56 protein-coding genes (2 of these 56 running past the window's edge) are annotated in these 57,671 nt (G+C 38.5%); 30 read left to right on the top strand and 26 right to left on the bottom strand.

Annotated features, from left to right (window positions below):
• From queF to AC1M9A_RS00795, 5 genes are all read left to right on the top strand, one after another.
• A protein-coding gene (gene queF / locus AC1M9A_RS00815; RefSeq protein ID WP_481609421.1) for an NADPH-dependent 7-cyano-7-deazaguanine reductase QueF crosses the window boundary here: on the top strand, positions 1-369 show its final stretch. It extends 450 nt beyond the left edge of the window; the window shows 369 of its 819 coding nt (coding positions 451-819); the start codon falls outside the window, past its left edge; the stop codon is at positions 367-369.
• Positions 370-394: 25 nt separating this feature from the next.
• Positions 395-1,048, top strand: coding sequence for a hypothetical protein (locus AC1M9A_RS00810; protein ID WP_481609420.1), 654 nt, complete (start codon positions 395-397; stop codon positions 1,046-1,048).
• A 309-nt stretch (positions 1,049-1,357) separates the two neighbouring features.
• Positions 1,358-2,299, top strand: a complete 942-nt coding sequence (gene mltB, locus AC1M9A_RS00805) for a lytic murein transglycosylase B (protein WP_416224309.1) — start codon at positions 1,358-1,360, stop codon at positions 2,297-2,299.
• A 283-nt stretch (positions 2,300-2,582) separates the two neighbouring features.
• Positions 2,583-3,194 carry a septal ring lytic transglycosylase RlpA family protein gene (locus AC1M9A_RS00800; protein WP_035265690.1) on the top strand — a complete coding sequence of 204 codons (612 nt, stop codon included), beginning with the start codon at positions 2,583-2,585 and terminating at the stop codon, positions 3,192-3,194.
• Between the two features lie 172 nt (positions 3,195-3,366).
• Positions 3,367-3,810, top strand: coding sequence for an Mpo1 family 2-hydroxy fatty acid dioxygenase (locus AC1M9A_RS00795; RefSeq protein WP_481609419.1), 444 nt, complete (start codon positions 3,367-3,369; stop codon positions 3,808-3,810).
• 49 nt (positions 3,811-3,859) lie between these two features.
• Here the strand turns inward: AC1M9A_RS00795 and AC1M9A_RS00790 are convergent, their stop codons facing one another.
• The 6 genes from AC1M9A_RS00790 to rpsB all read right to left on the bottom strand — a co-directional run bounded on the left by AC1M9A_RS00790 (position 3,860) and on the right by rpsB (position 8,286).
• Positions 3,860-4,177, bottom strand: coding sequence for an AzlD domain-containing protein (locus AC1M9A_RS00790; protein WP_092766028.1), 318 nt, complete (start codon positions 4,175-4,177; stop codon positions 3,860-3,862).
• 2 nt (positions 4,178-4,179) lie between these two features.
• Positions 4,180-4,878 (bottom strand): AzlC family ABC transporter permease, encoded by a 699-nt coding sequence (locus AC1M9A_RS00785; protein ID WP_481595583.1) that lies wholly within the window; start codon positions 4,876-4,878, stop codon positions 4,180-4,182.
• Positions 4,879-4,971: 93 nt separating this feature from the next.
• Positions 4,972-5,787 carry an AraC family transcriptional regulator gene (locus AC1M9A_RS00780; protein ID WP_481593122.1) on the bottom strand — a complete coding sequence of 272 codons (816 nt, stop codon included), beginning with the start codon at positions 5,785-5,787 and terminating at the stop codon, positions 4,972-4,974.
• A 104-nt stretch (positions 5,788-5,891) separates the two neighbouring features.
• Entirely contained in the window at positions 5,892-6,404 is a 513-nt protein-coding gene (locus tag AC1M9A_RS00775; protein WP_481609418.1) for a DUF3465 domain-containing protein, read from the bottom strand.
• 113 nt (positions 6,405-6,517) lie between these two features.
• Positions 6,518-7,393, bottom strand: coding sequence for a translation elongation factor Ts (gene tsf / locus AC1M9A_RS00770; RefSeq protein WP_035265686.1), 876 nt, complete (start codon positions 7,391-7,393; stop codon positions 6,518-6,520).
• 140 nt (positions 7,394-7,533) lie between these two features.
• Positions 7,534-8,286, bottom strand: a complete 753-nt coding sequence (gene rpsB, locus AC1M9A_RS00765; protein WP_035265684.1) for a 30S ribosomal protein S2 — start codon at positions 8,284-8,286, stop codon at positions 7,534-7,536.
• A gap of 209 nt (positions 8,287-8,495) precedes the next feature.
• Here rpsB and map point away from each other — a divergent pair, with 209 nt between their 5' ends.
• The 5 genes from map to AC1M9A_RS00740 all read left to right on the top strand — a co-directional run bounded on the left by map (position 8,496) and on the right by AC1M9A_RS00740 (position 14,613).
• The gene (gene map, locus AC1M9A_RS00760; protein WP_035265682.1) at positions 8,496-9,320 is read left to right on the top strand and encodes a type I methionyl aminopeptidase; all 825 of its coding nucleotides are present in this window, start codon (positions 8,496-8,498) and stop codon (positions 9,318-9,320) included.
• Between the two features lie 263 nt (positions 9,321-9,583).
• Positions 9,584-10,672, top strand: a complete 1,089-nt coding sequence (locus tag AC1M9A_RS00755) for an OmpW/AlkL family protein (RefSeq protein ID WP_481609417.1) — start codon at positions 9,584-9,586, stop codon at positions 10,670-10,672.
• A 233-nt stretch (positions 10,673-10,905) separates the two neighbouring features.
• Positions 10,906-11,976, top strand: a complete 1,071-nt coding sequence (locus AC1M9A_RS00750; RefSeq protein ID WP_481609416.1) for an OmpW/AlkL family protein — start codon at positions 10,906-10,908, stop codon at positions 11,974-11,976.
• 163 nt (positions 11,977-12,139) lie between these two features.
• Positions 12,140-13,258 (top strand): OmpW/AlkL family protein, encoded by a 1,119-nt coding sequence (locus AC1M9A_RS00745; RefSeq protein ID WP_035265678.1) that lies wholly within the window; start codon positions 12,140-12,142, stop codon positions 13,256-13,258.
• A gap of 140 nt (positions 13,259-13,398) precedes the next feature.
• Positions 13,399-14,613 (top strand): MFS transporter, encoded by a 1,215-nt coding sequence (locus tag AC1M9A_RS00740; RefSeq protein ID WP_481595586.1) that lies wholly within the window; start codon positions 13,399-13,401, stop codon positions 14,611-14,613.
• A gap of 128 nt (positions 14,614-14,741) precedes the next feature.
• On the opposite strand, the gene AC1M9A_RS00735 is transcribed toward AC1M9A_RS00740, so the two are convergent.
• Positions 14,742-15,668 (bottom strand): LysR substrate-binding domain-containing protein, encoded by a 927-nt coding sequence (locus AC1M9A_RS00735; RefSeq protein WP_481609415.1) that lies wholly within the window; start codon positions 15,666-15,668, stop codon positions 14,742-14,744.
• 99 nt (positions 15,669-15,767) lie between these two features.
• On the opposite strand from AC1M9A_RS00735, the gene AC1M9A_RS00730 reads away from it, so the two are divergent.
• Positions 15,768-16,631, top strand: coding sequence for a pirin family protein (locus AC1M9A_RS00730; protein ID WP_481609414.1), 864 nt, complete (start codon positions 15,768-15,770; stop codon positions 16,629-16,631).
• A 124-nt stretch (positions 16,632-16,755) separates the two neighbouring features.
• Positions 16,756-17,961 carry a chromate efflux transporter gene (chrA, locus tag AC1M9A_RS00725; RefSeq protein ID WP_481609413.1) on the top strand — a complete coding sequence of 402 codons (1,206 nt, stop codon included), beginning with the start codon at positions 16,756-16,758 and terminating at the stop codon, positions 17,959-17,961.
• 72 nt (positions 17,962-18,033) lie between these two features.
• Here the strand turns inward: chrA and sthA are convergent, their stop codons facing one another.
• A complete protein-coding gene (sthA, locus tag AC1M9A_RS00720; RefSeq protein WP_035265673.1) occupies positions 18,034-19,449 on the bottom strand; it encodes a Si-specific NAD(P)(+) transhydrogenase in 1,416 nt (471 codons plus the stop codon).
• A 210-nt stretch (positions 19,450-19,659) separates the two neighbouring features.
• On the opposite strand from sthA, the gene lipA reads away from it, so the two are divergent.
• From lipA to AC1M9A_RS00700, 4 genes are all read left to right on the top strand, one after another.
• Entirely contained in the window at positions 19,660-20,673 is a 1,014-nt protein-coding gene (gene lipA / locus AC1M9A_RS00715) for a lipoyl synthase (RefSeq protein ID WP_035265671.1), read from the top strand.
• 282 nt (positions 20,674-20,955) lie between these two features.
• Positions 20,956-23,430 carry an acyl-CoA dehydrogenase gene (locus tag AC1M9A_RS00710; RefSeq protein WP_481609412.1) on the top strand — a complete coding sequence of 825 codons (2,475 nt, stop codon included), beginning with the start codon at positions 20,956-20,958 and terminating at the stop codon, positions 23,428-23,430.
• Positions 23,431-23,688: 258 nt separating this feature from the next.
• The gene (locus tag AC1M9A_RS00705) at positions 23,689-24,870 is read left to right on the top strand and encodes a thiolase family protein (RefSeq protein WP_481609411.1); all 1,182 of its coding nucleotides are present in this window, start codon (positions 23,689-23,691) and stop codon (positions 24,868-24,870) included.
• A gap of 50 nt (positions 24,871-24,920) precedes the next feature.
• Positions 24,921-25,304, top strand: a complete 384-nt coding sequence (locus AC1M9A_RS00700) for a carboxymuconolactone decarboxylase family protein (RefSeq protein ID WP_179998434.1) — start codon at positions 24,921-24,923, stop codon at positions 25,302-25,304.
• Positions 25,305-25,375: 71 nt separating this feature from the next.
• Here AC1M9A_RS00700 and AC1M9A_RS00695 read toward each other — a convergent pair whose 3' ends face one another.
• The 7 genes from AC1M9A_RS00695 to rutD form a co-directional block, all read right to left on the bottom strand.
• A complete protein-coding gene (locus tag AC1M9A_RS00695) occupies positions 25,376-26,242 on the bottom strand; it encodes an NAD(P)-dependent oxidoreductase (RefSeq protein ID WP_481609410.1) in 867 nt (288 codons plus the stop codon).
• A gap of 13 nt (positions 26,243-26,255) precedes the next feature.
• The gene (gene rutG, locus AC1M9A_RS00690; RefSeq protein ID WP_481609409.1) at positions 26,256-27,626 is read right to left on the bottom strand and encodes a pyrimidine utilization transport protein G; all 1,371 of its coding nucleotides are present in this window, start codon (positions 27,624-27,626) and stop codon (positions 26,256-26,258) included.
• 28 nt (positions 27,627-27,654) lie between these two features.
• The gene (rutF, locus tag AC1M9A_RS00685) at positions 27,655-28,194 is read right to left on the bottom strand and encodes an NADH-dependent FMN reductase RutF (protein ID WP_228143063.1); all 540 of its coding nucleotides are present in this window, start codon (positions 28,192-28,194) and stop codon (positions 27,655-27,657) included.
• A gap of 70 nt (positions 28,195-28,264) precedes the next feature.
• On the bottom strand, positions 28,265-28,645 hold the full coding sequence (rutC, locus tag AC1M9A_RS00680) for a pyrimidine utilization protein C (RefSeq protein ID WP_035265663.1): 381 nt from the start codon (positions 28,643-28,645) through the stop codon (positions 28,265-28,267).
• Between the two features lie 33 nt (positions 28,646-28,678).
• Positions 28,679-29,428 carry a pyrimidine utilization protein B gene (rutB, locus tag AC1M9A_RS00675; protein WP_481609408.1) on the bottom strand — a complete coding sequence of 250 codons (750 nt, stop codon included), beginning with the start codon at positions 29,426-29,428 and terminating at the stop codon, positions 28,679-28,681.
• Positions 29,425-30,537, bottom strand: a complete 1,113-nt coding sequence (gene rutA / locus AC1M9A_RS00670; RefSeq protein ID WP_481609407.1) for a pyrimidine utilization protein A — start codon at positions 30,535-30,537, stop codon at positions 29,425-29,427. The genes rutB and rutA overlap by 4 nt, the downstream gene beginning before the upstream one ends.
• 300 nt (positions 30,538-30,837) lie before the next feature.
• Positions 30,838-31,632, bottom strand: a complete 795-nt coding sequence (gene rutD, locus AC1M9A_RS00665; protein ID WP_481609406.1) for a pyrimidine utilization protein D — start codon at positions 31,630-31,632, stop codon at positions 30,838-30,840.
• Positions 31,633-31,795: 163 nt separating this feature from the next.
• Between rutD and AC1M9A_RS00660 the strand changes: the two genes are divergently transcribed.
• The 4 genes from AC1M9A_RS00660 (at position 31,796) to AC1M9A_RS00645 (ending at position 35,322) form a co-directional block, all read left to right on the top strand.
• A complete protein-coding gene (locus AC1M9A_RS00660; protein WP_481609405.1) occupies positions 31,796-32,149 on the top strand; it encodes a hypothetical protein in 354 nt (117 codons plus the stop codon).
• A gap of 3 nt (positions 32,150-32,152) precedes the next feature.
• The gene (locus AC1M9A_RS00655) at positions 32,153-33,931 is read left to right on the top strand and encodes a PepSY-associated TM helix domain-containing protein (RefSeq protein WP_481609404.1); all 1,779 of its coding nucleotides are present in this window, start codon (positions 32,153-32,155) and stop codon (positions 33,929-33,931) included.
• 5 nt (positions 33,932-33,936) lie between these two features.
• A complete protein-coding gene (locus tag AC1M9A_RS00650; protein WP_092766011.1) occupies positions 33,937-34,275 on the top strand; it encodes a DUF3325 domain-containing protein in 339 nt (112 codons plus the stop codon).
• Positions 34,276-34,428: 153 nt separating this feature from the next.
• Positions 34,429-35,322 (top strand): LysR substrate-binding domain-containing protein, encoded by an 894-nt coding sequence (locus AC1M9A_RS00645; RefSeq protein ID WP_481609403.1) that lies wholly within the window; start codon positions 34,429-34,431, stop codon positions 35,320-35,322.
• A 77-nt stretch (positions 35,323-35,399) separates the two neighbouring features.
• Here AC1M9A_RS00645 and AC1M9A_RS00640 read toward each other — a convergent pair whose 3' ends face one another.
• A complete protein-coding gene (locus AC1M9A_RS00640; RefSeq protein WP_481595599.1) occupies positions 35,400-36,998 on the bottom strand; it encodes a bifunctional 3-(3-hydroxy-phenyl)propionate/3-hydroxycinnamic acid hydroxylase in 1,599 nt (532 codons plus the stop codon).
• Positions 36,999-37,290: 292 nt separating this feature from the next.
• Between AC1M9A_RS00640 and AC1M9A_RS00635 the strand changes: the two genes are divergently transcribed.
• Positions 37,291-37,803 carry a tetratricopeptide repeat protein gene (locus tag AC1M9A_RS00635; RefSeq protein ID WP_481609402.1) on the top strand — a complete coding sequence of 171 codons (513 nt, stop codon included), beginning with the start codon at positions 37,291-37,293 and terminating at the stop codon, positions 37,801-37,803.
• 132 nt (positions 37,804-37,935) lie between these two features.
• Here the strand turns inward: AC1M9A_RS00635 and AC1M9A_RS00630 are convergent, their stop codons facing one another.
• Both AC1M9A_RS00630 and AC1M9A_RS00625 read right to left on the bottom strand, forming a co-directional pair.
• The gene (locus AC1M9A_RS00630; protein ID WP_481609401.1) at positions 37,936-38,439 is read right to left on the bottom strand and encodes a cysteine peptidase family C39 domain-containing protein; all 504 of its coding nucleotides are present in this window, start codon (positions 38,437-38,439) and stop codon (positions 37,936-37,938) included.
• Between the two features lie 84 nt (positions 38,440-38,523).
• Positions 38,524-38,901: a MerR family transcriptional regulator gene (locus AC1M9A_RS00625; protein ID WP_481609400.1), complete on the bottom strand. Its 378-nt coding sequence runs from the start codon at positions 38,899-38,901 to the stop codon at positions 38,524-38,526.
• Between the two features lie 71 nt (positions 38,902-38,972).
• On the opposite strand from AC1M9A_RS00625, the gene AC1M9A_RS00620 reads away from it, so the two are divergent.
• The 8 genes from AC1M9A_RS00620 (at position 38,973) to AC1M9A_RS00585 (ending at position 49,846) form a co-directional block, all read left to right on the top strand.
• Entirely contained in the window at positions 38,973-39,467 is a 495-nt protein-coding gene (locus AC1M9A_RS00620) for a DUF2938 family protein (RefSeq protein WP_481589729.1), read from the top strand.
• Between the two features lie 60 nt (positions 39,468-39,527).
• Positions 39,528-39,761: a DUF6500 family protein gene (locus AC1M9A_RS00615; protein ID WP_481609399.1), complete on the top strand. Its 234-nt coding sequence runs from the start codon at positions 39,528-39,530 to the stop codon at positions 39,759-39,761.
• A gap of 214 nt (positions 39,762-39,975) precedes the next feature.
• Positions 39,976-41,358: an adenosylhomocysteinase gene (gene ahcY, locus AC1M9A_RS00610; RefSeq protein ID WP_481588499.1), complete on the top strand. Its 1,383-nt coding sequence runs from the start codon at positions 39,976-39,978 to the stop codon at positions 41,356-41,358.
• Positions 41,359-41,434: 76 nt separating this feature from the next.
• The gene (gene metF / locus AC1M9A_RS00605) at positions 41,435-42,271 is read left to right on the top strand and encodes a methylenetetrahydrofolate reductase [NAD(P)H] (RefSeq protein ID WP_035266512.1); all 837 of its coding nucleotides are present in this window, start codon (positions 41,435-41,437) and stop codon (positions 42,269-42,271) included.
• A 100-nt stretch (positions 42,272-42,371) separates the two neighbouring features.
• Positions 42,372-43,082, top strand: a complete 711-nt coding sequence (locus AC1M9A_RS00600; protein ID WP_481609398.1) for a 16S rRNA (uracil(1498)-N(3))-methyltransferase — start codon at positions 42,372-42,374, stop codon at positions 43,080-43,082.
• 168 nt (positions 43,083-43,250) lie between these two features.
• On the top strand, positions 43,251-46,115 hold the full coding sequence (locus AC1M9A_RS00595) for an EAL domain-containing protein (protein WP_481609397.1): 2,865 nt from the start codon (positions 43,251-43,253) through the stop codon (positions 46,113-46,115).
• A 133-nt stretch (positions 46,116-46,248) separates the two neighbouring features.
• On the top strand, positions 46,249-48,528 hold the full coding sequence (locus tag AC1M9A_RS00590; RefSeq protein WP_481591306.1) for an NADP-dependent malic enzyme: 2,280 nt from the start codon (positions 46,249-46,251) through the stop codon (positions 48,526-48,528).
• A gap of 79 nt (positions 48,529-48,607) precedes the next feature.
• Complete coding sequence (locus AC1M9A_RS00585) at positions 48,608-49,846, top strand: multifunctional CCA addition/repair protein (protein ID WP_481609396.1); 1,239 nt, start codon at positions 48,608-48,610, stop codon at positions 49,844-49,846.
• Positions 49,847-49,881: 35 nt separating this feature from the next.
• Here the strand turns inward: AC1M9A_RS00585 and AC1M9A_RS00580 are convergent, their stop codons facing one another.
• The gene (locus AC1M9A_RS00580) at positions 49,882-50,508 is read right to left on the bottom strand and encodes a LysE family translocator (RefSeq protein ID WP_481589723.1); all 627 of its coding nucleotides are present in this window, start codon (positions 50,506-50,508) and stop codon (positions 49,882-49,884) included.
• A 160-nt stretch (positions 50,509-50,668) separates the two neighbouring features.
• On the opposite strand from AC1M9A_RS00580, the gene AC1M9A_RS00575 reads away from it, so the two are divergent.
• Positions 50,669-51,130 carry a GNAT family N-acetyltransferase gene (locus AC1M9A_RS00575; RefSeq protein ID WP_481609395.1) on the top strand — a complete coding sequence of 154 codons (462 nt, stop codon included), beginning with the start codon at positions 50,669-50,671 and terminating at the stop codon, positions 51,128-51,130.
• Positions 51,131-51,142: 12 nt separating this feature from the next.
• Here AC1M9A_RS00575 and epmA read toward each other — a convergent pair whose 3' ends face one another.
• From epmA to AC1M9A_RS00540, 7 genes are all read right to left on the bottom strand, one after another.
• Positions 51,143-52,123, bottom strand: a complete 981-nt coding sequence (epmA, locus tag AC1M9A_RS00570; RefSeq protein ID WP_481588506.1) for an EF-P lysine aminoacylase EpmA — start codon at positions 52,121-52,123, stop codon at positions 51,143-51,145.
• Complete coding sequence (locus tag AC1M9A_RS00565) at positions 52,120-53,187, bottom strand: 4-phosphoerythronate dehydrogenase (protein ID WP_481589721.1); 1,068 nt, start codon at positions 53,185-53,187, stop codon at positions 52,120-52,122. The genes epmA and AC1M9A_RS00565 overlap by 4 nt, the downstream gene beginning before the upstream one ends.
• A 110-nt stretch (positions 53,188-53,297) precedes the next feature.
• Entirely contained in the window at positions 53,298-54,464 is a 1,167-nt protein-coding gene (locus AC1M9A_RS00560; RefSeq protein WP_481609394.1) for a type III PLP-dependent enzyme, read from the bottom strand.
• Between the two features lie 119 nt (positions 54,465-54,583).
• Positions 54,584-54,817, bottom strand: coding sequence for a phosphopantetheine-binding protein (locus AC1M9A_RS00555; protein WP_481593149.1), 234 nt, complete (start codon positions 54,815-54,817; stop codon positions 54,584-54,586).
• A 2-nt stretch (positions 54,818-54,819) separates the two neighbouring features.
• Entirely contained in the window at positions 54,820-55,464 is a 645-nt protein-coding gene (locus AC1M9A_RS00550; RefSeq protein ID WP_481609393.1) for an isochorismatase family protein, read from the bottom strand.
• 15 nt (positions 55,465-55,479) lie between these two features.
• On the bottom strand, positions 55,480-57,144 hold the full coding sequence (locus AC1M9A_RS00545; protein WP_481609392.1) for a (2,3-dihydroxybenzoyl)adenylate synthase: 1,665 nt from the start codon (positions 57,142-57,144) through the stop codon (positions 55,480-55,482).
• A gap of 1 nt (position 57,145) precedes the next feature.
• On the bottom strand, positions 57,146-57,671 hold the end of the coding sequence (locus AC1M9A_RS00540) for an isochorismate synthase (RefSeq protein ID WP_481589718.1). 704 nt of this gene lie beyond the right edge of the window; the window shows 526 of its 1,230 coding nt (coding positions 705-1,230); the start codon falls outside the window, past its right edge; it ends in the stop codon at positions 57,146-57,148.

The following is a 57,671-nucleotide window of genomic DNA, read 5'->3' as shown; positions in this document are numbered from 1 at the left end:
GATGCGAGCTTACTTAAACTCGATGCAGCGTCTTCCGAAGAAATCGTTGAAATTCAATTATATTCGCATTTATTAAGAAGTAACTGCCCAGTCACAGGTCAGCCTGATTGGGGCACAGTTTTTTTAAGATATCGTGGCAAAAAACCTTGTTATCGTTCAGTTTTAGCTTATATTATCTCCTATCGTCAGCATAATGGCTTTCACGAACAATGCGTTGAACAAATCTACGCAGATATTTGGGAAAACTTTAATCCTGAAAAGTTGATGGTATATGCGACTTATACACGCCGTGGTGGTTTAGACATTAACCCTTGTCGTGTATCGGACTTTGCATGGATGCCAAGCCCAATTCGATTGGCGCGACAATAAATTGAAGAATAGTTGAGGTTATACGATGTCATATTTTGGTTTTATTCCATCTGAATCTTTGTTAAAGAATATTCAAACTGGAATTGAGAAAAAAAATTCAAACGAACCACTTTACCCTTTGCGTGATCAAACTGCACTCGCTATTAATGATGAAATTATCGATGCAATTTTAGTTGAACTTGTACGTCGTTTCCCTGCAAGTGACAAACGAGAAACAGCTGAAAAACTTGCTGGTTATATTAAATCAACAGTATCGGTACTACTTAAACAGTTATTGGGTAAAGCACCAAATGACGTCGTGAGACAATCGATTGAATTCTCTGAAAAGAGTTTATTCAAAGATCCAGAGGGTAATTATCGTGTCGGTGCTCCATTACCCGCTGATTTAGTAACAAACTTAAAAAATAGCTTTGCAGAAGTACGTGCAGGCAATGATGTCAATCGTGCAGTTCTGTCTGAACAATACAAACAATTCGGTGAAGCTGCAGTTCGTCACTTTATGAATGATTTTAATAAGACCCTAGATTTGGGTATGATTAAACGTAAGGCGTCTGATATCGCTTCTTCAGCGGTTATCAAAGCTGTTCATATTGCGATCGATAAGCTCATTCCTAACTTCACTAAAGAAGAATTGTTAGCTGCAGCTGAATATCATGACACGCTATTTATTCAGAAATAAATCAGATTAATCAAAAACCTAGCTAAAGCTAGGTTTTTTTATGTTTTAAAGATGGTTCAACAATATTGAATAAATAAAAGACATAATTCATCCATTTTTACACTTTTTATGTAGGTTTTTGTGAATCCATCACGACCTAATGTTATCTTAATAAACATTGCGATTAATCAAATGATGTTGAACTTTTAATCCTTATCAACACTTATACCTTTGCGTCTACCACCGATAATAATTGGATCTTCTGCTGTTATGTTATTTGAAAATTTTAATGTTAAATTACAACGTATTGGTTTAGCACTCAGTGCGTTTATGATCACAAGTTTTGTTCAAGCCAATGACTTCGCTCAACATCCTCAATATCAAAATTTTAAACTAAAAACGATGCAGACCTATGGTTTGAGTGCTGAGCAAGTTGACTGGGCCATGAATGGATCAAAAAACCTACCAAATATTATCAACATTATGAATCGCCCAGGAGAAAGCAAGCCTTGGTACGAATATAAAAAGAATTTTTTAGCAGAAAGTACAATTCAACGTGGTGTGCGTTTTAAAAATCAATATGCAGACACTTTAAATCGAGCAGAACAGCAGTTCGGTGTTCCCCAGTCCATCATTCTCGGTATTCTCGGCGTAGAGACAGGTTTTGGGGCAAATAAAGGCTCATTCATCACACGTGATGCCCTAGCCACTTTAGGGTTTGGATATGAACGACGTGCACAATACTTTCAAGACGAATTAAGCGCTTTGATTGCATGGTCTTATAAGGACGGCATTCCAGCTAATTCAGTCGTTGGCTCTTATGCTGGTGCTGTGGGCTATCCTCAATTTATGCCAAGCAATATTCCGAAATTTGGTGTGGATTATGACGGTAATGGTCATATCGATCTCAGAAACTCTGCTGTAGATGCAATTGGTTCTATTGCAAATTATCTTGCTCAACATGGTTGGCAACGAGATCAACCGATTGCTTTTGCCGCACGCTACCAAGGAAATAATGCGGATGCCATCATAGCCAAAGACTTAACACAACCTACTCCATATGGTGCATTAAAAGTTCAAGGCATTAGCCCACTCAATCCTATTGTTAAAATAGATGACTTAGACATGGTCAATGTGATTCAACTACAAGAAAATTATGGGCCTGCTTATTACCTTACATATCCTAATTTTCAAGTCATTACGACCTATAACCGTAGTCGAATGTACGCAACTGCACTTTGGCTTTTAGGGACGGAAATCGCGAGTAGATAAAGATAAATCTACTTATTTTCACAAAAGTCAATGATTATTTTTGTGATTAAGTTCACTATTTGCACATTTTAAATATTTTGTTACATTATTGATTAAATATTAACCATTTTTTGTGATAATTTGTCGTTTTTGTAACTAAAGTGAAAATAAAGCTAGACACTTTTGTATCAGGATGAATATCATCCACTACCGTTAAATGCAGTTGCATAAGTAAATTTACAGACCATTTAATTTAATTATCAGCAACTTAGATAATTAAATTAGGGTTCCAAGGAGTTAAACGATGCATGCTTCGCTGAAAATGTTATCAATATTAGGTATTAGTTTGGCTTTGTCTCAAACTCATGCCGAGCTGGTTCAATCCTCTTATCTGAATAATGATGTTGACCAATCAAGTCTTGCTTCACGCGTGATTAGCAAAGACTCTACAAGTTTCAATTCGCACTTCTCGAATTTAAACAGTTTAGCAATTACTGAAAGTTCAGGTGATAAAATTCGTCGTGAAACAATCGCAGCGAAAATTCAAGTACCTGTTGAAGAGCCTTCAGTGATTGACAAACTTAATAATGTTGCTTCAAACACTGTTCGTCGTTTTAGCCAAACTGGTGTTGCTTCTTGGTACGGTCGTCAATTTCACGGTCGTAAAACTGCAAGTGGCGAAACATTTGATATGAATGCACTTACTGCAGCGCATCGTAGCCTACCTCTTAATTGCTATATTCGTGTAACGAATAAATCTAATGGTAAAAGCGTCGTTGTTAAAGTAAATGATCGCGGCCCATTTCATGGTAATCGTGTTGTAGATTTATCTTACGGTGCTGCGAAATCTCTTGGTATTACCAATGCTGGTACTGCGCGTGTCAGCATCGAACGTGTGGATGGTCCAAATTCTTAGGTTCTCATGATTCAGCGAAGCATTTAACGACAAGCCACTCATTGAGTGGCTTTATTATTTTTAATTTTTTTTGATGTGACCAATATACAAAAAAGAATCTTGATTTATCATCTTATGTCATACTGTCGTTTATAGAATAAATAAAATTCAAATAATCAGTGAAGGAAATAGGATGAAGACAATTACAGAATGGTTAGATGAATATAGTGATAGCCATCAAAACCCAACCAATAAAACATTACACTGGATTTGCGTACCCACGATTCTATTCTCGATCATTGGCATACTCGCTCATTTCAGCGCATTACTGACTACCCTTTTACTGGTGTTAACACTCATTTTTTATGCAAGATTAGATCTTGTACTCTCGGTTGCAATGGCAGCGTTATTATTGGTCATGTCTTGGCTTATTATTATTCTTCCATTCGGGAAAGGATCCTATATTGCTCTGTTCGTTTTAGCTTGGATAGGTCAATTTTATGGGCACAAAATTGAAGGGAAAAAGCCTTCTTTCTTTAAAGACCTCCAATTCCTTATGATTGGCCCTCTATGGTGTATGGATGCTTACCTAGATAAGATACTACCCAATTGGAAATCACGCCAAATCAGCGCTTAAATTAGCAAATACAGCATGGGTTAAATTAGAATTTAATTTAGCCCGATGTTCATGCTCTAATTAAGTAATTTATGAGATAGAAAAACAGTAAAGTAAAAACTAAATTACTGATAACTTTTTGACTTATTAGCGCAAGCAGTACACAAAATATTGCTGCCCATAAATAGTGATTACTCGACATAACCCTTAATTCTGCTGCTTCATAAAAGACAATCGGTACACATATTGCAGTCAACAAACATGGCGCAGAATATTTCAACATCTTTTTCAAAATTCTAGGAAGTGGCACATTTACCCTTGGCTCCAAGAATAAATATCGATTAATAAAGATCATGATCGACAACCCCAGCAAAAGCATCCAGCTCATTTTTAATCCCCTTCTGTTGTTTGCCATTTTTCAACTATCACACTGGCAAACATTCCACATAGACCAGAAATAATTAATGCTGCATTTACTTGGTAAGCTTCTAAAATTAAAGAAAAAATTATGGTAATCACAACACCAACAAGTATTGTAAGATTTTTTATCATTGGCACTATAATTAATATAAGCAGTGCAACGACTGAGAAATCAAGATGCAAATTTGATAAATTAGGAATGAAGTGAGCAAGCACAATCCCAAATAAACTAAATATCAGCCAAAAAATATAAAAACAAAGTCCTGCTCCAAATAAATATGCGAATGATCGTTGTGATTTATTTTTTACTCCAACCGCAAATAATTCATCCGTCAGCAGAAAGCCAAATACAATACGTTTAAATAGTGGAAATTTACTAACATCATTTCGAAAATTAAGCGCGTAAATTAAATGCTGACTCGTCAGAAAAAATATCGTCAGATAGATTGTCATCAGCGAAGCCTGCCCCGAAACCAATCCTAAGCTCACTAATTGTGCAGCACCAGCAAACATAAACAATGACATTGCAAAAGCTTGTATCGCATTCAATCCAGTCTGTATCGCCAAAGAGCCAGCCAATACCCCCCATGGCATGACTGCAATTGCCAACGGCATAATACCCAGCACACCATGTATAAAATTCTTTTTTGTATCACTCATCTTTTTCATCAATATATCTTAATCTGATTCACTTATCGATTATTATCATCTGATGAGTAATGATTGATCTTGAATAATATTGCGGCGCAAATTTAAGGAAAATTAATAGTTCAAAAGATATTGTCTAGGCGTTACACCTATTGCACTTTTAAAATGTCGATTTAAATGACTCTGATCAGAAAATCCAGTGAGTTGTGCAACCTCAGTTATTCGCACCCCCTGCTTAAGCAATTGTTTAGCTTTTTGAATTCTTCTTTGAACAAGCCAACTATGTGGAGGCAATCCCGTATGTTTTTTAAATTCACGTAATAAATGCCATGGGCTTGTATCTACATATGCAGACAACTCGTGTAGAGAATAGTCATGTTCAGGAAAACTACTCATAAGTTCTTTTATTAGTTCAACTTTTTTTCTCATTTCTGGTGTGTTGATTGGACTCAATTTCGCCCGCCCATAGCAATAGATCAATCTGGCCAATGTCGTCAAATAGAGGCTTTCTTTAAGCAAAGTATCCTCGCCCTGCTCAAATAAATCGAATAAAAATACTAGTTGCCTCGCCAAACCCAAATCATGAATCACTGCATCCGAGAACCATGGGACTGCATTCTTGGTTGTAAAAAAATCTCGACTCAGATCTAATATCATTTCAGGTGTTGGGTAAATTGCTCGATATTTCCAACCAGTTTCCACAGCGGATGAACCAGTATGTATTTCATCAGCATTCACCAGAATAATATCGCCTTTAGGTGCGATATGAAGCTTTCCAGAGCGGTAAAAACTTTGTGCCCCATCTTCAATGACACCAATACAATAGCCCTCATGAGCATGTTTTGAAAATTGCTTACGTTGAAATTGAGCTTTTAATAATTCCAATCCGCCCAATTCTTTGAAATGAAGATAATTAGCAGACTCTTGCATCTTTTTTCTGGATATTACGCCTATAAAATTGCATAAAAACTATCACGCCTGCATTTTAAATCTAGAATGAAATTGCTCATCTCATATATTTATTTTTATAAAAATTATTGATAACTTCGACCCTGATGCTTTAACCAACCATCAATATGCCGTTTTTGAGGATCATGGTGAGTCCAATGAATTACACCACCCTTGTCGGTATATTCATATTCACCATAGAACTCGACGATATCCCCTTTTTGAATATTCTCAACACGTGGTGCCAAGTCTATATTATGAGCTACCAAAACTGTCTGACCATGATTAAGTTTTAAAATAAATTTCTGATGTCTAGATCCTTCATTATCATCATTTAATATTGCAATAACTTCTCCAGAAGCCCTAACTTGCACATCACTCATCTTTTTTTGAAAAAGTGTCGCTATTTTTGCGGCATCATCATTATCCGCAGAGGATAGTTCTCGTTGGTTAGCATCATTATATTGAGTACTTGCATCTGTAGGATTTAGTGCGTGCTCATTACTCTGTTTTAAATCCTGTTTTAAATCGACACCGAAATATGCTGCGACCAACACTGCAATTAACGCAACAATACTCATTTTTGATTTCTGAGACATATTGATCTCTAAGTTATATTTTTATTTCATCCTAAAGTTTATATCATTTAGACTCATCAAAAAAAAGAAAAAGCCCTTAAAGGGCTTTTTCTTTTTCAAAATAATTGATTCAATTATTTTGCAGCAGCTTGAGCAGCAGCAACTTCTTCAGCGAAAGAAAGTTCAGCTTTTTTCTCAATACCTTCACCCACTTCGAAACGTACGAATTGAGCAACAGTTGTACCTGTAGACTTAAGAACATCAGCAACTTTCTTGTCGTTGTCGATAACGTACATTTGACGCTCAAGAACAACTTCATTTAAGTATTTTTCAACTGAACCAGTTACCATTTTTTCAACGATATTCGCTGGTTTACCAGATTCAATTGCTTTTGCTTCAGCAATTTCTTTCTCTTTAGCGATTAACTCAGCAGAAACACCTTCAGCATTTACAGCAACTGGGTTGAACGCAGCAACGTGCATTGCGATACCTTTACCAGTAGCAGCATCACCAGCAAATGAAACTACAACACCGATTTTTAAACCGTGTTTGTAAACTGCAAGGTTTTCACCTTCAACGATTTGAGCACGACGAACTTGAATGTTTTCACCGATTTTTTGAACAAGCGCAATACGAGCTTCTTCTACAGTTGCACCATCTTCAAGTTTCAATTCAGCAATTTGAGCAGCATCAGTTACATTCGCAGCAAGCGCAGCAGCAGCAACTTTTGCAGAGAAACCAGCAAAGTTTTCGTCTTTAGCAACGAAGTCAGTTTGACAGTTTACTTCTAAAAGAATTGCTTTATTGCCTTCTTGAGCAATTGTAATCGCGCCATCAGCAGCAATGTTACCTGCTTTTTTAGCAGCTTTTGCTTGACCAGATTTACGAAGGTTGTCGATCGCTAACTCGATATCGCCACCAGCTTCTGTCAACGCTTTTTTACATTCCATCATTGCTAGACCAGTACGATCACGCAACTCTTTAACCATGCTTGCAGTAATAGCAGTCATGTTATTCTCCTAAATTCGGTCGAGATATGTATCTGTTAACAAAAACGGCCCAAATTAATCATCTGGGCCGTTTTGCTTGATTGATGCTTAAGATGCCACGATTACGTGTCGCAAAAATGACAAATCCGCATCAAATCGCATTAAGCCTCAGGAGCTTCTTTAGCAGCTTCTTCGCCTTTAGCTTGCGCATTAGCTTGAGTTTGAGCGTATTCTTTACCAGCAATAATCGCATCAGCCATCGCAGTAGCGTAAAGAGTTACAGCGCGGATCGCATCATCGTTACCAGGAATAACGAAATCAACGTTATCTGGGTTAGAGTTAGTATCAACGATACCGATTACTGGAATACCAAGGTTCTTAGCTTCTTTGATTGCAATCGCTTCGTGGTCAACGTCGATGATGAACAATGCGTCAGGTAAACCACCCATGTTCTTAACACCGCCAAGAGCACGTTCAAGTTTTTCCATTTCACGAGTACGCTCTAAAGCTTCACGTTTAGTAAGCTTAGCGAAAGTACCGTCAGTAGACTGAGTTTGAAGATCTTTAAGACGGTTGATTGATTGACGAAGAGTTTTCCAGTTCGTCAACATACCACCTAACCAACGGTGATCTACATATGGTTGACCAGCACGTTGAGCTTGTTCACGGATGATGTTAGAAGCAGCACGTTTAGTACCAACGAACAATACTTTGTTCTTTTTGCTTGCTAGGTTGTTAACAAAGTTCAATGCATCATTTAACGCAGGAACAGTGTGCTCAAGGTTGATGATGTGAATTTTGTTACGCGCACCAAAAATGTATTGACGCATTTTTGGGTTCCAGAAGCGAGTTTGGTGACCGAAGTGCGCACCAGCTTGAAGAAGGTCGCGCATGCTTACGTTGTAATCTGCCATTTTCTTTACCTTAAAAGTTTGGGTTAGGCCTCCATATGTCCGCATTCTCCACCCTTACGGGCACCCAGAGTAATGTGTCGACATATGTGCGGATTTTATTAACCAACATATCATCCGATTAAGTGAATCTATTCACGAAAAGCATTTGATAAATTGGGCGGCTATTTATACCATAGTCACACACAAATTTCCAAAAGTTTTTAAAGATCATGAACAGTACTTATGAAGCACCACGTCGTTTAATTAAATCTGCTGAAGATATCGAAAAGATGCGTGTGGCGGGACGACTAGCGGCAGAAGTTTTGGATATGATCAAACCGCATATCAAGCCTGGTGTGAGTACACTAGAATTGGATACGATTTGTCATGATTATATTGTGAATAAACAAGATGCCATTCCTGCTTGCCTAGGCTATGGTGCTGCGCCTGGCCGTCCTGCATTCCAGCATACGATTTGCACATCAGTAAACCATGTGGTTTGCCACGGTATTCCCTCTGAAAACAAAATCTTAAAGAAAGGTGACATCTTGAATATTGATGTCACAGTGATTAAAGATGGATTTCATGGTGATACCAACATGATGTACATCGTGGGTGGCGAGACTTCTATTCTTGCAGATCGCTTATGCAAAGTTGCACAAGAAGCAATGTATCGTGGTATTGCTACGGTAAAACCTGGTTCGACGATCGGTGATATTGGTCATGCGATTCAAAAATATGTTGAGTCAGAGCGTTTCAGTGTCGTTCGTGAATATTGTGGTCATGGTATTGGCACTGTTTTCCATGATGAACCTCAAGTGCTTCATTACGGTCAACCAAATTCAGGCATGGTTTTAGAAGAAGGTATGACATTTACAATTGAACCAATGGTCAATGCTGGTGTATGGCAAACTAAACTTCTTGGTGATAAATGGACAGTTGTAACGAAAGATCATAAATTATCTGCGCAATATGAACATACTGTTTTAGTCACTAAAACAGGTGTCGAGGTATTAACTGCTCGCCCTGAAGAGGATTTATCCCGATTTCAATAATTTTAGTTAATTAATAAAGTTAAAAAAGTCAGACCAATTTAAATTGATCTGACTTTTTATTTTGCTAAGTCACTCAATAAGAAATAAATTAACAAACAAACCTAACAAATGTTGGATTTTTAAAATTTAAATTCATGATTTTTAAAAATTTTTTATCACAAAAATGAGTAAAAACGCTTTTCAAACTGATTCATTTTATGTTTATATAACACTTAAAGAATGTAAAACAACAACTAGCAACAAAATCGGACAGGGAGTCCAAAATGACGAAAAAAGCATTCTGGTGCATGGTCGTACCTATTGTTTTTGCATCTACAACTATTTATGCAGAATCATCATTTTTTAATCTGGATGAAACTGAAGGGTTTAAACGATATTCAATTTCAGTCGGACCATTACATGTTATGCCTCAAGGTAAAGCCAAGGCACCTAAAATTCGTACAGCAGTAAAAAATGGTGAAGTTGCAAAAAATGGTGATATTACGCTTTCTACAGTTTTTGAGAACTTAGATCCTGATAAAGAAAAAGAAAATCAAAGTATGCAAGCGCTTTTGAAGATCGTTGATGCTTTTAGTGATACTTATCCAGCCAGTCAAAGTGGAACTTCAACTGTAAGCGGCATTGAAAGTTGGAGTATGGATGGTTCTGGAATGACTGCAGATGATGTTACAACACTTGGCATCATGATCAATTACCATTTCAACGATAAGATCTCATTCGAGAGTAAAGCTGGGTTCCCCCCAAAAGTAGATATTCAAGGTAAAGGTAAGATTACAGCACCATTTACAGCCGAAGCAAATTCAACACTTTTAGGTATACCTTTACCAACAATCTATCTTAAGAATGATCTGCCAATTACAGATCTTGAAAGTCATGGAAATTCTATTGCGACAGCACGTGCATGGACTCCAATGTGGGAATTGCAGTACCATTTTGGACAGACTGGGATCAATAAATTTAGACCCTATGTTGGGCTTGGACTTATGGTCGCATACTTCAATGAATTAGAATTGAATCCAAGCCTTGAAAAAGACTTAATTGATTCAGGTCACATGATTGCCAATATGAAAAATGGACGCGGTGGCGATGCATTAATTAAAGGTAAAAAAAGTACAGCAAATCCCAAGGTTAAACTTGAAGCCGACCTAAGTTTCGCGCCAATAGCCACGCTTGGGTTTACTTACGACTTCAATCAAAACTGGTTTGCAGTTGCATCTATTAGTTATGCACATCTAACAGGTAAAACCACAATTGAAGTCAACGATGATAAACTCGGAACATTATTTTCATCGGAAGTTGATTTAGAAGTAAACCCGATCATTGGTTATGCTGGTGTAGGCTATCGCTTCTAAAACACTTGAGGCATATTGAAGCCACACCCCAATATGCCCAATCCATCACTAACAAAGGAAAAATAAGACAATTAGTATACATTTTAAAATCTAACTTATATCATATTTTTCAATAATTTAACAATTGTAAATTAGGATAATAAATTTGATTTCAAGTGAACAAACTGCTTTGCATTTAGATGATTTAATGAATATAAAATGAACTAAAAATTGGACATGGAGTCCTTCAAACAATGAAGAAGTTTTTAGTTCCTACATTATTCGCAAGTTCATTCTTATCTACTCTGAGTTATGCGGAGTCAGGATATTTCAGCCTTTCTGATGAGGGGTTTAAGCGTTTTTCAATTTCAGTGGGTGCATTACATGTAATGCCGCAAGGTAAGGCCCAACCTTTTAATGTCAAAACAGTCATAAATGACAATTATGAATCTAAAGTTGGGGACATTAATGCTTCCACTGTAATCGATAACCTTGACCCAGATCGTAAACCAAATTATTTAGTAGAAGGTATTGTTAAATTAATTTCTGCTTTTCAAGGTAATGTCTCAGGGGCTATTAGTGGAAAATCCTATATTAATGGATTAGCTGAATGGGATAATCCGAATACGGGCTTGGAGGCTGATAAAGTTACAACAGTTGGCATCATGAGCAGTTATCACTTTACAGATAATTTGTCTGTGGAAATAAAAGGTGGAATTCCACCTAAAGTGGATATCAAAGGTATTGGAAATATTAAAGCCCCCTTCTCAGCTACTGCAGCACCGTTAGGTGGAATTGCGGGGAACTTAGACCTCAAAAATAATATTCATATTACTAATCTAGAACAATCTTCAAAAGCTGCTGAAGCTAGAGCATGGACCCCTGCTTTTGAATTACAATATCGTTTTGGTGAGACCGGGATTAATAAATTCCGCCCTTACGTTGGCGTTGGATTAATGTACGCTTATTTTAATGAGCTAAAAATGGATCCAGGTATTGAAAAAGATTTAGTCGCCGCTGGGCATATGATCCAAAATATTATTAATCAAAATGCTGGTGCAGCACTCGATAAGAAAGATACCAATGGAAAAATGAAAGTTAATTTAGAAGCAACTGATGTTTTTGCACCTATAGCTACAGTTGGATTCACCTACGACTTTAATGATACATGGTATGCAGTAGCATCTATTAGTTACGCCCACTTGCAGAATGAAACGAAGATCACAGTCGTCAATGAAAATACTGGACAAGAGTTAATCAACTCAAAAGCTGATATCGAGATTAACCCGATATTGGGCTATGCTGGGTTTGGCATGCGTTTCTAACGCATAGAGTAAGAAAAGAGGCAATTGCCTCTTTTTTTTGTAATCAAACAAAAACCAAACACAATTGGCAAATTATTACTACAATGTGTCTAAAAATAAATTTGATAATAAAAATACAAAAATAATCACTCTTTATTTACAGTTTTGGACATGGAGTTCCATAATGAAAAAAAAACTAGCTTACTTAGTTGCATCCATCAGTGCTTTAAGTTTTCCAGTCTTCAGTTATGCAGATTCACCTTATTTTAGTTTAAAAGATGGCGACGGCTTTAAACGTTTTTCTGTGTCAGTGGGTGCATTACATGTAATGCCTCAGGGTAAAGCTCAACCAATTAATATTAACACTGCTGTAGCTGAGGGTGAAAAAACGAAGGTTGGAAATGTGCAAGTCGATTCTGTATTGAATGCCATTGACGATAGCGTTCCTGGAACTGCAATTAAAAAGCAATTACTCGAAACTGCTGTAGCTGCAGATGTTTTAAATCTCATTAGCTACAAAGAAGATGGCAAGACCTATTTACGTGAAAATACCTCTGGTGAAGCAGTAATCAACGGATTAAACAACTGGGAAGCTAAAGGCACTGGACTTGAAGCAGATGATGTCACAACACTCGGAATCATGACCAACTATTTTTTCACCGACAATATTTCATTTGAAGTGAAAGCTGGAATTCCACCTAAAGTCGACATTCAGGGGAAAGGACAAATTTATGCTCCACTTTCAGGCATCGCTACCCCGACAGGGATTGGTGCAATTCTAAACGATTTGCCTTTAAAAGATGACATCTTCATTACTGATTTATCAGGTCATGGTAAGGTTGCAGAAGCTCGTGCATGGACGCCAGCATTCGAATTCCAATATCATTTTGGCAAAACAGGCGTAAATAAATTTAGACCATATGTAGGACTTGGTTTGATGTATGCATACTTCAATGAATTGGAAATGAACTCCAACCTTGAAGCTGATCTAGTCGCTGCAGGTCATAAAATTGCGAACATCAAATTAGGTGAAGCTGGGAAAGCACTTGATGGAATTGAAAGTACAGCGAATCCTAAAGTTAAACTTGAAGCTAAAGATGCTTTCGCCCCTGTAGCTACTGCTGGTTTTACGTATGATTTCAATGATCGTTGGTTTGCAGTCGGATCAATTTCCTATGCGCATCTTAAAGGTGAAACAACAATTACCGTAAACGATGCTGAACTTGGTGAATTAATCAATGCAAAATCAGATATCGAAATTAATCCGATTCTGGGATATGCCGGTATTGGTTATCGATTCTAATTTCCATCAGTCTTCATAAAGCGGCCAAGTGCCGCTTTATTCATTCTAATAACTAAATTTTATTGATTGATAAATTTTTATTCTGTCGTCATGATGCTACTGATCTTTTAAAATTACAAAAAATGCTAAGCGGATTGACCATGTCAGAAACCAAATTTTCAAAACCCCTCATCTTTATGCTCATTGGGAGTGCTTTTATTTTGGCACTCTCCTTAGGTGTCAGACATGGATTTGGCTTGTATTTAGTTCCAATGAGTCATGAGTTTAATTGGAATCATCAAGTTTTCAGTTTAGCAATTGCCTTTCAAAATTTATTATGGGGTGCTGTTCAACCCTTTACGGGAGCGCTAGCAGATAAATATGGGAGTAAAAAAGTCGTTGCCGTAGGCGGCGCTTTATATGCGATTGGACTTGTGATGATGGCATTTAGCTCAACAGGGCTTCTCATCAATCTTAGTCTAGGTCTAATCATTGGTTTGGCTTTATCAGCTACTTCATTTTCTGTTTTGCTCTCTGCTGTCGGACGTGCAGCGCACCCAAGTCGACGTAGTATGGCTATGGGTATTGCCAGCGCAGCAGGCTCTTTTGGGCAATTTATTATGTTGCCAACCACACTTTTACTCTTACAAAATTTTGGTTGGTCATCGGCGCTACTCATCACAGCGATTTTAATTGCATTAATTGTACCCTTGGCTTGGATGCTAAAAGCTCCAATGTATCAAGCGCCTCAAGCAGTTGATGCGATTTCTAAACCTTCTTTAAGTTTTAAACAAATACTCATTGTTGCTAAAAACCACAAACCTTTTATCTGGTTAGCATTAGGATTTTTAGTTTGTGGATTTCAAGTCGTGTTTTTGGGCATTCATTTGCCGGGTTATTTAACTGACCATGGTTTCAGCACCACCACTGGTACTATGTTTTTAGCCTTGGTTGGGCTATTTAATATTGTTGGAACTTACACAGCTGGTTGGCTGGGTGATAAATATTCCAAACCTAAATTGCTCATGTGGTTATATGGACTACGTGGCATTGCCATCATTTTATTCCTCGCATTGCCACTCTCGATCTTTACGATTTATAGTTTTGCCATCATTATGGGGTTGTTATGGTTATCAACCGTTCCCCTTACCAATGGTATTGTTGCGAATATGTTTGGAGTTAAGTATCTCACCATGCTAAGTGGAATTGTATTTTTTACTCACCAAGTCGGTTCATTTTTTGGAGGATGGTTGGGTGGCTTAAATCATGATATGACAGGCAATTACAATATTATTTGGATGATGTGTATTGCGCTCAGTATCTTCGGTGTATTCATTCATTTATTTGTTAATGAGGAGAATGTCGTCAATGACTAATCGCTTCAATCTGCTCAACATCAGCATATTCATCGGAGTCATCCTTCTGCTTAGTCTATCGATTACTTTGTGGATGAACACTCCTGATTTATTTACATATTTTAATCAAGCTTTTTGCGCACATTAATTCATATAATTTCATGGTTTTGACAGCTCAGTTTTTTAAATTCCTCAATCAAATAATCTAATAAACATCTCACGGCAGGCATCATGCCTTGTCGTGATGTATAGGCAACATGAATAACGCCACGTGGCAACTCCCATTCAGGGACTAATTCTACAAGAGTGCCTTGATTAAGCTCTTCATAAACAAACACTCTAGGTAATGATGCTATTCCAACACTGTTCAACACTGCAGATTTCATGGCAGCAAAATTATCAGTTTTGAGTCTTGGAAAGAATTCTACTTCTTGAAACTTATTAACTGTGTCAAATTTGGATTGAAATCTCCAAATCGATTTTGGGACATGAAAACCTATACTCGGAAGTTGTTCAAGGTTATCTAAATGGATAGGCTCATGAATCTGTTTAATTAATTTAGGCGTTGCCACTAAAACATGTTGCCAAGCATCAAGCTCTCGTACAATCAAGTCGCTATCTTCAAGTGGTAAATTTCTCACCCTAACAGCCAGATCAATCCCCTCTTCTATGAGATCAATTTTACGATTTGTTGCGACCAGATGAACTTGAACACGTGGGTAATGTTGCATGAATTTAGCAATCATATTCCCCAATGGAAACTCGACCAAACCAATTGGACACGAGATTCGAATTAAACCTGAAGGCTCGCTCGACAAACTTTGCTCTACAAAATTTTCTGCCGCCTCCACTTGATCCAAAATCTTAATACAATATTCAAAAAATTCTTGACCAACTGCGGTTACGGCAAACTTTCGTGTATTTCGTTGCAATAATCTTACGTGTAAACGGTTTTCCAAATCTGAAATATGACGAGACAACTTAGATTTTGTAATACCTAAAGCTTCACTAGCCTTAGTAAAACCTTGATATTTAACGACTTGCACAAAATAGTAGTAATCATTTAAATTTTGCATAATTGTTTCATTTTTGGAATTATCTGTTGAGAGAATCGCCCTGTAATCTCATCAATATACCTCAATATCATGATTAGAACGATATATAGAGGAATACAAATGACACAAGTTCAGAAAGTTTATACCAGCGATCGAAGCACATGGGTGGGTGATGGTTTTCCAACAAACTCCATGTTACCCATGCATGAAATAGGAAATCATACCAGCCCATTCTTGGTAATGGGTTATACAGGTCAATATCGATTTTCTCCAAGTCACCACCAACGCGGTGTTGGTTTACACCCCCACCGTGGCTTTGAAACGGTGACGATTGTCTATGACGGCGAATTGGAGCATCGTGACTCAAAAGGCACTCATGGAAAAATTGGTCCAAACGAAGTGCAATGGATGACCGCAGGTAAAGGTATTCTGCATGAAGAACACCATTCGGAAGCTTTTGCAAAAACTGGCGGAGTTTTGGATATGGTTCAACTTTGGGTAAATCTACCAGAGCATGCCAAGATGACTGAGCCGAGATATCAGGAATTGACTGAGCAAAATATTCCTGAAGTTTTATCTCACGATGAGCAAACCAAGATTCGTGTTATTGCTGGTCAATATCAAATCGGCTCAACTGTTTATCAAGGACCAGCTCAAACATTTAGCAACATGAATGTTTACGACATTAGACTTAATCATGGAGCACGCCTTCCATTAAACCTTATGCCAAACTGGAATCACCTGATTTTCATCCTTGATGGAGAAATTGAGATTGCTGGTCAGATCTATACAGCCATGCAAACGCTTTATCTTGATCCAACATCAACAGGGGTAGAAATATTTGCTCATCGTACGGCGAAAATTCTTTGCTTAAGTGGTGAACCATTGAATGAACCCATTGTTGCCCACGGTCCTTTCGTCATGAATACTCAGGAAGAAATCGTGCAAGCATTTGATGATTTCAGAAATGGAAATTTTGCTTAATTTAACACCCACAAGCCTTATCGTTTTGATGATAAGGCTTACTGCTCATCACTCCTTCATTCATTTCAAATACCTGTCATAATCGCCTATTAGACTTAGTTCAAAAACATCGTACGATTACTAAATGAAATCAGATAATTTTCCTAAAGTTAGCTTATCAGCACTATTTTTTATTTTTCTTAAATTAGGATGTATTTCATTTGGTGGTCCTGCAGCGCATTTGGTGTTATTTCATCGCACTTTTGTTGATCAACTCAAATGGTTAAGCTCTCATGAATATGGACAATTGGTCGCATTAGCGCAATTGTTGCCAGGTCCGACCAGTAGTCAAGTGGGGTTATCGATAGGATATTTATCCAAAGGATATTGGGGGGGCTTTATTGCTTGGTTAGGATTTACATTACCTGCCTTCATTCTAATGACTTCATTTGCTATTTTTGGTCAATATGTTTTTTCCGATATACCTCTTGAACTATTTCACGTCATCCATTTGATTGTATTAGCCGTCGTCATTTGGGCTTTTTTACAAATGTTCAAAAGCTTCTGTACTGAAATTTGGCAGTATGTCCTGATGTTGAGTTCTGCTTTTTTTATTTATTTTGCGCAGTGGAGCTATAGTCAAATTTTCTTAATTTTAGTGGCTGGATTCATTGGCTTAGCATTTACAAAAAAAGGAAAATCTCAGCCATCACCGCACATCAAAACAACTCAGGCATATCAAAAGTATCATTATCTCTGGCTCATCCTGTTTATAGCTTTATTTATTATTTTTCCTGCGTTGCAATTTATCTATTCATCAAGCTTGCTTAGCAATCTAGAAAGCTTTTATCACACTGCTTCAATGGTTTTTGGAGGCGGTCATATCATCCTGCCACTCATGTATGAAGATTTTGTGCTTACTCAACACATCACTGCGGAACAATTTGACTTAGGCTATGCATTTGCTCAACTTATTCCAGGCCCTTTATTTAGCTTTGCAGGATACGTTGGCACATATTTAGGATTTACCGCATCGCCTTTACTTAACGCTGCGATTGCAACCAGTATAATTTTCCTGCCCTCATTTCTGCTTATTTTCGGCACGCTCCCTTACTGGTCAAAATGGGTCAAAAACAAAAAGATTGCAGCAGCCGTCGCTGCTATTAATGCAGCGGTCATCGGATTATTACTCTGTTTAATTGCTCAAATGGCTGAAAAACATCTACATTCGATTTATGATTTTATTTTTATCGGCATTGTCATTCTTTTACTGAGATCAAAAATCCCTGTCATCATCTCTTTATTAGCGAGCTTTGTTAGCTATGGAGCTTTATTGTATTTTGTAATTTAAAGATCAAACTTAAATGCAAAAATAAAAAAACTCGCAAGCCTGAACTTGCGAGTTTTTTGTCATCAAGTCGCCTTAGAACAAGCGATTCATCCCGTTTAATGTTGCTACGCGATAAGCTTCAGCCATCGTTGGGTAGTTAAATGTTGTCTCAACAAAATACTTGATCGTGTTGTTCGGGCTATTCATCACGGCTTGACCAATATGGATAATTTCAGAAGCATTATTACCGAAGCAATGCACACCTAAAATTTCTAAGGTTTCGCGATGGAATAAAATCTTTAACTCACCCACTGTATCCCCCGTGATTTGTGCACGAGCAAGGTGACGGAAAGACGCCTGACCAACTTCATAAGGAATTTTTTCTTCAGTTAATTCCTGCTCAGTTTTACCAATTGATGAAATCTCTGGAATGGTATAAATACCAGTAGGAATATCAACCACGGGTTGGATACCTTGTTCACCACTCATAATCGCGCCAGCACAACGACCTTGGTCATATGCAGCTGAAGCTAGAGACGGCCAACCAATTACGTCACCCGCAGCATAAATATTTTCAACTTCAGTTTGATACTGCTCGTTCACTGATAGTTGTCCGCGACTGTTTGGTTTGATTCCAACATTTTCCAAACCCAGACCATCTGTATTACCAGATCGACCATTACACCATAGAATTGCATCAGCTTTAATTTTCTTGCCGCTTTCAAGATGCAACACCACATGGTCATCAAATGTTTCTAAGTGATCAATCTGCTCATTGTGGCGAATCAATACACCTTGTTCACGTAAGTGATATGACAATGCATCTGCAATTTCGTCATCTAAATAGCTCAATAATTTATGCTGAGTATTAATCAAATCAACTTTGTGATCTAAGCCAATAAAGATAGATGCATATTCACAGCCAATGACACCAGCGCCATAAATAATGATTTTTTGAATTGAAAAATCTAGATCTAAGATTTTGTCAGAATCAAACACACGTGGGTGATTAAAATCTAAAATTGAAGGACGATATGGACGACTACCTGTCGCAATCACCAACTGTTTAAAAATAATCGTTTCTTTCACACCTTCAGGCGTGAAAATCACCACCGTATTTTGATCTTGGATATAAGCACGACCGTGGAAAATATCAATGCGGTTACGGTCATAAAAACGCGAGTGTGTATCCACTTGCTGTTGGATCACTTTATGCGCATTACGAAGCACTTGCTTCATGGTGAATTGTTTCCAATCACCCACTTTTTGGAACATTGGATCACGTTGATAACGGATAATGCTAGAAACCGTTTGACGTAAAGCTTTACTTGGAATGGTTCCTACATGCGTACAGTTACCACCAAGTTGTTCACGCATATCAACTACTGCAACGCGCTTGCCTGATTTGGCAAGTTTCATTGCCGCACCTTCACCAGCAGGGCCTGAACCTAAAACGACTGCATCATATTTGACAAAGGTTCCACTCACGACCTCTTTCTTACGCGGCATTCAATGCTCCTATACAATTATCTCTTCATTTATCTAACTTATATTATGACTGAAAATGCATACATTTGCTGTATTTCAATACCATATATTGCTTGATAGCCACATTTATTTTATGAATATCGTTTTTGCCCAATTTATGCATAAATTCGCTATAATAAGAGACCTATTTTTAATATTTCCTCCCGTCACACATTAGTGGAATCGTTGAATATGTCAGAAAACCGTAAACCAGTACAGGGTGAAAAACTTCGTGGCGCTGAGAAAGTTGCACGTATTCCTGTAAAAGTGATTCCTACGGTTGAAGCACCTCGTAAACCAGACTGGATTCGCGTCAAAATGGCTGCACCAGAAGAGGTTCAACGCATTAAATCAACTTTACGTGAACAAAAATTACATACAGTGTGTGAAGAAGCTGCATGTCCAAATCTTCCTGAATGTTTTGGTGGTGGTACAGCAACTTTCATGATTATGGGTGACATTTGTACACGTCGTTGCCCATTTTGTGATGTGGCACATGGTCGTCCGAATGCATTAGACCCAGATGAACCACGCCACATGGCTGAGACAATTGCAAACTTAGGTTTGAAATACGCTGTTATAACATCTGTAGACCGTGATGATCTACTCGATGGTGGAGCGCAACACTTTGTTGATTGTATTAAAGAAGCGCGTGCTTTAAGTCCTAATACATTATTGGAAATTTTAGTACCCGATTTCCGTGGTCGTATGGATGTTGCATTACGCATCATGACGGAATGTCCTCCAGATGTGTTTAACCACAACATTGAAACCGTACCACGTTTATACAAAGCAATGCGTCCAGGTTCAGACTATCAACATTCCTTAAATCTTCTTAAAATGTTTAAAGAATACTGCCCAGATATTCCAACTAAATGTGGCTTGATGGTAGGTATTGGCGAAACTGAAGAAGAAGTTCTCGCACTTCTTGATGACCTCAAAGCACACGATGTTGACTACGTAACAATTGGTCAATATTTACAACCATCGAAAGAACATGCACCAATTGATCGCTTCGTCACACCTGAAGAGTTCGAACGCTATACAGCACATGGGCAAAAATTAGGCTTTAAAAATATTTGGGCTGCACCAATGGTACGTTCAAGTTATTTTGCTGATCGTCAATACTATGGCGAACCAGTACCAGCAGTTCGTCGTAAAGCTGATCCTGCAAAGAAAATTACTGTTCAAACAATCGAAGCATAATTCTTCTTACTTTAAAGCCCTCGTATGAGGGCTTTTTTGTTTGTGGTTTTTATAATTCTCAATTACTTATTGACACATTTCTTATCTCTCTTCAGCTTGAATTTTGAATATTTTTCAAACAATCTTATCCAATATAAGTATTAATATGCGTCCGTTTTAGAACTCAACGCTTTCGTTTCACATTTCATGATCCAATATCGCTGTAGATCTGATGTTTGTGCTTTGATTAAATTTACTGTGGGTATTGGCTCCATGACCAAATCATAAATGGAGCAGTTCATAATGTTTTTTATACTCAGTTTAATTATTTTATTTATAACACTCTGGGCTATTTTTTATTTCGAATTCTCAAGAACTTCTGGGGCTATCACACTCACAGTCGTATCTATTTTAGTCGCGTTGATCAGCCCTTGGTCGCTGATACTCGGTATTCCTTTTATCCTAATTTCATTGATTGTCAGTATTGATGCGTTAAGGATGAAATTTATTACACAACCTGCCTATAAAGCTCTAGCCAATGCAATGCCAACAATGAGTAGTACCGAGCGTGAAGCATTAGATGCAGGAACCAGTTGGTGGGAAAAAGAATTATTTATGGGGGCACCAGACTGGAAGAAATTTGATCAGTATCCGTACCCCACACTGTCTGAAGAAGAACAATCATTTATCGATCATGAAGTCGAACAGCTCTGCCAGATGCTGGATGAATGGGATATTCACCATCATCGTAAAGACCTCCCTGAAGAAGTCTGGTCATTTATCAAATCCAAAGGTTTTCTGGGTTTAATTATCCCTAAAGAATACGGCGGTAAACAATTCAGCTCATTTGCGCAAAGCCGTATCATGAGTAAGATTGCCTCGCGCTCACTTACCACTGCTGTCAGTTGTATGGTGCCTAACTCTTTAGGTCCAGGAGAATTACTCTTACACTACGGTACTGAAGATCAAAAGAATCGTTATTTACCAGGTTTAGCAAAAGGTGAAGAAATTCCTTGTTTTGGTTTAACAAGCCCTGAAGCAGGTTCAGATGCAGGTGCAATTCCTGACACAGGTGTGGTTTGTTATGGTCAATTTGAAGGACAAGAAGTTCTTGGCCTAAAAATGAATTTTTCCAAACGTTGGATTACACTTGCCCCTGTTGCTACGGTGGTCGGCTTAGCTTTCAAATTATATGACCCTGAAGGTTTACTAGGTGATAAAAACAAAACTGAATACGGAATCACATGTGCCCTATTACCAGCTGATCATGAAGGTGTGATTGTAGGAGCACGCCATAATCCAGGTTCACCATTTATGAATGGTACCGTGGATGGTAAAGATGTCTTCATTCCGCTGGATTGGATTATTGGTGGTGTAGAAAATGCAGGTAAAGGCTGGCGTATGCTGATGGAATGTCTGGCAGTTGGCCGCGGTATTTCTCTTCCAGCACTATCAACAGCTGCAGGTGAAATGTGTTATTTAAATGTCGGTGCCTTTGCTCGTGTCCGTCAACAATTCAAAATTTCAGTCGGTAAATTCGAAGGTGTTCAAGAGGTTTCAAGTGATATCGCTAGCGATACCTATATGCTTGAAGCATTCCGTTACCTAGTGACTTGTGGCCTAAACCAAGGGGGTAAACCTGCAGTCATGACTGCAATGGCAAAATACTACGCAACTGAGACCATGCGTAAGATTGTTAATCATAGTATGGACATTGTGGGCGGGCGTGCTATTCAAATGGGTCCTCGTAACTTCTTGGCGCTCATGTACCAAGCGATCCCTGTTTCGATTACTGTTGAGGGTGCCAATATTCTGAGTCGTTCACTGATGATTTTTGGTCAAGGTTCGATGCGTTGTCATCCCTATTTATTTGAAGAATTACAACTTTTACAAGCCGAAAATAAAGATGCAGCATTAAAAGATTTTAATGACATTCTTTATAAGCATTTGGGTTATACATTTAATCGAACAGCTAAATCATTTGCTTATGGTTTTATAGGCGGATCAACAGAAGGCTCAGTAAAGGCTGATGATTTCAGTCGCCCTTACTACAAAACCATTAATCGTTTGAGTGCTAATTTTGCCTTAGTCGCAGATATGTGCTTAGGCCTCCTTGCAGGTGATATCAAACGCAAAGAAATGCTGTCTGGACGATTAGCAGATATGCATTCACATTTATTTATTGCGACTGCAATTCTTAAATTTTATGAAAATGGTCAACGTACTGAAGCCGAACAACTGCATGCTAAACTCGCACTTGAGAAAGCATTATATGCATCTCAAGAAGCTTTCTATGGTCTTTTTGATAACTTCCCTGTAAAAATCGCCGCAAGCTTAGTCAAACTCATTTGTTTCCCTTTTGGTCGTCCTATTGCTCAACCATCGGATGCCTTGAAACTTAAATTAGGTGAACTAATTCTTCAGGAAAATGCTTTCCGCGATGAATTAAAAAAACATGTCTTCTATAGCACTGATCCCGATGATGTCAATGGACGCATGGAGTCTACATTCCAAATGTTGTTTCAAATTGAGGATTTATGGAATAAGTTTAAAAAGGCTGAATCTAAAGGCCAATTTAGAGGTCTGACTTTCGAAGAGCATATTGAATCTGCTCTTAAGGAGAATTTCATCACTCAAGCTGAAGCTGATCAGTTACTTACGTATAACGCTAAACGTTTTGACAGTATGTTGACCGATGTTTTCGATACTGAACTTAACCAGAGTTTAGAACTTGAGAACCCTCACGCTCAGGTGTTGTCAAAATCTACACAATACTAGTCACTCAATTGCTTCTGAAAAAACGATCCTAAAGGGTCGTTTTTTATTTTTCATTCCACTTTTTATATTTCATTCCACTATGGTGTTATAGAAAACAACATCAAAATAAGCGAAATTAAATGAAAACAAAATAATGAATCTTTATTCATTTTTTATGATAATGTGATTACAACTAATAAAATAGCTGTCATTAAATTTTGAACATATGAAATTGACACGCATTTGAATCATATAAACTACAGGACAAGGATCAACGCTATGAGTCAAGAAATCGTATTAGTTGCAGGTAGCCGTACCGCTATGGGTAGCTTTCAGGGAGGACTTTCAAGCTTAACAGCCCCGCAACTTGGTGCTGAAGTCATTAAAGCCGTACTTGACCAATCTAAGCTTGCTGCAGACCAACTAGATGAAGTGATTATGGGCTGTGTTTTACCTGCGGGATTAAAACAAGGTCCTGCTCGTCAAGCGATGCGAATTGCAGGTGTACCAGATCATGTAGGTGCAACAACGATCAATAAAATCTGTGGGTCTGGCATGAAAGCCGTGATGCAAGCTGCAGATACCATTAAAGCTGGCTCGGCAAATATTATTGTCGCTGGCGGAATGGAATCCATGTCGAATGCACCTTATCTCATGGACAAAGCACGCGCAGGTTACCGTATGGGACATGGCAAAGTGATTGATCACATGTTCCAAGAAGGTTTGGAAGATGCTGAAACTGGCTATTCAATGGGTATTCTTGCTCAAGAAATGGCAGATAAGAAAAACTACACACGTGAACAACAAGACGATTTCGCGATTCGCTCCTTAACTCGTGCTCAGAATGCGATTCAAAATAATTATTTCAAAGATGAAATCACCCCTGTTACAGTAAGTTCACGTAAAGGCGATGTCATCGTTGCCCAAGATGAAAATCCATTTACAGCAAAAATTGATAAAATTCCTACGCTACGCCCAGCATTTGCTAAAGACGGTACAATTACTGCAGCCAATGCCAGTTCAATTAGTGATGGTGCATCAGCATTTTTAGTGACTTCTGCTGAACTCGCAACAGCAAAGGGACTTTCAACTTTAGCAACGATTAAAGCTTACGCAACGCACTCTCAACACCCATCAGAATTTACCATCGCACCTGTTGGTGCAATAGAAAAAGTATTAAACAAAGCGGGCTGGACTGTTGAAGACGTGGATTTGTGGGAAATTAATGAAGCGTTTGCGATGGTGACCATGGCAGCGATCGATGCTTTTCATTTAGATCCTGAAAAAGTGAATATCCACGGTGGAGCTTGTGCACTCGGACATCCATTGGGGTCATCAGGTTCACGAATTATTTTGACTCTCATCCATGCATTAAAACGCTTAGGTAAAACAAAAGGTGTTGCCGCACTTTGCATTGGTGGTGGAGAAGCAACTGCGATTGCGATTGAAATCCCAGCTTAATATTTATGCTATAGCGCATCTCAAGATGCGCTTTTTTTATGAGGAAAAAAATGTCAAAACAAGATTATGAAAATGGTTTAAAAGTTCGTACAGAAGTGATGGGAGAAACTTTTGTCAAACGTGCACAAGACAATACAGTTCCATTTACTCAACCACTTCAAGATTGGATTAATGAGCATGCATGGGGTTCAACTTGGCAACGTGAAGGCGTTTTACCACGCAAGTATCGTTCGTTAATCACGATTGCATTTTTAACAGCCCAAAAAAGCCCAACAGAACTTAAAGGTCATGTACGTGGTGCTTTAAATAACGGCGCAACTGTTGAGGAAATCCAAGAGGTTCTTTTGCACAGCTTGCCGTACTGTGGTGCTCCAGCTACACAAGAAGCATTTAGAGCCGCGTTAGAAGTCATTAATGAATATCAACAAAGCTAATCTCATTGAGCATTCATAGATAAACCGCTTAATCTACATTAAGCGGTATTTAAGGTATTTGGACGCTAGATTTAACTTAATTCAATTTTAGATTGATGTTCAAGCACCTGAACCACAGCTGAAAAATCAGAATCTTGAGCTTTCACTTTTTCAATTTGCATATACTGATTTTGTATAAGTTGCATCGCTGGCAAATTCAACGCTTGCTCTTGAATTAGATCAGTCGCAATTCCTATATCCTTTTGTAAAAGATCTAACGCAAAGGTTTTTGGAAACGCACGACTCAGAACACGTTGCGCCATAATATTTTCAGACATTGAACTTTTACCACTAGAATGATTAATACAATTCAATGCACTATTCAAATCTACTCCTTTTGACTTTAATACCGTCAATCCTTCTGCGAGTGCCCATAGATGGGTTGCCATCAACGTATTATTCACCGCTTTAACAGCAAATCCAGAACCACTCTCCCCGACATATTCAATTAATCCTGCAAATGCCTGAATAATCGGTTTTGCACGCTTATAAGCATCGAAATCACCCCCAACCATTACCGTCAGTGTCCCTTTTTCAGCACCTATAGTTTGCCCAGAAACGGGGGCATCTAAATATTCAACACCATTAAATTTCAACTGATTTGCAAGTTTTAAAGCACTTACAGGTACACCACTGGTACAGTCGATCCATACGCTCCCCTTGACCGGAGGATTTTGAGCAATAAGCTGTTCGACATCTGCACTGGTGGGTAAGCAACTGAAAATAAAATCTGCTTTCACTGCTTGATCGACAGAGGTCGCTTTAGTACCAAATGTTTGTGCATGTGCTTCTGCTTTTTCAAAATTACGGTTCCAAACCAAAACTTCAAATCCTAGTTTTGGTAAATGGCTCGCCATGTGCCATCCCATAGCACCTAAACCGATAAATGCAATTTTCATTTTTAATTTCACCTTAAATTTGAGTGTTAGGGAGTGCCGTTGCTTCTGTTGAATGCGTTTTGTTTTCGAGCTCTACTATTTGCGCATTCTTATCTTCGCGATTTAAGAAAAGATTCAATAAAATAGCCGCTAATGTTGCAGTCCCTATTCCACCCAAATCAAAATTGCCAATTTGTAAACTATAATTGCCTGTCCCCATAATTAAGGTGACAGCAGCAATCAATAGAGTACTGTTTTTGGTAAAATCTACGCGGTTGTCCACCCAAATTTTAGCACCGGCCACTGTAATCAGACCGAAAACAACAATCGAAGCTCCCCCTAATAATGCGACAGGAATCGTACTAATAACCGCGCCAAATTTTGGTGATAGACCTAGCAAAATTGCAAATACGCCAGCAAATAAAAATATGGTGGTCGCATAAATTTTGGTTACCGCCATCACACCAATGTTCTCAGCATATGTTGTCATTCCTGTTCCACCGACTGATGCAGACAAGGTCGTACATACACCATCTGCAAAGAAACCTCGTCCCATATATGGTGAAAGACTACGTCCAGTCATTGCAGATACCGCTTTGAAATGTCCTAGATTCTCTGCAACTAAGATGATCGCTACGGGAGCAATAAGCAGCATGGCATTAAATTCAAACACTGGCGCATGAAAAGTAGGTAAACCGAACCAAGCTGCCTCACTGACTTTAGTAAAATCGATCGCTGTGCCAAAACCCAAAACATTGGTGAGTAAAAAATAAATAAAGTAAGAAGCCACTAAGCCAATGAGCAATAACAATCTACGGATCATGCCCTTAGTAAATACGGCGATTACACTAATACAAATAATCGTGATTAGAGCCATCCATGAATCAAACTGATTAGCAGAGACACTTTTGATCGCCACTGGCGCTAAATGCAAACCAATGATCATCACAATTGCTCCAGTCACAATTGGTGGCATCAATTTTTCAATCCATGCTGTGCCAGTTTTCATCACGATCAAACCGATCAAGGCGTACAAAATACCGCATGCAATGGTACCGCCAAGTGCTAAGCCTAAGTTTGGATTTAAGCCAACACCGGTATAACCAGTGACTGCAATGACTGCTCCAATGAAAGCGAAGCTCGAACCTAAATAGCTCGGCATACGCCCCCCAGTCATTAGGAAAAATAATATTGTCCCAATACCCGTAATAAACATTGTAAGATTCGGATCGAAACCCATCAGTAAAGGGGCAAGTACTGTTGCTCCAAACATTGCAAATGCATGCTGCAGCCCCAATACCATACTTTTAACTGGCGGCAAGTACTCATCTACTTGAACTGCGGTCGTGTCTAGATTTCCTTGGAAAGGTTTAAATTTTGGAAACCATGTTTCTTTTGTGCTCATCGACCTTCTCCTGATCAAGCATGCTGTTTTAGACCATTGGAACTGGCTCGCAATATGCGCGGTTAAAATACATGAGGGCTTTTTCACCTGCTTGCTGTTTCATCCCCTTTACTTGGCAGAACAAAACATCATGACTACCCACCGATAAACTTTGTACGACTTCACAATCAAAACTCACTAGCGCACCTTCTAAAATAGGTGCACCTGTGACTAATGTTGACCAGTCCCCCTTTTCGAAACGTTCTGCCATTGGAGTTTTACCCCCAAACACATTCGATAAATGCTTTTGACTACTGCTTAAAGTATTGACACACAAAACCTGATTACTTTTAAATGTTTCAAATACAGATGCTGATCGATTTAGACATACCAGCAATGTTGGTGGCGTATCTGTCACACTACATACAGCTGAAGCTGTGAAGCCAGCTTTTCCTGCTAGACCAGCTGTAGTAATGACATTGACAGCTGCACCTAAATTCGACATTCCTTGTCTAAAAACCTGTTGGTCAATGTTGAGTGTGGCACTCACTGCCTCGGGTAAATTGATTGATTGCACATTTGCATTCATAGTGTTCTCCATCCCTCATCGCCTAAGCAGTCAGTGAGGGACTCATAATAGGGTGATGAAAGCTTTCAAATTAAACATGAGCAATTGAAGCAATTTCGATGAGTGCATCAGGTTTGACTAATCCTGTTTGAACACAATAACGAGCTGGTTCTGCATTCGGAAAATATTCGGCATATACTTCATTCATTGCAGCGTAGTTTGCCCAATCTGTCAGAAAAATATGATTGAAAGTAATGTCTGACATTGTTCCGCCAGCAGTTTCGATGACCTTCTTTATTGTTTCAAGGACATGGCGTGTCTGTGCTGCTACGTCTCCAACATGAACTACATTGTTGTTTTCATCAAAAGGCAAAGTGCCTGAAACATAGACAATGTTGTCTGCTTTAGTTGCTGGCGAATACGGTGCGAGTGGCTTACCTGAACCCACTGGAATAATGACTTCTTTTGACATGACTTATTTCCTAATTTTAGAATCTATAAATATTTATGCGCTTTCAGCGAGTGTTGGTTGACCTGCAAAACTACTGACAAAACTTTCTGTATCCGACACCCATCCAAAGAAGGTTTTTATGTTGTACATACTTGCGACATGGGCTTCTTTTGGCCCTGCTTGATGACAGGCATCGTCTAAAGCCACGCCAAAATATTCTAGAAAGAAGCCATCTCTGAGCGTCGATTCAACGCATACATTAGTCGCGATACCAACAAAAACCAAATTACGAATTCCACGCACTCTGAGCATGCTGTCTAGCGCTGTGTTAAAGAATCCACTATAACGAGGCTTTTCAATCACAATATCTTGAGGAGCTGGCACCAACTCATCAATCAACTCAAAATCCCAATCCCCTTTTGCTAACAATTTGCCTTGTAGCTCAGGACGCTTACGCATGGTCTTCAGTGCATTTGATTTATGAAAGTTTGGTGAATCAATACCACCTGCTTCACGATATTGATTATCCCAACCGTTTTTGAAATAGATCACTTGAATACCAGCATCATGTGCTGCAGAAACTGCCTTTTTAATATTTTCAACCACAGGTTTTGTCGTCGACACATCAAACCCAGCAAGATCTAAATAACCACCTTTTGACGTATACGCATTTTGCATATCAATCACGATTAATGCTGTTTGCTCAGGTGCAAGCACAATATTTTCCGGTTCGGCTTTGAGTTTTACACCCGTACCCGCTTGTGCAGTAAATCCAGCTTCAACGGTATTTTCAAAATGACTCATGCGATTTTCTCCAACACAGGTTCTGAACTCATTCCTTCAACCACAACATGTTCACGACATTTCATAAGCGGCTGAATCCGTTGTCCAAAACTTTCAACACCTTTAACAAAATCATCAAATGTCAGTAAAATGCCTTCAGTTCCTTTTACCTCGCTAATCTCATCTAGCATTTTTGCGATAGTTTCGTAAGAACCCACTAACGTCCCCATATTGATGTTGACTGGTGATACTGATGAAGCCATTTGACGAATATTAGTATCTGCACCAGATTTAGTATCTTTTCCGCCTTGATTCATTAACCAGTTGATCGCTTCAATATCAGCGCCATCGTTGTAATGTTGCCACTTCGCCATCGCTTCTTCGTCTGTTTCAGCAGCGATAATCATGAACAAAACGTAGGTTTGAATATCACGACCCGTAATATCTGTTTTTGCTTTTAAACGATCGTTGATTTCTGCATATGCTGTTGGTGTATTAAGCCCTTTACCAAAAACAAAATTGTAATCAGCGTGTTGAGCAGAAAATTCCAAACCTGTATCCGATTGACCAGCGCAGATAATTTTCATCTCTGCTTGCGGGCGTGGGCTAACTCGGCAATCATCCATTTGGAAATGGTCACCTTTAAAATCAGATTTACCTGTTGCCCATAATTCACGCAGAATTTGTACGTATTCAGATAAGTATTCGTAACGCTTTCCGAAATATTCATCACCGGGCCACATGCCCATTTGGGTATATTCTGGCGCTTGCCAACCTGTGACGACATTTAGGCCGAAACGACCATTCGAAATTGAATCAATCGTAGATGCCATGCGTGCAACTATGGCAGGCGGCATCACTAGCGTCGCAGCCGTTGCATAAATTTTTATTTTGCTGGTGACTGCAGCAAGACCCGCCATAAGCGTAAAAGTTTCTAAGTTGTGATCCCAAAACTCAGTTTTACCCCCAAAACCACGCAGCTTGATCATAGACAATGCAAAGTCAAAACCATAATGCTCTGCGCGTTGGACAATTTTTTTATTTAACTCAAAACTTGGTTTGTATTGAGGAGCATTTTCTGAGAGTAACCAGCCATTATTTCCGATCGGACAAAAGACACCAATTTTCATATCTAACACTCCTAATTTAACGATCAGTTAAATTTGATTTAGTAGGATTAAGCCTTAGAGCTTGTATTAGATATTTAGCAAATGATGTGCCAATTATTATTTTATTATATATTACAATAACTTAATAATTTTATATTTTACCTTATGATAAATTAATCATATAATCCCAATACCCATTACTCCTAAATAACGTCATAAAAAAGTGCACAAGATGTTCCAAAAAATACCATTTGGTAAAATAATTAAAAAAACCACGATCTCAATCGTGGTTTTTTATATGCAATTGAAAAGTTTCAAATGCTAGAGTGATCGAAGAAATTGAATAAGTGCCTGATTAGTGATATCTGGCTCAGTCACAGTAGAAGCATGTGCACCTACATCAAAAATTGAGCATTGTGCATGTACAAAATTTTTCTGAAGATCAAGAGTCTTATGTACTGGAACCAAGAAATCATCACGATTTGCAATCAAGTGAATTGGAGTTCGTTGAAGTGCGGTGATATGTTCATTTGTTATTTTAAATTCCTTTAAAGCCTTCAGACGTCTCAGTACATTCTCTTTTGGTGGAAAGTTTCGGAGTTGATTATTTTCTGCTTGTTGTATTTGATCGATATTAACAGAGATCCATACAGGTGGATAAAGAAATAATGCTTGAGCTCTAACATATGCCTCTGCACCAGCATTTTGTAATAACGATTCTCGAGCTTCAAAACATTTGAGCGTATGTGGATCTAGTGAGTCCCATGCATTAATACTGGTCAAACTCAACATTTCCAATTTTGTATTTTGAATTAAAACTGCTAACTCCGCTCCAATATGCCCACCTAAAGCATGACCGATAAAATGGAATTCATCGATCTTTAGATCCTCTAAAATCTGTATCACTTGTATTGCCATATCGGTCATTGAATAAGTTGGTGCTAGTAATGCAGCATCTGCATGACATCCTTGTTGATCATATGTAATGACATGAAAAAATCGAGTCAATATATCTAATTGAGGATGCCAAAAATGTCCATGCCCTCCTAACCCTGAAGAGAACAACACAAATTGAGCATCAGGATTAGCTTTGCAGTAAAAAACTTGATACGTCATAAATTTTACCTATCGATAAAAAATAACTACAACTCTGCAATTAACATGCCCAAGCTAATTCAATTAAAAATTTATTTCTAAAATGCTAAATTTATAATTCTAAAGATAAACAATAATTGTTATCACTTACAATAATTACATACACTCACACTTTCTTACTTTTATGAACAGTACAGAATTCGAACTACCAGGCGAGTTAACACTTGGGAATCAAGTAAAAAAAACTCGTAAGACTACTAAATCAGTTTCTATCAGTTATCGCCTGATGGTGCTCTATCGTTTTTTATTGGCGGGTATTGGAGGTTATTTGCTTGCATCCCTCTCTGCTATCGTGATTGCACAAACATTTAGCACATATCAATCTAGCGCAGCGATGTCAGCAACGCTCATTGCTTTCTGTTTACAGTGTACAGCGTTTATTTGGGTTTTTATGGTTCACAAAACCAGAAAAGCTACATTGGGCATCGTCTTACCTAGCCTTGCTTTATTTCTCATCTATAAAATCATGGGGAACTAATTCATGAGAAGTGATGCCAAAGCTGAAGGCCCACGCCAGTCTATGTCATGGTTACATACTTGGGCTAGTTTGATACTAGGATGGTTGCTGTATGCCATCTTTGTAACTGGTACTTTGAGTTTTTTCCAAGCAGAAATCAGTACATGGATGAAACCCGAGTATCACCAATCGATTCCAAGCCAAACTCAACTTGAGCAGACACAAGTGGCTCTGCAATATTTGCAGAATAATCATGCTGATGCAGGGAGCTGGGGAATTCAATTACCCAATGCTCGTCAAAATTACACCACACTGAATATCAGGAGTGTCGGAGAAGATCCCAATGCTCGTCGCGGTGGTGAACGTGTGACGATTGACAGTGCCACAGGTGAAGTATTAGAAGCACGTGAAACCCGTGGTGGTAGTTTTCTGTATCGTTTCCATTTTGAATTATACGGAATGCCACGTATATGGTCACGTTGGATTGTGGGCATAGCAACTATGTTTATGCTTGTTGCAATTATTAGTGGCATCATCACCCATAAGAAAATCTTTAAAGATTTCTTTACCTTTAGAACAGGTAAAGGACAGCGTTCTTGGTTAGACGCACATAATGCAACAGCTGTATTCGCACTTCCCTTTCATATCATGATCACTTTTAGTGGTTTACTTTTATTATTGTTTACCATCATGCCGTGGGGGGTACAGCAAATTTATGACAATCGTGGCGCCTTTCTACAAGACCAACGAAAATCCTTAATTCAAAATCCAGCAGAATCAGAAGGTCAGACTCGTACTGGTCAACCGCAAGGAAATGAGCGCTCAATGATGAATGCTCGTACAGAAATTGAGGCTCGTGGTACGCAGTCAGCATCAAATGAACATGCTAACAACATGGATGGTGAGAGAAAGAATCGAGGTGAAGGTCGACGTACTCGAAACCAAGATCGTAAAGCTGAACCTGCACCACTTACAGATATTGCCCCGATCCTCACTCAAGCTGAAGCGAAGTGGAAAAACAATCCGATTGGTTCGATCACGATTAAAGCACCAAATACATCTAAGGCGACCATTGAGTTACGTGCTTTACACGGCGCAAGTATCGCTCATCGTGGCGTATATGAAACTTTAGACTTCAATGGTGTGACAGGTCAAAACATTACAGATGATTCCGCTCAACTCAAAAATCCTTCTATTCCCAATAGCATTTACAATGTTGTCACTGTTCTACATGAAGCACGAGGAGTTGATTTAGCCTTACGTTGGATACTCTTTTTTTCTGGTATCGTTGGCACGCTAATGGTCGCAACAGGATTAATTTTATGGTGCGTCAAACGTGCACCTCAACAAGCGAAACAAGGTTATAAATCCTTTGGGTATCGTACGGTCGAGATTACCAACATCGCTGCGATTATCGGCTTACCAATTGCTTGTGCAGCTTATTTTTATGCAAACCGTTTTATCCCTGCCGATATGGAAATGCGTTTAAACTGGGAAATCCGTACATTCTTTATTGTGTGGCTCTTCACACTTGTTTATGCTGTTTTTCGCACCCATCGCCAAGCTTGGCTTGAATTACTGGGTCTCGCTACTCTGCTTTTCGCTTTACTTCCATTTGTAAACTTTATCACAGGTGGTCAACCTTTATGGCGTTCTATAGCTCACGGTCAATGGGTTATCGCTTCGTTCGATCTGGCGATGATAGTTTTAGCAGTGGTTTTTTATTTTGCACTTTACAAAGTTCAAAATCATCAAGGAACTCCATTAAAAAAGAGTCAAGTTTTACCTAAGGTAGAGGGGTAATCACCATGAGCTTTTTTCTCCTCATTTGGGCAGTTTGTACTTTAGGTTTTATAGGTTTAGCCAGTGCAATGCAAAAGCATCAAAAACAAATTTTTGGTCAAACATTGAGTATTAAACACCAGAAAATAGCCTCAATGGTTGGATGGGGATTCCTGTCGTTAGGGCTTATCCTCTGCATGAGCAAAGGACAAGTCAGTAATATGATGAGTTATTGGGTTGGTGTACTGACATTCGCTGCGCTTTTTGTTGCACTTTGTCTGACCTATTTTGAGTCACAAATAAAAAAAATCATTTTGGGCGTATCCTTTATTGGATTCATTAGCTTGATCTTCTCAATCATTTAATACTTTACTTGATAAAAACCGACCCATATTTCATTTCAATATGGGTCGGTTTTTTTCTTCTTAAATTAGCTTTAAACGTGAATCACGCTGAAGTTCTAGCAATTCAAACGTATAATCAACCTCATTTATTATGGCGATTAAGGATCGGTACGCATGGAACTTCGACATTTGAAATATTTCGTCTCAGTTGCCGAAGAACTTAATTTTACGCGTGCTGCAGAAAAACTCTTTATAGCGCAGCCCTCTTTAAGTCAGCAAATTAAAGATCTTGAAGCGGAGTTAGGTACATCCCTGCTGATTCGTAAAAGCAGAAGCTTATCGCTCACAGAGGAAGGAGAAACTTTTTTAAAAGATGCACGTCATATCTTGAAACTTGCTCAAGATGCCAAACACAAGATTCAAATCATGGCGAATACCAAGAGAAATAAATTAAATATTGGCTTTTTACCTGTGGCAGAAATGAAAATTTTTCCCTATGTCATGCCTATTATTCGTGTACAACAGCCTGATTTAGATATTCAATTTCATAGTTTGAGCTGTGTACATCAAATCCAAGCACTTCGTGATCAAAAAATTGATGTCGCATTCACTCGCCAATGTATCGATGATGAGCATATTACCTCTATCGAATTGTTCAGTGAGCCTCTGATCTTGCTGATTCCTCGTCATTCAGCCCATGCGCATTTAGACTGTATTTCAAAACAGGATTTAATTGCCCAAAAATTTATCATGAGCGAGGAAACTGCCTCACCGATCTTATTCCAAAAAATTCAAAACATTTTTGAAGCTCTAAATACATCTATTCAAGTTGCTCAATACTCGAGTAACATTTTAATGAATATTAATCTTGTAGCGATGCAAGTCGGTTGGACCATTGTTCCAAAATATGTTGAAAGCTTGCTCAGTGAAAATGTCTTAATTAAATCAACTGAAATCGATTTACCGAATATCAGCTTATATTTGAGTTTCAGAAAACAAGATCAAAGTAAGCATTTGCAAACTGTCAAAAATATTCTAAGCCAACACTTTCATTGTCATATTTTTTAAAAATTTGAACGCTATTTTAAAAATAAAAAACCTGCAAATTTGCAGGTTTTCTTTTAGATTAGTCTTAAACTTTTTGATTAAACGCCAAGTTTATCAAATAGTTTTTGGCTGAGCTCTTCGCTCGTCTGAGGAATACTTAAGCCCGCGACAAATTTATCTGGTCTTAAAAATGCCATCGAATATTGAGTGCGACCAAACCACGCACGAATCGCATGCTCTGTATCCCCAAGTGTCAATATTTCATCATCATGAGCATCAGTTTTCAATTGTTCAGGTGGAACGACTTTAATAAATTTCACACCCAAGGCTTTCCATTTTTGAATACTTGTTGGTGTGAGTCCCCAAGTCGGATCTACTCCCCAAGCAATAATAGCAAAGCCTTGACCAATAAAATCATCCAGTAATTTCACCTGACCTGTGCTATCTTGCATTTTAGGTTGAATAAACATTTTACCGATTGGTGATGTCTTATTGACCTGTCCAACCAAAATACCAGATTTATATTGGGGCATTGGCTTAAAGCGCATTTCCAACAAATATTGTTTAACTGGTTTAATGTAATTTAGAACATATGAAATAGCATCACGCGCAGTACCTTGCCATTTTTTAGGGGGAGCTAGCACATGGCCTGCTGTAACAGATAAATCAATCATCGCTTTGGCATGATCATGACGCTCTTCTTGATAAGAATCTAGAACTTTAGCATCTACTTTACCTTGTACGACCATAGCCAGTTTCCAAGATAAATTGAACGCATCACGCATTCCACTGTTATAACCCTGTCCCTGCCATACTGGCATAATGTGCGCTGCATCTCCCGCAAGTAAGATACGCCCTTCTTTAAATCTACTGGCAATACGTGCATTATGGGTATAAACACGATTTCGGATCACATCGATATTTTCAGTGTTTGGTAATACTTTGGATAAAAGTTTAGCCATGTTTTCAGGTTGGCTAAGTTGCTCTTGCGTCTCCCCTGGCATCACCATAAATTCAAAACGACGGATACCATGTGGTAAAGCCGCTGACACATATGGACGTACTGGATCGCAACATAAGTAAATATGTGGTGTCGCCAATGGATCGTTTGCAATATCGACAACAATCCATTGGTTTGGTGCAGTTTTACCTTCAAAAGGAATATTCAACATACGGCGAACGTAGCTATTACCACCATCACATGCCACTAGATACTTTGCAGTTATATATTCAATTGTTTTATCTTTATTTTGGATTTGAACTTCAACTTGATCTTCAGTCTGCTTAAAACTTTGAAGTTGACGAGAAAAAAGTACTTCCACATCATCAAAACGTTCTAAACCTTCCAATAATTCTGCATCAACATAAGGTTGTACGAATGCGTTACGACGAGGGAAACCAAACTCACGTGTTTTAGGTTGAATATCTGCAAAACAACGGCCTGAAGGCGTAAGAAAACGCATCGCATGATCGGGAGTGGTATGCGGCAATACTTTGTTGATCAAACCAATCGATTGCATTGTTCTTAGAGATTCATCATCAATACCAATTGCACGAGGATAATCAATCAATTGATCGAGCTGCTCAATCACTTTTACTTTTAAGCCCGCAAGGCCAAGGCCGTTCGCCATCGTTAAACCGACTGGGCCTGCACCAAGTACGATCACATCTGCTGAATAAGTGTTGGTCTGTGACATGGTCAATCTCCTCTAATATTCGCATTAGAGAGGATTTTCAGCATAGGAAAAAGTTATGCTAAGGTCTTATGAAATTTAAGAAATTGTCACTTTTACTTCAATTCCATCAAAAAACCTTAATTTATGTCGCTCATCTATAGCTTTTACCTATAGTTGAATTTGTAATTCATCTACAAAATATCTTAGTAAATAGGCTCGAACCATACTACTCAAGCTTTGAATCAGTTTTGCAGTATAATAAGGGAACAACTTTAATATTTTTTGCTTCGCTTTGAAGCCATGGAATCCCACTATGACGAAACGTGTTACCGTCCCGATTGCTCTCGAAAATCGTGCTCATGCAGGTAATGCCGCTGCTCAATTTGAACTTGCTGAACTTTATATGACGAGTGAACACGATGAAGACATTGCGCTTGCAGAAGAATGGGCTTTACGTGCTGGTCAATTGGGTCATGTCGAAGCGATGTACTGGTTAGGGGAAGGTTATACCCATTATGCAAAAGAAGTTTTAGAAGAAGATCCTGAAGATGCAAAACTAAACTTTGAGTACGGTTTTAACTGGCTCACGCAAGCAAGTAAACATCAACATGCTGCTGCGATTTTAGAGCTCGCAGGTTATTACCGTCGTGGTAATGTGGTCGAAAAAGATGTACAAAAATCTGTTGAATTGGTGATTCAAGCTGCTGAACTTGGTGATACTCAAGCAATGCGTGATTTATCTGCCATCTATGCACATGGTTTAGGTGTGGATGTAAACGAGGAAAAAGCTGATTATTGGCAGGAAAAAGCTCAATCAAGCACTTAAGATAAATCTCGTTTTTTGCCTCAAAAGCCTTCATGATTGAAGGCTTTTTATTGAACTACTTTAGATCTTGTTAAAACTTTAACATACCTTAAAATAGCAACCCACTTTAAGATAGTGACATACTTTTAGATATTAATTAACTTCAGCGATGATGGCTTGTCTACAGATCCCGTCTACTGCCCTTTGCTGTTCAAATACTTTTTTCGGCATTGCTTCAAAACTATCAAAAAAGCAAATTTCTTCTTCATTAATGTCATATACCAATGAATGATTACCAATGCCTTCTAAAGTATCGTAATACACGATCACGAATTTATTGGCTTCAAATGCGATTTGAATATCTTGATAGCTGATTGCGGGGGATATTTTTAGCGCAAGTTTTTCAGCTTCTAAATAACTTAGCTTTTCTTGCTCTTGAAGTGCATTGTCTTCATCTGTAGTAAATTCCACATCTAAGCCAAATTTTTTAAGTCCCACCGCTAGACCGATCGTGGTCGTTCCATCACCCTCTACATAACCGCACACTTCTTTAAGTTGTTCAATATCTGGGTCTAACCCAAGATGTTGAAAGAGCATCCATACGGCATAAATACCAGCATTGGCTTCTAGATTGGCGAGTTCTTCGGGAATTTCCATCAAAAATATATATTATTTATTGAGCTATCAATTATAACAAATAATCTTCTTCAAAATTTAAGAAATTAAATACAAAATTCAAGCTCACTCATCTAAAAGTTTCAAAAAGTCTGGACATTGTAAATGGTCATCGTATGGACATTTTTCAACGTGTGTCAAAATTAAGAGTAAGTTATTTAAAGTCTCAATTTTATCTTTGATTTCGTTTTTTGCTTCCCTAACTTGATCTCTTTTAATTTTAATTTTTTCATGATCAATTGCCATATTTTTAATTTGGCTCAGCGTCATACCACCATTTTGGAAGATCTTGATTAATGAGATATTCTGTATTGCTCGGGATGAATACTGTCTTCTAAGCCCTTTCCTTCCAATAGATCGAATAAGTCCTTTTGATTCATAAAACCTAATCGTGGCAGTTGAAGTATTTATCCGATCAGCTAGATCACCTATATCTATTTCCATTAATGCACCTTGACTTCAAGTTAGCTTTAAGTTGCACACTAGCATGACTTAAATTAGAGAGTCATCCTTTCATGAATATTTTAATTTACATTTTAGCCTTAGGCCTAAGCGCTACTTTAATTATGGATTTTTTAGGTTGGGCAAGAGCGATGATTTTTAAAATCCCCTCATTTAACTATGCTTATTTGGGTAGGTTTTTCTTTTTAGTTAAAAATAAAAAATACGTATACAGAAATATTACCGAAGCCCCTGTACACAAATTTGAATACATTACGGGTTGGGTATTTCATTATATAATCGGTATTTTTTTCGCTTTAATTTATACTTATATCGATAATTCACATACTACTTTGGAAGCTTTTATATCTTCTATTTTATTTGGACTTTCAACTGCTATTATCCCATTTTTGGTGATGCAACCTATTCTTGGATTTGGTTTCTTTGCGAGTAAAACGCCCAATCAATGGATCAGCATAAAAAATAGCTTAGTGGCACACTTAAACTTCGGAATTGGTTTATTTATAGCCCAAATTATTCAATCCTACATTTTCTCAACATCACACTAATGAAAGCTTGATAGATTGAATGATAAAAATTTTAAATTAAATTTCTAATACGTTGCCAAAATGAATAAATCAATCAAAGACAAAATTATTCGAATTTGTGATGAAAAAATCGATCGGAAGGGAGAATCTGTAGGTTTGTCATTTTATGCTTTCTTTTCAAATAAAAATAATGACCCCGATGCACTCATGGAAGTAGCTCATTGGTGGATCATGAAACATAAACTTGACCACTTTGAAAAAGCACAGAAAATAAAATCTCTAATATCATCGGAATTTGAAGTTGACGCGATTTAATTGAAATACTTTGAATCACCAATAACCAACTTAACATTGGAAATTCGCAAGTTTAGAAGTACAATACTCCGCTAGTCGAGGGATGCTGCGACGTTTTACAAGTATAAAATGTAAAAGCGCCAGGCTCGACGATCGGTTAGTCTTTTTCTAGACAGACCAACAACGGCATCCGCGAACATAATGATCAATTTTTGTTTTTTATAAGGAGATCGTGATGAACGCGGTTAATGCTTCATTTACAGATTATAAAGTTGCCGATATTTCACTTGCTGACTACGGCCGTAAAGAAATCAAACTTGCAGAAGCTGAAATGCCAGCCCTTATGGGTCTGCGTAAGCGCTACTCTGCGGCTAAACCACTTGCTGGTGCTAAAATTTTGGGTTGTATCCACATGACAATCCAAACAGCTGTTCTTATCGAAACTTTGGTAGAGCTTGGTGCTGAAGTTCGTTGGACATCTTGCAACATTTTCTCAACTCAAGACCACGCTGCTGCAGCTATTGCAGCTTCTGGTGTTCCAGTATTTGCTTGGAAAGGCGAAACTGAAGAAGAATATATGTGGTGTCTTGAACAACAAATTAATGTAAATGGTACGCCTTGGGATGCCAACATGATTTTGGACGACGGCGGTGACTTAACTGCGCTTGTTCATGAAAAATACCCAGAAGTACTCGCAAAAATCCACGGTATTACTGAAGAAACAACAACAGGTGTTCAACGTCTTCTCGAAATGTGGAAAGACGGTTCATTGAAAGTACCTGCGATCAACGTAAATGACTCAGTAACTAAATCTAAAAATGACAACAAATACGGTTGCCGTCACTCTCTAAACGATGCCATCAAACGTGCAACTGACATGCTGTTATCTGGTCGTCGTGCACTTGTAATTGGTTACGGTGATGTAGGTAAAGGTTCTGCGCAATCGCTTCGTCAAGAAGGCATGATCGTACGTGTTTCTGAAATCGATCCAATCTGTGCAATGCAAGCATGCATGGACGGTTATGAAGTAGTTTCTCCATACAAAAATGGCGTACAAACAGGTAAAAAAGAAGACGTTAACGCTGACCTTCTTCAAAATACTGACTTAATCGTAACAACGACTGGTAACTACCACGTTTGTGACGCTGCAATGCTTGATACATTAAAAGCAGGTGCAGTAGTTTGTAATATCGGTCACTTTGACACTGAAATCGATACCAACTACTTACGTGGTTATAAATGGGTTGAAGTGAAGCCACAAGTTCACCAAGTATATCGTTCAGAAAATGAAAATGATTACCTCATTCTTCTTTCTGAAGGTCGCTTAGTAAATCTTGGTAATGCAACTGGTCACCCATCACGCGTGATGGACGGTTCTTTTGCGAACCAAGTTTTAGGTCAAATGCACTTGTTCGCAGAGAAATTTGCTGATCTTCCTGAAGATCAAAAACAAGCAGCGATTCGTGTTGAACTTCTTCCTAAGAAATTAGATGAAGAAGTTGCTGCAGCAATGGTTGCAGGTTTCGGTGGTGTTCTGACTCAATTAACTCAAGAACAAGCGGACTACCTTGGGGTTGCTGTTGAAGGTCCATTCAAATCTGACGCTTATAAATACTAATCTTTGAACAAGCAGGCTGAACAGCCTGCTTTTCTTTGAATTCTATTTTGCTGAAATAAGTACAAAGGATTTGAACATGTCTAAACAGATTCCAATTTCTTTTGAGTTTTTCCCAACCAAAACTGATGCAGGTGCGGAAAAACTTAAGGTTGTTCACCAAGAACTGCAGTTGCTGAATCCAGAGTTTTTCTCTGTGACTTATGGTGCAGGTGGTTCTACACGTGAACGTACACTTTCGACTTTAGCTGATTTTAATGGCAAAGGCACGCCTGTTGCTCCTCACCTCTCTTGTATTGGTGATAGCAAAGAACGGATCGCTGAACTTTTAGATTTATACAAATCTCAAGGGATTGACCGTATAGTTGCACTACGTGGTGACTTACCTTCCGGTCAAGTTGGCTTAGGTGAATTACCGTATGCTCAGGATTTAGTACGCTTTATCCGTGAACATTCGGGTGACCACTTCCAGATTGAAGTTGCAGCTTACCCTGAAATGCACCCACAAGCAGATAGCTTTGATTTAGACATCAAACGCTTTTGTGAGAAAGCCAATGCAGGTGCAAATGCAGCCTTAACTCAATTCTTCTTTAATCCAGATGCGTATTTTTACTTTGTAGAGCGCATTCAAAAAGAAGGTGTGAATATTCCTGTGGCACCTGGCATTATGCCAATTACCAATGCAAGCAACTTAATTCGCTTTGCAGATGGTACCGGTGCCGAAATCCCTCGTTGGATTCGTAAGCAACTTGCGGCTTATGGTGATGACACTGCTTCAATTAAAGCCTTTGGTCATGAAGTGATTGTGAAGCTATGTGAACGCCTCATTGCTGGTGGTGCGCCAAGCTTACACTTTTATACGATGAACACCACTGATCCAACTCGTCAACTTGTAAAAGACCTCGGTCTAGCATAAGTCTCCTGACTTCTTTTATCGACAGCTTAGGTTCACCTTATTTGATGTAGGGACTGAAGATAAAAGAAGTTTTTATTTTACCGATTTTAGAGTAATGCAGATGCCTCGTTTTTTTATTGAAGCAGACCTTAATGTAAATACAACAGTTGAACTGACTGAAACTGTATTTCATCATTGGGTCAAAGTTTTACGTGCACAAGTCGGTGAAAAAGCGACCTTGTTTAATGGTCAAGGTGGCGAATATCAAGTTGAATTAACTGAAGCCAATAAAAAAACAGGCTCGGTTCTAGTTCAAGAATTTAACCCAACCAATCGCACACCAAACTTTAATGCCTTACTTGGTCAAGTAATGAGTAAAGGTGACCGCATGGATTATGCTATTCAAAAAGCGGTTGAGTTAGGCGTATCTGAAATTCAACTTCTCACCTCTGAACGTTGCGAAATGCGTTTAAAGTACGACCGTGATCAGAAAAAACTTGATCATTGGCAAGGTATAGCAATTGCAGCTTGCGAGCAGTGTGGAATGAATATTGTTCCAAAAATATTAGCTCCACTCCCTTTGGCACAATGGTTAAATAGCACACTCCCTGAAACGAAATTAGTCTTAGCCCCCAATAAAGATGAGGTCGATGTGTTAAATGATGCCTCCTCAAATATAGCGCTACTCATTGGTCCAGAAGGTGGATTAAGTGAAGCTGAAATCCAATCTGCAAATCAGCATGGATTTATCAATTGGTGTATTGGTGAACGTGTTTTACGTACAGAAACCGCACCAGTGGTTGCTTTATCGATCTTAAATTACAAATTTTAATAAATATTTTCTCAAAATTCCGTGATTTAACTCACAATAGAATTGATTTTCATCCAATTAGACAGTACTTTAATGAGAAAAGAGTTGTCGCGCTAAATTTATATTTTTTAAGTTCGTACTCAAAAATAATTCAAATAAAGTAGAAAGAAAATTAAGGTATTGCCAGTTATGAGTGAAGTTCAGGGAGAGCATGTTTCCAACTCTGTACTCGATAGCCAGATCAAAAGTGCGACTTCTAATTTGCATTTTTTTTTAGCGTGGGTGCTCTTTGCCTGTATCTATAATCAACTTATTTACTTCTTTTATTTCAAAAGCTTTTCAATACCTTATACCATTTGGCTCATTATATTTACCGCCATTCTTTTAATCTGTATTTGCTTTACCCTCTTTTTTAAAAAATCTAATCAAATTAGTATTTTTAACTTAGACATGTGGGCACAATTGGTTTGCTTAATTACTGGAGCTGGTCTAGCTATTGGTATTTATACCGTATTACAGCTTATCCCCGAACATAATCCAGAAGTCAAAGATATACATATGTTGACTTTAGCTGGGTTAATGTTATCTATTGTTTATACTTTTGCTATTGTATTTTTATCACAGCGTTTACGATACTTCCTTTATGTTTTTTTGCCTTCAGCTTCGGCCATAGTCCTTTCCAATTTCCTTTTTTTAGATAATACTCCTGATGTTTTTAGTTTAATCTTTAATATTTGGTTTGGTGTATTACTTATTTGTGCACTCCTTACCCATAAGATGTACCGCCGTCTTGGAATATTAAATAGTCACAATAAATTCTATCTATCTGAATCTAGAAAACATCTTATGGAGTCATCACTTCTCCAAGACAAGCTAAAAAATGAGATTGAAAAATCCAAAGAAATTGAAAGCCAATTACAAATGCATAATCAATTACTCGAACAAAAAGTAATTGAACGAACCTACGATATTAATAAGATCAACGATCGACTGCAGCACCATCAAGCTAATCTCGATTTTGCGCATGAAACTGCTGGAATTTCATCTTGGCTATGGAATATTGAGAAAAGAACCATTGAAATTTCAGGCATTAAATATGGTAATCAGGTTTTACACTACCAAAGTGCTACTGATCAAATTAACGATTTTATTCACCCAGAAGATCAAGAAAATTATCGTAAAGAGCTCCGTAGACATTTAAGAGGAAATACTGAACGTTTTGAAGCACATTATAGAACTAAAGTAAAAGATCAGTGGTTCTGGATTAAAGATATTGGTCGAGTTATTACACGTGATCCTAAAAATAATAAACCTCTTAAAATGGTGGGTATTTTCCAAGACATTGAAAGTGAAAAAAAAGCACAAGAAAAATTGAAATTAGCTTCGAATGTATTTAATCAAGTAGCCCAAGGGGTTTTCGTTTTAGACAATAACTTGTGTTTTTTAGAAGTTAATCCTTATTTTAGTGAATTGGTCAATATCCCACCGCAAGATATTATCTCAAAACACATCTTTGATATTACCAAATCTTCCACATCCCAACTCAGCCAACATCACGCCGATATAACTCAAACGGTGTTACTCACCGGACAATATGATGCTGAGGTCACTGAAGAATTTATTTCAGGAAAAATATTAACCTTGTGGCTGCATATCAATGCAGTTCGTGATGATAAAAATAGAATTTTAAATTATGTAGGCATCATTTCAGATTTGACTGAACGGAAACAAAATCTTGAAAGAATGGCCTACTTAGAGAATTACGATCTACTTACAGATTTACCTAACCGTGTTTATTTTAATTTACAGTTACACCAGTATCTAATTAGTAAATCTAAAATTCTGAGCCATTTTTCTATTATTCGTCTCAACATTGATCGATTTAGACATTTTAATGAGTTTATTAATCATCAAACTGGAGATGAAGTTCTCAAAGAAGTTTCCCGAAGACTGAAATATACCTGTTCTAAAGCTGTTCTGATTTCATATTTAAATAATGATGACTTTGCTATGATTTACAACTTAAATCATAGTCATTACACGATCCAACAAGTCGTCGATCAGATCCTTGAGGCCTTTGAAATACCCTTTATCATCGATGGGCAAGAACACATGATTCATGTCTCACTGGGTATCGCAATTTACCCCAATCATGGTAGACAAATTGGTAGCTTAAATAGTCACGCGGAAAGCGCTTTAACAGAAGCAAAAAAACTAGGGGGCAGCACAGCCTATTATTATGACAACAAGCCTGAATCCATTTTTGGCAGTGACATTGAGCTCGAAAGAGATTTACGACTTGCTATAAAAAATCAGGACTTAGAAATTTACTATCAACCTAAGATAGAAAGTAAAACGATGCAAGTGAGCGGCTTTGAAGCGTTAATCCGCTGGAATCATCCAAAGTACGGCATCATCATGCCAGATCGTTTTATACCTATTGCTGAAATGACTAGTCTGATCTCAGATATCGGAAAATTTGTTATTTTCCAGACATGTAAGCAACTTAAAATATGGCATGAATTAGGATTTGATAAGTTACAAATTTCTATTAATGTCGTGGCGCAACAGATCCATCGTGGGGAATTTCTCAATTTTATTGATCAAGCCGTGCTTAAATACTCACTCAAGCCGGAGTTTATAGAGTTTGAACTTACCGAGTCATCATTGTTAGATAAATCATCTCATGTTTTTGATTTGTTAGACCAAATTAAGGATAAAAATTTCTCAATTGCCTTAGATGACTTTGGAACAGGCTATTCTTCACTTGCATATCTTGCCGACTATCCTATTGATACACTCAAGATTGATCGCGCCTTTATTTCAAAGATTGGCACTCGTAAAAATAATGCTATTGTCGATGCAATTATTTCAATGGGTAAAACGATGGGGATGAAATTAGTTGCTGAAGGTGTTGAGGATATCGAGCAAATTGAATATTTAAAAAAACAAGGTTGTGATTATTTCCAAGGTTATTATTTTTCGAGACCATTAAATAGCGCTGATAGCACTCAATTTCTGCAAAATGAATATCAATTCTCAAAAATTAAATAAAGGCTAGACCAAAGTCCTAAATATGTATGAAATTTCGACTTTTAACTGTGATCAATGTGCAACTAGTGGTATATTCGAACCGATATAACCAAAAAACCAGCAAGGCTGGAACATTGTAATAACTGGGATTCAGATGGACGATCAATCTTTAAAACAGCAAGCACTCTATTACCACGAATTTCCAACGCCAGGAAAAATCAGCGTTACTCCGAGTAAGCAACTCGTCAACCAACATGATCTAGCATTAGCATATTCCCCAGGTGTTGCAGTGCCATGTTTGGAAATTGAAAAAGACCCTTCTAAAGCAGCGCTTTATACTGCACGTGGTAACTTAGTCGCAGTCGTCAGTAATGGTACTGCAGTACTCGGTTTGGGTAATATTGGTCCCCTCGCCTCTAAACCAGTGATGGAAGGTAAAGGCGTCCTTTTTAAAAAGTTTGCAGGCGTTGATGTTTTCGATATCGAAATTGCAGAAAACGATCCAGATAAAATCGTAGATATTGTTGCTGCTCTTGAACCGACTTTCGGCGGTATTAACCTCGAGGACATTAAAGCTCCAGAATGTTTCTATATTGAACAGAAACTTCGAGAGCGTATGAATATCCCAGTTTTTCATGATGATCAGCATGGAACATCAATTATTGTAGGTTCAGCGCTTTTAAATGCTTTGCAATTGAACGGCAAAAAAATTGAAGATATCAAGATCGTCGCTTCTGGAGCAGGTGCTGCGGCACTATCATGTCTAGATCTTCTTTGTGCGCTTGGTGCTAAAAAAGAAAATATCATTGTTGCTGACTCTCGTGGACTCTTAACAAAAAAACGTGAAGGTTTAGACGAGTCTAAAAAACGCTATGTTCAAGATATCGAAGGTTCTCAGATTGGCGACGTAATTGCTGGTGCAGATATGTTCCTTGGTCTATCAGCTGCGGGTATTTTGACTAAAGAAATGGTCAAAGTCATGGCGAAGGATCCAATTATCTTCGCGCTTGCTAATCCAGATCCTGAAATTCTGCCTGAACATGCACATGAAGTTCGTGATGATGTCATCATGGCGACGGGTCGTTCAGACTATCCGAACCAAGTGAATAATGCGCTTTGCTTCCCATATATCTTCCGTGGTGCACTTGATGTAGGTGCAACAACCATTAACGAAGAAATGAAGATTGCATGTGTACACGCAATTGCTCGTATGGCACATGTAGAAGCTGATGCTGCATCTTATGGTGAAAAATCTGCATCATTTGGACGTGATTACCTAATTCCACGCCCACTAGATCAACGCTTGATTCTTGAAATTGCGCCTGCTGTTGCAAAAGCTGCGATGGATTCTGGTGTAGCGACTCGTCCAATCCAAGATTTCTCCGTGTATCATCAGCGTCTTTCTGAGTTCGTTTACAACTCAGCATTTATGATGAAACCAATTTTTGCTCAAGCGAAAACTGATCCTAAACGTATTGCTTATGCGGAAGGTGAAGATCTTCGTGTTCTTCGTGCTGTTCAAATTGCAGTAGACGAAGGCCTGGCAAAACCGATCTTGGTGGGTCGTACTGCTGTGATCGAAGCGAATATTAAGAAATTAGGTTTACGTTTAGAAAATGGTGTGAATATCACTATCGTTGATCAAGAAACAAATCCTGATTACGAAAAGTTTGCTGATGATTACTATAATCTGATGATGCGTAAAGGGGTAACACCTGAGTATGCACAACGTGAATCACGTCGTCGTTCGACCCTGATTGCAGCGATGTTGGTACGCCACGGCTTAGCAGATGGTATGCTATGTGGTACGTATTCTAGCTACGATATTCATTTAGATTTCGTGAGTAATGTCATTGGTTTAAAAGAAGGTCATAACACTTTCTTTACCTTAAATGCGTTGATGCTCGAAGATCGTAACTTGTTCATTGCAGATACATACATCAATCGTAATCCTACGGCTGAACAGCTTGCTGAAATGACTATTTTAGCAGCAGAAGAAGTCCGTCGTTTCGGTATTACTCCACGTGTTGCATTGTTGTCGCACTCAAGTTTTGGTTCTGACCAGACTGATCCTAGCGCTCAAAAAATGCGTAAAGTGTATGAAATTCTTTCTGAAATCGCACCTGAACTTGAAGTTGAAGGTGAAATGCATGCAGATGCAGCGCTTGATGAAAATATCCGTAGCTTTGCATTCCCGAACTCGCGCTTCAAAGGTTCTGCGAATCTATTGATTATGCCGAATTTAGATGCTGCAAATATTTCATTCAACCTGTTGAAGTCAACTTCAGGAAATAATGTAACAATTGGTCCAATCTTATTAGGTGCGGCTAAGCCAGTTCATATCTTAACACCAACAGCAACTACGCGCCGTGTTGTGAATATGACTGCATTAACTGTTGCAGAAATTCAAGAAGAGGAAAAAAACGCGCTCTAATCCTTTATTTAGGGCACGTTTTGTGACTTGAGAAAACCTCTATTCTGATGCATGATGGTGCTAAGAATAGAGGTTTTTTATGCAAGTTTATTTAGTAGGCGGCGCAGTACGAGATCAGTTGCTCGGACACCCCTATCACGAAAAAGATTATGTCGTTGTCGGTGCAACACCAGAACAACTTTTAAACCAAGGGTTCCAACCTGTTGGTAAAGATTTTCCTGTATTTCTACATCCCGAAACTAAAGATGAATACGCCCTCGCTCGTACTGAGCGTAAATCTGGGCATGGTTATCATGGCTTTGAATTTTTTACCGATCCCTCGGTAACCCTTGAAGATGATTTAATTCGTCGTGATTTGACCATCAATGCAATGGCCATGAATGACGATGGTGAGTTGTTCGACCCTTATCATGGTTATCAAGATTTGAATCAACGCATTTTACGTCACGTTTCTGATGCATTTGCAGAGGATCCACTACGAGTATTGCGTGTTGCCCGTTTTGCAGCTCGCTATCATCAGTATGGTTTTAAAGTAGCTGAAGAAACCATAGCCTTAATGAAAAATTTGGCTGATTCTGGTGAATTGCAAGCACTTACACCTGAACGTGTTTGGAAAGAAACTTCTCGTGCTTTAATGGAACGTGATGCTGATATTTACTTCGAAGTCCTTCGTCAGTGTGATGCTCTCAAAATCCTCTTTCCAGAAATCGAAGCATTATTTGGTGTCCCACAACGTCCTGAATACCATCCTGAAATTGACTGTGGTATTCATACCTTGATGTCATTACAACAAGCTTGTAAAGCAGACTATTCGATGGATGTACGCTTCGCGGTATTAGTGCATGATCTGGGTAAAGCACTCACGCCTAAAGATGAGTTACCTCGCCATATCATGCATGAGGAACGTGGTGTTCAGCCCGTGACTGATTTATGTGAACGTCTTAAAGTTCCGACCCAAACCAAACAATTGGCAATTGCGGTGTGCAAAGAACATCTTAAATGCCATCAGGCGTTTACATTAAAACCAGGAACACTATGGCGTCTATTACAACGTTTAGATGTATTACGCCGTCCTGAACGTGTTGAGGCTTTTGTACAAGCATGTGAATGTGATGCCAAAGGTCGCTTAGGTCTCGAAGACCGTGAATATCCTCAAGCAAAATATGTATTAGATGCGGTACAGATTGTTCGTTCAATTAAAGCATCTGATTTACCGCCTGAGATCAAAGGCCCTGATATTGGTGAAATGCTGATACAAAAAAGAATCGAGGCTTTGGCAACGCACCGAGAAAAACATCAATCCTTGGTAAACGCATAATATTTACCTCCTGAAACTCAGGAGGTAATCGTATTTTAAAAGAATGATTGTTGAAAATATTTAAAAGAATCAATCATTGGTTTAATGATTGAAGCCACTAATAGTAGCGCCATACTGTAATTGAAAATTTTTAGATGCTGTGGCGTACGCACCAAAGTTTGTAATTTTTCTCCGAGTATTCCCCAAGCTCCCGTGCATGGAATACAGACTAACCCAAACACAACACCCAAAATGATATACCAATAAAATTCACTGCCTGCAGCTAAATAAGTCGTCACCGCGCCCATTGCCATAATCCAAGCTTTTGGATTGACCCATTGAAATAATGCAGCTTGCAAAAAAGTAATGGGTTTCGCTTGAGTTTTATCTAATTCAACTGAGCCTGATTGAGCAATCTTAATAGCTAAATAGATTAAATAAGCAATACCGATCAACTTTAGAATTTCGTAAACCAATTGATTTTGACTCAGTAATGTACCAATTCCTAAACCGACCAAAATCACCATGACCCCAAAACCGATCGCTACACCTAAAATGTGTCCATAAGTCGCACGGAGTCCAAAGTTCACTCCTGAGGTTGCGACCATCAAATTGTTAGGTCCAGGTGTTATGGATGTCACAATTGTATAAATTACAAAAGATAAAAATATAGAAAAAGACATATAGTCGCCTATGATTATTGTTTTAAATCTTCACGTTGAAAAAATGAATTAAATCCAAAATTAAAAGATAAAATATTAAATTTATCTAAACAAAATACATGAAAGATTAAATTATTTAAACATAGTTCAATTCATACTTATAAATCATTTTTCAATAGCCATGACAATACTGATTAAACCTGTAAATTTAAACCATGATGTTGCAGCGATCGCTGAATTGACTTCCCAACTCGGCTATCCAACTCAAACAGAAGTTATGAAAGAACGTTTGATGAGGTTACAAGCCCAGGAGCGTTATACAACCCTAGTATTTATCGATCATGGACAAGTTGTCGCATATATTGGTTTTGTTGAAGAAATATCATGTGAATGTGCTGATCCGTATTTTCGCATTCTAGTACTCATTGTAGATCAGGCGCATCGCGATAAAGGGATTGGTCAAAAACTGTTGGCTCACGTTGAACATATAGCCAGTCAACAAGGTATTCAAAAAATTGTGGTCAGTAGTGGTAATCGTGCTGAACGATTACCTGCACATCAGTTTTATTTAAATCACGGTTTTAAAACGTATAGCACGACATTTGTCAAAATATTAGCTCCTCAAGATCGTCCTTTATCCTGAGGATAAAAAATCTTATGAGCGATCAGCAGGAAATGTAATCACTTGCTCTAATTTCATTTTCTCTGTTGCCACCATCAGTAAACGATCGATTCCTAATGCGATACCTGAGCATTCTGGCATTTTAGGCAATGCGGCTAAGAGATTTTCATCTATTGGCATAACATCTAAGCCTAATTTTTCGCGTTCAGCATTATCAGCTTCAAAACGGGAACGCAATACATCTGCATCAATCAACTCATCATAAGCATTTGCTAACTCTAAGCCCTCAATGTAAAGCTCAAAACGTGCTGCAACCAATTCCCCATCTTCATCAACTCGAGTTTTTGCAAGAGAAGCAAGTTCTGGTGGAAAATCCGTTAAAAATACAGGTGTATCAAAACCTAAGCTCGGTTCCACCATATGCGAAAATAACAGGTCGATATATCCTAGACGATCATCACCCAGATCTAGATTTAACCCAACACGATTACAACAATCCTTTAATTCCTCTAATGTGGATTTAAGTGGATTAAAATCTAAGCGATCTATAAATGCATGTTTATAACTTAAAATCGTAGGTCGCACTTCGCCAAAACGATGTGCCAAAGTGACATTGAGTAAATCTGTAACTTCAAACATCAAGTCTTTGAGACTAAAATCAGGTCTATACCACTCAAGCATGGTAAATTCACTGTTATGTTTACGGCCATGTTCATCATCACGAAAAACTTTACAGATTTGATAAATTGGCCCTACTCCTGCTGCCAACAGTCGTTTCATGGCAAATTCTGGTGAAGTTTGAAGATAGTGCTTTTTCAAATGACCATGTACATGACGGCTTGCCTCAACTGACGCCAAGTGGACATCAGTTACTCCAGCATGAGATAAAATTGGAGTTTCAACTTCCAAAACATCACGTTCTAAAAAAAATTGGCGAATCTGTTGATACATCCTCGCTCTGGCTTTCATGGCAGCAAAATCGCAAGTTGGTAGATAGCTCAGAGAGTCAGTCATGCCTGAGGGCCTCCATGAGCAGCCCATTCACGGCGTAATGGATATGTTTTGCGTAATTGATCAAATGAGGCTTGATCTACTTTCCCATCTTTGAGGCATGCTCTTAAGTTCTGATCATCTCTAAAGATATCGTAGATATGGTTTAATTGAGTTTTCAGCGTGTGCTTGAGATCACTATTGTTAAAATATTGTTCACATGTAGGCAATTGGGTTTCGAACTGTTTTGAAGGTTTATGGCCGAAATGCTGACAGAAAGCATCATAAATCATCTGGGTACCACGCGCTTTACCCTCAAGACTATACCCCGCAATATGCGGTGTCACCAATTGCACAAGATCCAGTAACTCTTCCGTAATGACTGGTTCATGCTCAAAGACATCTAGTACAACTTTACGACCTGTTGCTCGAATATCTGCAATCAAAGCTTGTTCTTCAATGACTGACCCACGGGCAGAATTAATTAAAATTGTAGATGGTTTAAGCTTTTTTAAGGTCTCAGCATTAAACATATGTCGGGTTGCATGCATCCCTGAAGTGGTTAATGGCGCATGGATAGAAATTGCATCTGCTTTTGAAAAAACTTCATCTAAAGTGACTTGCTGAATATTTTCTCTTTGTACAAAAGGATCAACCCCGATGACGTTCCATCCCAATAATTTCGCCATATGTGCGAGTCGTGAACCGACATTACCCAGCCCAATAATGGCTAAAGTGAAATCTTGTTCAGCATCTAGAAGATGAGGATTTAGAGCTAATAACGCAGTAATAACATATTCAGAAACAGCTTGGGCATTACATCCTGCAGCATTTGACCAATGAATATTTTGTTGTTCAATTGCTGGAATGTCCAAATGATCTGTGCCGATCGTTGCACTACCCACAAAGGTTAATGCAGTATTTTGAATGAGCGCAGAATTCACTTTCGTCACAGAACGTACTAATAAGGCTTCAGCATCGACCACATCTTCATGCTTTAAGGTACGACCAGCTTTATTATCAATATCGCCAAATTCTGAAAAGAAATAATCTGTGAATGCGAGATTTTCATCTGCAACGATTTTCATGAGCCTACCCATCAAGATTTTAGCATTATGATAACGCTTCTGGGAGGGTTAGGCTATGTGGCTCGCAGCTTGAGCGACTGACTACCAACCACATAGCACCATTCCTTAAATCAATCTAAATAGAACGTTTTTAAAGGTGGATAACCATTAAATTCGACCGAAGCATAAGAGGTTGTATAAGCTCCAGTACTTAACCAATAGAGTCGATCTCCAATGCTCAAGTTTTTAGGTAACTGATAAGGCACTTTTTCATACATGATATCAGTTGAATCACAGGTCGGGCCTGCAAGAACAACACTTGAATGCTCAGGTGCTGAATGCATTTTAGGTGTGTATATAGGATATTTGATCATCTCACCTAAAGTTTCAATTAGTCCATTAAAGACGCCCACATCCGTATAGACCCATCGTTTATCATCATGTGCTGATTTATTGGCGATAAGAACAATCTCTGAAACAATCACACCAGCATTACCCACCAACGATCTGCCTGGCTCCAAAAATAATATCACCTGATCATCAAAGTGTTCATCAAGATAGCGTTGAATCTCGTGCGCATAACTTTGAATACTGTCAACATCAGCTAAGTAATGTGCTGGGAAACCACCACCCAAATTGATTAATTGTAAACTGATACCGTATTGGTCTTTCAAAGTATTAAATATTTGCTTCACTATCGTTAAAGCTGAACGCCATACAGTGACATCACGTTGCTGACTACCGACATGGAATGACACGCCAAAGGGTATTAAACCCAATTGTCTAGCTTTCACCATTAAATCAACCGCCATATCTGGATGGCATCCAAATTTACGTGATAGTGGCCAATCTGCTGTACCTCCTGACTCTACCATTGCCCTGACAAAGACTTTAGAGTTCGGTGCGAATTCGGCTATTTGGGCGAGATCTGCTTCAGCATCAGTGACAAATAAACGGATTCCTTTTTGGTAAGCGTATTCAACGTCTGAAGCTTTTTTAATAGTATTACCGTATGAAATACGATCTGGATGAATTCCACATTCAAGCGCTTTGTCTAACTCATAAATTGATGCAATATCAAAACATGAGCCAAGTTGATCAAGTTTATGAATAATTTCACGACCTGGATTTGCTTTCACTGCATAATAAATATGGGCTTTTGGAAAGCTATTTTGCAACTCAATAAATTGAGTTTGCACTTGATCTAAATCAACAACTAAAAAAGGGCTTTGCTTTGTTTCGGCAAAATTTTGGATTTTTTTCCATTGTTGATCAGAATAGTATTTTTCTAATTGCATGTAAGATCCACTCACGTTAGCGAATAATTTAACGAAAATGGCCTTTGGCTATAAGTACTTTGGCTAGGGCCGTTGATTGTGCATGTGTTGATTTTCAAGGTATGCACATTAGTCTTACATCAATCTCTATCCAATCTAAGACGATCACTCCATTCATTCAACGTTGGCTCCTCCACCAGATCTTGAAATTCAATTTGAAAGCCTTTTTCACGTAGCAATCCAACCAGCGTCATAAGACTGACTGAATCAAGTCCTAACATAAATAAATTATCCTCCTGCTGAATTTCATCTACAGGTAAATTCAATTGATGAGCGACCATATTTTTTAACTCAATCATGCTTAATTCATTCATGATCATTGCCCCTGACCTAAGGCGTTAATCACAGTCTGAGTATCCATGACTTTTGCACAGCGCCCAGTCGCATACTTTAGTGCAAGATCATGTTCTTCTCGGCTAAAATCCGCCAAGGCATCACCCACCATAAATGCTTGAATATCCAACATAAATGCTTCGGCAGCTGTTAATAAGCAACCAATATGGGCATATACTCCACAAATCACTAATTGATCGCGATTGGCTTGTTTGATTTGCTGCTCAAAATCACTTTTTTTAAATGCGCTATAGCGCCATTTTGTCAGCACGGTGTCTTCATTTTTTGGTTGAAGTGGATCAATAATTTTGGTCAATGCTGGATCAGCTGACAAACCTTTACCCCAAAAATCCGTTAATAGTTGACGATGTTCTTGCGTCTGATCTCCAGGTTGTGCGGTGTAATAGACTGGAATTCCTAGTGCATGTGCCTGATCACTAAGGGCTTTACAATTTCGGATTAATGTGGGAATGGGCGCTTGGGTCTGATCGTAAAAATCTAAAAAATATTGCTGAACATCATGTACCAATAAAACCGACCGTGACGCATCTAAAGTCCAATCAACTTTGTTAACTGGAAAATCTTGAGCAGATGGCATGGGATAACTTGCAATACGTGGGATTGCCATATTTTATTTCCTTCGTTAAATCGTGTCTTCGGTGAGGCGTTTTCTGAGTTGTTTCTTGTCGATTTTGCCCAATGCCGTATAAGGCATTTCTTCAATAAATTCGATGCGATCTGGGATCTTATAGGTCGCCAGACCGTATGCTTGAACGAATTGTCTAATTTGCAGTTTCAGCCTTGTTTCTGATGCATCTTGATCGTTAGGTCGCCATTGAATAAATGCACAACTTTTTTCTCCTAACTTTGGATCTGGTTGTGCAACCAAGGCAGACAAGATGATTTGTTGGTGTTGATTTAAAACCTGTTCGACTTCTTCCGTCGCGATTTTTTCACCGCCACGATTAATTTGTTCCTTACTTCGTCCTTCAACAATAATATTGCCTTCTGGCGTTAATCGTACTAAATCACCAGTGCGATAAAATCCATCTAAGGTAAAAGCACTTCGATTATGTTCTGAAGCCCGATAATAACCTCTAATGGTATAAGGGCCGCGAGTTAAAAGATGCCCCACCTCACCCAATGGCAGCTCGTGATCCTCCTCATCGACGATTTTTATTTCATCATCTGGACTTATACGGGAACCTTGGGTACCTATAATGACTTCTTTCGGATCATCGTAACGCGTGTAATTCACCAAGCCTTCTGCCATACCAAATACTTGTTGTAATCGGCATTGGTATTGATCAATCAACTTTTCAGCTAAAGCATCTGGCAACCTTGCTCCACCGACCTGTAAGGCCGTTAATTTTTTAAAAATATTTGTTGCGCCATTTTGAACAGCTTCAGCCCATGTTGCTGCTAATGCAGGGACAAGAGCAACATGCGTGATATTGTGCGATTCAATGAGTGGAAATACAGTTTGGGGAGAAGGATCTTTCGCTAAAATAAGTGTTCCACCTGCATAAAATAGCCCCAATGAACCAGCCGAACTCATACTGAAATTATGTGCTACTGGAAGCACCATAAGCATACGGCTTTCTGTATCAAGTTCACAAATATCTGCACTGGCACGAACACTATACAAATAGTCATCATGTGTTCTTGGTATAAGTTTTGGTGTGCCAGTACTGCCCCCTGAAAGTTGAAAAAAAGCCACATGGCGAGCCGTTAATTTGGGCTTTGAAACCATATGATTTTTAAACGATGCAAGATTTGGCCAAGGATCAAAATCGCCTGCATCACCAACGACAATCACTTGCTGTAAAGTCGGACATCTGCGCTGGCACTCTTGCGCTAAGGATCTGTAATCAAAGCCTTGATGCTTATCTGCACAGATATACAATTTAGCATCTGTTTGCTGAATAAAATGACTTACTTCGGCATGACGGTGTGCTGGTAAACTCATCACTGGTCGCATCCCTATCCGTAAAGCTGCAAAATAAGCAATAAAAAACTCTGCTATATTTGGCATTTGAATCACAATAGCATCTGCCAGCCCATAGCCTTGTTTAGTCAAGAAGACTGCAAATTGTTCAATATTTTGATTCAGCTCTTGATAAGAATACTGGCGATCACCACAAATCAATGCCACCTGATTGGCAAATTTCTGGGCTGATTCTTGAAAAAATTCAGAAATGGTTTGACCTTTCCAATATCCCTTTTGAATGTACCGTTCTACGAAATCTTCTGGGTATGGCACGATGCCATCCCAGAGCAAAGACTCGTCATTTACATTTGCATTCATTTTATTCCCCATGATTTAAGTGCTGAGAATCTAAACCCAATGCATTTAACATCGTTTTAAATTTCACGATGGTTTCTGACAGTTCACTGTTCGGCTGTGAAGCTTCAACAATTCCTGCACCCGCATAAAGACGCGCATAATGGTCAAAGATACGCCCACAACGTACATTCACTGCCCAAGCACCATTCCCTCGGGCATCACACCACCCCATAGTTCCTGCGAATAGGTTACGTTTAAAAGGCTCTAGTTCCGAAATCAACTGGCGAGCCATAGGGGCTGGTTGTCCACAGACTGCTGGCGTTGGATGTAAAATTGAGACCACATCAAAGATATGTTGCTCTGGATCTTTCAACGTTCCCTGAATTTTGGTCGCCAAGTGCCAAACCGCCTCTGTTTTAATCAGTGAAGGTGATTTTGGGATATTGAGCATTTTGCACAAGGGAGAGAGTTGATCTGCAATGGCTTCGATGACCACGGCGTGTTCATGCTGATCTTTTTGCGAAGCAAGCAATTTTTCAGCTTGTTGT

It is taken from the genome of Acinetobacter sp. ANC_7634 (genome assembly GCF_056779875.1).
This window is presented reverse-complemented; position numbering and strand designations above follow the sequence as displayed.

Bases quoted from the DNA above. Each gene is read 5' to 3' on its own strand.
- AC1M9A_RS00625 (WP_481609400.1), bottom strand. From the start codon at position 38,901: ATGGAAATAGATATAGGTGATCTAGCTGATCGGATAAATACTTCAACT.
- AC1M9A_RS00730 (WP_481609414.1), top strand. From the start codon at position 15,768: ATGACACAAGTTCAGAAAGTTTATACCAGCGATCGAAGCACATGGGTG.
- AC1M9A_RS00645 (WP_481609403.1), top strand. From the start codon at position 34,429: ATGGAACTTCGACATTTGAAATATTTCGTCTCAGTTGCCGAAGAACTT.
- AC1M9A_RS00700 (WP_179998434.1), top strand. From the start codon at position 24,921: ATGTCAAAACAAGATTATGAAAATGGTTTAAAAGTTCGTACAGAAGTG.
- AC1M9A_RS00640 (WP_481595599.1), bottom strand. From the start codon at position 36,998: ATGTCACAGACCAACACTTATTCAGCAGATGTGATCGTACTTGGTGCA.
- rutD (WP_481609406.1), bottom strand. From the start codon at position 31,632: ATGACGTATCAAGTTTTTTACTGCAAAGCTAATCCTGATGCTCAATTT.
- AC1M9A_RS00655 (WP_481609404.1), top strand. From the start codon at position 32,153: ATGAGAAGTGATGCCAAAGCTGAAGGCCCACGCCAGTCTATGTCATGG.
- AC1M9A_RS00630 (WP_481609401.1), bottom strand. From the start codon at position 38,439: ATGGAAATTCCCGAAGAACTCGCCAATCTAGAAGCCAATGCTGGTATT.
- rpsB (WP_035265684.1), bottom strand. From the start codon at position 8,286: ATGGCAGATTACAACGTAAGCATGCGCGACCTTCTTCAAGCTGGTGCG.
- AC1M9A_RS00660 (WP_481609405.1), top strand. From the start codon at position 31,796: ATGAACAGTACAGAATTCGAACTACCAGGCGAGTTAACACTTGGGAAT.
- AC1M9A_RS00635 (WP_481609402.1), top strand. From the start codon at position 37,291: ATGACGAAACGTGTTACCGTCCCGATTGCTCTCGAAAATCGTGCTCAT.
- AC1M9A_RS00600 (WP_481609398.1), top strand. From the start codon at position 42,372: ATGCCTCGTTTTTTTATTGAAGCAGACCTTAATGTAAATACAACAGTT.
- AC1M9A_RS00785 (WP_481595583.1), bottom strand. From the start codon at position 4,878: ATGAAAAAGATGAGTGATACAAAAAAGAATTTTATACATGGTGTGCTG.
- AC1M9A_RS00750 (WP_481609416.1), top strand. From the start codon at position 10,906: ATGAAGAAGTTTTTAGTTCCTACATTATTCGCAAGTTCATTCTTATCT.
- AC1M9A_RS00795 (WP_481609419.1), top strand. From the start codon at position 3,367: ATGAAGACAATTACAGAATGGTTAGATGAATATAGTGATAGCCATCAA.
- AC1M9A_RS00780 (WP_481593122.1), bottom strand. From the start codon at position 5,787: ATGCAAGAGTCTGCTAATTATCTTCATTTCAAAGAATTGGGCGGATTG.
- lipA (WP_035265671.1), top strand. From the start codon at position 19,660: ATGTCAGAAAACCGTAAACCAGTACAGGGTGAAAAACTTCGTGGCGCT.
- AC1M9A_RS00595 (WP_481609397.1), top strand. From the start codon at position 43,251: ATGAGTGAAGTTCAGGGAGAGCATGTTTCCAACTCTGTACTCGATAGC.
- AC1M9A_RS00590 (WP_481591306.1), top strand. From the start codon at position 46,249: ATGGACGATCAATCTTTAAAACAGCAAGCACTCTATTACCACGAATTT.
- ahcY (WP_481588499.1), top strand. From the start codon at position 39,976: ATGAACGCGGTTAATGCTTCATTTACAGATTATAAAGTTGCCGATATT.
- AC1M9A_RS00775 (WP_481609418.1), bottom strand. From the start codon at position 6,404: ATGTCTCAGAAATCAAAAATGAGTATTGTTGCGTTAATTGCAGTGTTG.
- AC1M9A_RS00710 (WP_481609412.1), top strand. From the start codon at position 20,956: ATGTTTTTTATACTCAGTTTAATTATTTTATTTATAACACTCTGGGCT.
- AC1M9A_RS00620 (WP_481589729.1), top strand. From the start codon at position 38,973: ATGAATATTTTAATTTACATTTTAGCCTTAGGCCTAAGCGCTACTTTA.
- AC1M9A_RS00580 (WP_481589723.1), bottom strand. From the start codon at position 50,508: ATGTCTTTTTCTATATTTTTATCTTTTGTAATTTATACAATTGTGACA.
- AC1M9A_RS00705 (WP_481609411.1), top strand. From the start codon at position 23,689: ATGAGTCAAGAAATCGTATTAGTTGCAGGTAGCCGTACCGCTATGGGT.
- AC1M9A_RS00565 (WP_481589721.1), bottom strand. From the start codon at position 53,187: ATGAAAATCGTTGCAGATGAAAATCTCGCATTCACAGATTATTTCTTT.
- rutB (WP_481609408.1), bottom strand. From the start codon at position 29,428: ATGAGTCATTTTGAAAATACCGTTGAAGCTGGATTTACTGCACAAGCG.
- AC1M9A_RS00740 (WP_481595586.1), top strand. From the start codon at position 13,399: ATGTCAGAAACCAAATTTTCAAAACCCCTCATCTTTATGCTCATTGGG.
- AC1M9A_RS00755 (WP_481609417.1), top strand. From the start codon at position 9,584: ATGACGAAAAAAGCATTCTGGTGCATGGTCGTACCTATTGTTTTTGCA.
- AC1M9A_RS00745 (WP_035265678.1), top strand. From the start codon at position 12,140: ATGAAAAAAAAACTAGCTTACTTAGTTGCATCCATCAGTGCTTTAAGT.
- AC1M9A_RS00735 (WP_481609415.1), bottom strand. From the start codon at position 15,668: ATGCAAAATTTAAATGATTACTACTATTTTGTGCAAGTCGTTAAATAT.
- rutC (WP_035265663.1), bottom strand. From the start codon at position 28,645: ATGTCAAAAGAAGTCATTATTCCAGTGGGTTCAGGTAAGCCACTCGCA.
- chrA (WP_481609413.1), top strand. From the start codon at position 16,756: ATGAAATCAGATAATTTTCCTAAAGTTAGCTTATCAGCACTATTTTTT.
- rutF (WP_228143063.1), bottom strand. From the start codon at position 28,194: ATGAATGCAAATGTGCAATCAATCAATTTACCCGAGGCAGTGAGTGCC.
- AC1M9A_RS00695 (WP_481609410.1), bottom strand. From the start codon at position 26,242: ATGAAAATTGCATTTATCGGTTTAGGTGCTATGGGATGGCACATGGCG.
- AC1M9A_RS00545 (WP_481609392.1), bottom strand. From the start codon at position 57,144: ATGAATGCAAATGTAAATGACGAGTCTTTGCTCTGGGATGGCATCGTG.
- AC1M9A_RS00650 (WP_092766011.1), top strand. From the start codon at position 33,937: ATGAGCTTTTTTCTCCTCATTTGGGCAGTTTGTACTTTAGGTTTTATA.
- map (WP_035265682.1), top strand. From the start codon at position 8,496: ATGAACAGTACTTATGAAGCACCACGTCGTTTAATTAAATCTGCTGAA.
- AC1M9A_RS00555 (WP_481593149.1), bottom strand. From the start codon at position 54,817: ATGAATGAATTAAGCATGATTGAGTTAAAAAATATGGTCGCTCATCAA.
- tsf (WP_035265686.1), bottom strand. From the start codon at position 7,393: ATGACTGCTATTACTGCAAGCATGGTTAAAGAGTTGCGTGATCGTACT.
- AC1M9A_RS00550 (WP_481609393.1), bottom strand. From the start codon at position 55,464: ATGGCAATCCCACGTATTGCAAGTTATCCCATGCCATCTGCTCAAGAT.
- rutA (WP_481609407.1), bottom strand. From the start codon at position 30,537: ATGAAAATTGGTGTCTTTTGTCCGATCGGAAATAATGGCTGGTTACTC.
- AC1M9A_RS00575 (WP_481609395.1), top strand. From the start codon at position 50,669: ATGACAATACTGATTAAACCTGTAAATTTAAACCATGATGTTGCAGCG.
- metF (WP_035266512.1), top strand. From the start codon at position 41,435: ATGTCTAAACAGATTCCAATTTCTTTTGAGTTTTTCCCAACCAAAACT.
- AC1M9A_RS00560 (WP_481609394.1), bottom strand. From the start codon at position 54,464: ATGCAATTAGAAAAATACTATTCTGATCAACAATGGAAAAAAATCCAA.
- AC1M9A_RS00800 (WP_035265690.1), top strand. From the start codon at position 2,583: ATGCATGCTTCGCTGAAAATGTTATCAATATTAGGTATTAGTTTGGCT.
- rutG (WP_481609409.1), bottom strand. From the start codon at position 27,626: ATGAGCACAAAAGAAACATGGTTTCCAAAATTTAAACCTTTCCAAGGA.
- AC1M9A_RS00615 (WP_481609399.1), top strand. From the start codon at position 39,528: ATGAATAAATCAATCAAAGACAAAATTATTCGAATTTGTGATGAAAAA.
- AC1M9A_RS00790 (WP_092766028.1), bottom strand. From the start codon at position 4,177: ATGAGCTGGATGCTTTTGCTGGGGTTGTCGATCATGATCTTTATTAAT.
- sthA (WP_035265673.1), bottom strand. From the start codon at position 19,449: ATGCCGCGTAAGAAAGAGGTCGTGAGTGGAACCTTTGTCAAATATGAT.
- mltB (WP_416224309.1), top strand. From the start codon at position 1,358: ATGATCACAAGTTTTGTTCAAGCCAATGACTTCGCTCAACATCCTCAA.
- AC1M9A_RS00585 (WP_481609396.1), top strand. From the start codon at position 48,608: ATGCAAGTTTATTTAGTAGGCGGCGCAGTACGAGATCAGTTGCTCGGA.
- epmA (WP_481588506.1), bottom strand. From the start codon at position 52,123: ATGACTGACTCTCTGAGCTATCTACCAACTTGCGATTTTGCTGCCATG.
- AC1M9A_RS00810 (WP_481609420.1), top strand. From the start codon at position 395: ATGTCATATTTTGGTTTTATTCCATCTGAATCTTTGTTAAAGAATATT.